This window comes from Streptomyces noursei (assembly GCF_001646665.1).
Lineage (GTDB): Bacteria > Actinomycetota > Actinomycetes > Streptomycetales > Streptomycetaceae > Streptomyces > Streptomyces lavendulocolor.
The window spans coordinates 1-56,381 of sequence record NZ_LWBU01000405.1 but is presented as its reverse complement, the minus strand read 5'-3'; the positions used below and the strand labels follow the sequence as shown (position 1 = coordinate 56,381).

The window sequence follows — 56,381 nt, the reverse complement described above, 5'->3', positions numbered from 1 at the left end:
CGCGGTGTCACCGGTGCGCAGCGCCTCCAGCAGGGCGGGCGAGGCGGCCGGGGCGGGGACGTCCGTACCGGCCGCGAGCCGGTCGAACTCGCCGTACACCGCGGGGGTCGACAGGCCGCCGTCCGCGACGGCGAACACCCAGTGGAAGGTGCCGCCGACCTCCAGCGGCGTCAGCCGCTCACCGCGGCCGGTGCCGAGGGCCGCCCCGCCGACGAGGCTGAACGGCACGTCGCTGCCCAGCTCGGCGCAGATGTCGAGCAGTTCCTCCCGGGAGGCGCCGGTGCCCCACAGGGCGTCGCAGGCGAGGAGGGCGCCCGCGCCGTCCGCGCTGCCGCCCGCCATGCCGCCGGCGACCGGGATGTCCTTGGCGATGTGGAGGTGGACGTCCGGGGAGACGCCGTACCGGCCGGCGAGGGCGGTCGCCGCGCGGGCGGCGAGGTTCGTGGCGTCCAGCGGCACCTGGCCGGCGTCGGGGCCCGAGCAGGTGATCCGCAGCCCGTCCGCCGGGGTGGCGGTCACCTCGTCGTACAGCGAGACGGCGAGGAAGACGTTGGCCAGGTCGTGGAAGCCGTCCGGGCGGGCGGCGCCGACCGCCAGCTGGACGTTGACCTTCGCCGGGACTCGTACGGTGATGCTCTCGGTCACGCTGACTTGGCCTCCGCGATGCGTGCGAACTCTTCCACGGTGAGGGACTCGCCCCGCGCCTGCGGGGAGACGCCGGCGGCGACCAGCGCGGCCTCGGCGGCGGCCGGGGAGCCGGCCCAGCCGGCCAGCGCGGCGCGCAGCGTCTTGCGGCGCTGGGCGAAGGCGGCGTCGACGACGGCGAAGACCTCCCGCTTCGACGCCGTGGTGTCCACCGGCTCGGAGCGCCGGACGAGGGACACCAGGCCGGAGTCGACGTTGGGGGCGGGCCAGAAGACGTTGCGGCCGATGGCGCCGGCGCGCTTGACCTCGGCGTACCAGTTGGCCTTGACCGACGGCACGCCGTACACCTTGTTGCCGGGCCGGGCCGCGAGCCGGTCGGCGACCTCGGCCTGCACCATGACGAGCGTGCGCTCGATGGTCGGGAAGCGGTCGAGCATGTGCAGCAGCACGGGCACGGCGACGTTGTACGGGAGGTTGGCGACGAGCGCGGTCGGCGGCGGGCCGGGCAGCTCCTCCACGTGCATGGCGTCGGAGTGGACGAGCGCGAAGCGGTCCTTCTTCGCCGGCATGCGGGCGGCGATCGTGGCGGGCAGGGCGCCCGCCAGGACGTCATCGATCTCGACGGCGGTCACCCGGTCCGCGGCCTCCAGCAGCGCCAGGGTCAGCGACCCGAGCCCGGGCCCGACCTCCACGACGACGTCGTCGGGGCGGACCTCCGCGGTGCGGACGATGCGCCGGACGGTGTTGGCGTCGATGACGAAGTTCTGGCCGCGCTGCTTGGTGGGGCGTACGCCCAGCGCGGCGGCCAGTTCACGGATGTCGGCGGGGCCGAGGAGGGCGTCGGGGTCAGTGGTGCTCACCGATACAGCCTACGGCCGCAGTGCGGCCACGGGCTCGCCCCCCGTTGCACGTAGAGCTTCTTCGCCCGGTATGTCTGTTCGGCGGCGGAGGCGTCCTGGGCGACGCCGGTGCCGCCGAGGGAGCGCCAGGTGCCGGGGTCGAACTGGTAGAGCCCGCCGTAGGTGCCGGAGGAGTCCACGGCGTCGGGCCGGCCGCCGGACTCGCACTGGGCGAGGGCCTCCCAGTCCAGGTCGTCGGCGCCGTCGACGGAGGCGGGCATCGGTCTGGTGCCGACCAGCACCCGCCGGTCCACGGGCTCCCGCACGATCTCGTCGCCGATCTTGCGGGGCCTCTGCTGGACGCCGTTGACCATGCGCAGGGAGTACGTGACGCGGCGGGAACCCGGCCGCCCCTGGCGTTCGACGATCTCGGTGCCCTTGTAGAGGGTCGGGTCGTCGACCCGTTCGACCCCGTAGGGGATGGGTTCCTCGCGGACCTCCCGGGTGTCGGTGATCCGCATGATGGTGATGGTCTGCCCGTCGCGCGGGAAGCTGCCGGGCGGTACGGAGGTGGTGTCCCGGCCGCTGAGGGTGATGCCCGCCTGGTCCACCGCCTCGCGGACGGTGGCGGCGTTGGTGCGGATGGTGCGTTCCCGGCCGTCGGCCATGAAGGTCACGGTGCGTTCGGTGCGTACGTCGAGGGCGAGGCCGCCGCGGGAGATGGCGGCGGAGCGGGACACGGAGAGGTGGGCCCCCTCGGCGCGGACCCCGAGGGCGCGCAGCGCCTCGTCGACGGTGCGGGCGGTGGTCCAGACGCGGCGGCGCTGCCCGTCGAGGGTGAGGGTGACGGGGCGGCCGTAGCGCAGGACGACCTCGTCGCCGCTGGCGAGGGCCTGGCCGGGGGCGGGGGCGACGAGGTCGTGCGCGCCGACGGCGAGTCCCTCGTCGGCGAGGAGTTCGGAGACGTCGTCGGCGAAGGTGTGCAGGGTGCGCGGTACGCCGTCGACGCTGAGCCGCACGGCCTTGTCGTCGGCGACGAACGCGCTGGTGCCGCCGGCGAGGAAGGCCACGACGAGGGCCTGGGGGACGAGCCGCCGCAGTCCCTCGGGGCCGGCGGGCCCGGCTGCCCGGCGGCGGCGGGCGGCCCGGCGGGCCTGGGCGCGGCCGCCGGTGGGCACCGCGGTGAGGGTGGGCGCCTCGTGGTCGACGCCGGCCGGGGCGGCGATGGCGGTGGCCGTGGCGGCGCCGGCGGTGGCGGTGACGGCACCGGCCGCCGGGCCGGCCGGGTGGCCCGGCGCGGTCCCGGCCGGGGCGCCGGCCGCCGGCCGGCGGGGCACGGCCCGGTACACGGCGACCGGCGCGGGGCCGGGCGGGGGCGCGGGGCTCGGCAGGGTGACGTCCCACTCCGTGTACCCCGCGCCGGCGACCGGGCCGGGCGCGGGCGCCACGGCGGTGCGGCGTCCGCCCCGGGTGGCGGCACGGTGACTGCCCTGGGAGTTGCTCACGAGGCCGGGACCCTAGCGGAGGGCCGGTCACTCTCCAAAGCGACTCGACTACGCAGTGTCGCGTCGCTACCCTGGGCGGCCGGTGCCCGTTATCGGTCAGTAATCAAAGGCGCGCGCCGTGTTGACGGCGATCGCGGTCGACATGGCCTCCTCGTCGATCCCCCGCACCCGGGCCATCGCCCGGACCGTGATCGGAACGAGATACGGGGCGTTGGGCCGTCCGCGGTACGGCACGGGCGTCAGGAACGGCGCGTCCGTCTCGACCAGGACGAGGTCCAGCGGGGCGACGGCGAGCGCGTCGCGCAGCGGCTGGGCGTTCTTGAAGGTGACGTTCCCGGCGAAGGACATGTGGTACCCGGCGTCGGCGCAGATCCGCGCCATCCCGGCGTCGCCGGAGTAGCAGTGGAAGACGGTCCGCTCGGGGGCGCCCTCCTCGGCGAGGATGCGCAGGACGTCGTCGTGGGCCTCGCGGTCGTGGATGACGAGCGCCTTGCCGTGCCGCTTGGCGATCTCGATGTGGGCGCGGAAGGACCGCTCCTGGGCGGCGATGCCCTCCGGGCCGGTGCGGAAGAAGTCGAGGCCGGTCTCGCCGACCGCCTTGACCTCCGGCAGGGCGGCGAGCCGGTCGATCTCGGCGAGCGCGTCGTCGAGCGCCGCGTCGCCGCCCGCCTCGCGGGCACCCTGCCGCGACCAGCCGTCGGGGTCTCCCAGCACGATCCGCGGGGCCTCGTTGGGGTGCAGGGCGACCGCCGCGTGCACCTGCGGGTGCGCGGCGGCGGTCTCGGCGGCCCAGCGGGAGCCCTTGAGGTCGCAGCCCACCTGGACCACCGTGTCGACCCCGGCGGCGGCGGCCTTGGCGAGGGCCTCCTCGACGGTGCCGGACTGCATGTCCAGGTGGGTGTGGGAATCGGCGACCGGCACTCCGAGGGGTTCGGGCAGCGGCGGCGGAGCGTCCTTGGAACTCATGCCCCGATCGTACGGAAGGGGCCGGGCGCTACTTGCGGTGGAAGGCGTGCATCAGGTCGGACAGGTGCCAGTGGTGCGGCTCCTTGGCCGGTGGCGCCTGCGTGGCGCCGGCCGCGGACCGCTCCTGCCCGGCGGACGGCCCGGCGGACCCGACGGAGCCCTTCGAGGGCTCGGCCTGGTACCGGGCGAGCAGGTCGAGCACGGAGGACACCTGGCCGGCCCGCATGATCCGCACGCGGTGCCGCCCGCAGTTCAGGCAGGTCGGGTCCGAGAGCGGTGACGGCACCCGGCGGCCGTCGGCCTTGTAGACGATGAACGCGTGGCCGCTGATGTCGGTGTGGTGCTCGATGTCGTACGCCTGCTCCCAGCCGTACCCGCAGTTCATGCAGGCGAAGGCATATGCCTCATGGCCGACCGGGGTGCTCGTGGTCTCGCTCATGCCGGCTCCTTTCCACCGCACCGGTGGACGCCCTCACGGGCGGGAGTGCGCAGGCGCCTGCCGAAAGAGGGACCGGTCCTGACGCTTCCCCGACCCGGAGGCCTGCCGCACGGTCTGGTCTCTGCCTTTCACGATAGTCCTTCACCGGCCGGGGGGCCTTCGGCCGGCGCGTTCTTCGCCGCGACCACGGCGTCGAACACCTCCCGCTTGGGCAGGCCGGCCTCGGCGGCGACCGCCGCGATGGCCTCCTTGCGCCGCTCCCCCGCCTCCTCGCGCACCCGGACGCGGCGGACCAGTTCGGCCGCGCCGAGGTCGGCGGGCCCGGTGTCGGGCGCTCCCTCGACGACGATCGTGATCTCCCCGCGCACGCCCTCGGCCGCCCACGCCGCGAGTTCGCCGACGCCGCCGCGCCTGACCTCCTCGTAGGTCTTGGTCAGCTCCCGGCACACGGCGGCCCGCCGGTCCGCGCCGAACGCCTCGGCCATGGCGGCGAGCGTGTCGTCGAGCCGGTGCGGGGCCTCGAAGTAGACGAGGGTGCGCCGCTCGCCCGCGACCTCGCGGAGCCGGGACAGCCGCTCGCCGGCCTTGCGGGGCAGGAAGCCCTCGAAGCAGAACCGGTCGACGGGCAGCCCGGACAGGGCGAGCGCGGTCAGGACGGCCGACGGGCCCGGCACCGCGGTGACCCGGATGTCCCGCTCGACGGCGGCGGCGACGAGCCGGTAGCCGGGGTCGGAGACGGACGGCATGCCCGCGTCGGTGACCAGCAGGACCCGCGCGCCGCCCAGGAGCGCGTCGACCAGCTCGGGCGTACGCGCCGACTCGTTGCCCTCGAAGTACGACACGACCCGGCCGGTGGTGTGGACGCCGAGCGCCTGGGTCAGCCGGCGCAGCCGCCGGGTGTCCTCCGCGGCGACCACGTCGGCGGCCGCCAGCTCGGCGGCGAGGCGCGGCGGGGCGTCCGCGACGTCCCCGATCGGGGTTCCTGCGAGTACGAGCGTTCCGGTCACCGTTCCAGTCACGGGGCCATCCTCGCAGCCCGGACGGGCGACTCGCACAGGCGCGTTCCCTACGATGGCGCGGTGACCAGTACTGCTCATGACGCCCTGCGCGGGCAGGCCGCCGGGGAAGAGCCGCCCCCGTGGCAGCAGCGCCTGCGCCGTTTCGGCTACGTACCGCGGCCGGTGACGGGGTTGCGCGAGCGGTTGGTGCCCCCGTACGCCCGCCCCTCGGACCGGGTGTGGACGGTGCTCGGCGCACCGCCCGCGGTGGCCGCGCGGCTGTGGCGGCTGGCGGCGTGGGGCGGACCGCTGCTGGTGGCGCTCGTCGCCGGGCTGCTGCGGTTCTGGCATCTGGGCAGCCCCCACGCGGTGATATTCGACGAGACGTACTACGCCAAGGACGCCTGGGCGCTCATCAACCAGGGGTACGAGGGGTCGTGGCCGAAGGACGTCGACGCGTCGATCCTGCGGAACCCCGACGCGGTGGCCGTCCCCACCGACCCGGGCTACGTGGTGCACCCGCCGGTCGGCAAGTGGGTCATCGGCCTCGGTGAGCACCTGTTCGGGTTCACCCCGTTCGGCTGGCGCTTCATGGTGGCGGTGCTCGGCACGCTGTCGGTGCTGATGCTGTGCCGGATCGGGCGGCGGCTGTTCCGGTCGACGTTCCTGGGCTGCCTGGCGGGGCTGCTGCTCGCGGTGGACGGGCTGCACTTCGTGATGAGCCGCACGGCGCTCCTCGACCAGGTGCTGATGTTCTTCGTGCTGGCGGCGTTCGGGTGCCTGCTCGTCGACCGTGACCGGTCGAGGCGGCGGCTCGCGGACGCGCTGCCGGTGGACGCGGACGGGCTGCTGCGGCCGGACGCGGTGGTCGCCGGGACGCTGCGCCTGGGGTGGCGGCCGTGGCGGATCGCGGCGGGCGTGATGCTGGGTCTGGCGGCGGCCACCAAGTGGAACGGCCTGTACATCATGGCCGCGTTCGGGGTGCTGACGGTCCTGTGGGACGTGGGCGCGCGCCGCACGGCCGGGGCCTACCGCCCGTACGAGAGCGTGCTGCGGCGGGACCTGCTGCCGGCGTTCGTGTCGACGGTCCCGGTGGCGATCGGCACCTACATCGTGTCGTGGTCGGGCTGGATCGTCACGGACAAGGGGTACTTCCGGAACTGGGCGACCACCGAGGGCAGGGACAGTTCGTGGTCGTGGCTGTTCCCCGACTGGTGGCGCAGCCTGTGGCACTACGAGTCCGAGGTGTACGGCTTCCACGTCAACCTGACGTCGGGGCACACCTACGAGTCGAACCCGTGGAGCTGGATCGTCCTGGGCCGGCCCGTCTCCTACTTCTACGAGGACCCGGCGGCGGGCCGGGACGGCTGCCCGGCGGGCACCGCGGAGAAGTGCGCGCGCGAGGTGCTGGCGATCGGCACGCCCCTGCTGTGGTGGGCGGCGTGCTTCGCGCTCCTGTACGTGCTGTGGCGCTGGTTCTTCCGCCGCGACTGGCGCGCGGGCGCGATCGCCTGCGCCGTCGCGGCCGGCTGGGTGCCGTGGTTCCACTACCAGGAGCGCACCATCTTCCTGTTCTACGCGGTGGTCTTCGTGCCGTTCCTGTGCCTGGCGGTGGCCTTGATGATCGGCGCCCTCCTGGGCCCCCCGGGCACCGACGCCGCGGCCGAACGCCGCCGCACGATCGGCGCGGTGGGAGCCGGGGTGCTGGTGCTCCTCATCATCTGGAACTTCATCTACTTCTGGCCCCTGTACACCGGCCAGTCGATCCCGATGGAGGACTGGCGCGACCGGATGTGGCTCGACACCTGGGTCTAACAGGGCTGACGCCGTCATGGCGCGGCGGACCACCGTTGCGCCATGACGGTCGTTGTTGGTCGTTAGTGGCCGTCGCTGGTCCCCCTCGGACGGCCCGCAGACGGCCCCGGCGAGGTGGGGTGACCTGCTGAAACGCCGAGGACGGAAGTCCATGGGGTCCCGTGTCCTACGGCCCGGCCGCCGGTCCCCGCGCAGGAGGCGCCCAGTCTTGTCCTTCGTTGACCGTGATTTACCGCCGTGGGTGGTGCAAAGTGGTGCGCCAGCAGCCCGACAGAACTGACGCCGGACATGAGCCCCGCGTACCGTAGACCCGAAGGATCATCTGCGCGGCGCTGAGCAGCCCGTCCGCGAAGCAGCGGTTACTCAGCTAGATCAAGCGCGCCCTGGTTCACGAGATCGTGAATGTGTTCGCGAAGTGGCAGACCGTCGCGGCCGGCATGGCTGCGGCTGCCGCGCGAGGCCGGGAGCTGGCGCGGGCCGAGGAAGAAACAGGCGAGATCCCCGGAGAGTGGATCGACGTGGCTGAGCGCATCCGTGAGGAAGCCGCCACTGCACGGACGCGTGGCGTCGCCTGATGACCTTCCGTCTCAACTACGGCTCGGACACGGAAGCCGTCCACGACGCCATGCCGCTGGATGCCAGTGCCCAGCTCTCCCAAGCCCTCGCTGCCGCCTGTGACGACCGTCTCGCGGCGGCGGAACCATACGGGGAGGACGACGGGATCGTCCGCACTCTCACGACCGAACGTGCAATAGCCGTTCTCTTGATGGGTCACCAAACGAAGGTCGTCACTGTTTTACAGCTCAGCTACACCGGCTGAGCTTGTTCTTTTACCTCCGGCGTCGAGATGTGCTTCGGGCGGGGATCTGCGGACTGAAGCCGAACCGGTGCATCAACCGGGTGGCCCCGGAGACGCTGTGGGAGACGTGGAACTTCGTGCCGAGCAGCCGTGGCCACCCGTGCCCCGGTCCACACATGGTCCTCCACCCAGCCATGCGCGGCTGACCCTTGCTCCAGATACGCGACGAGTTTCTCCAGGAACGGGGGCAGACGGCACCGCGAATCGCTCGGACCCCGGGACGCCAGGGCCCGCCCGCCGCCGTCGCTCCACATCTGATGCCACTGGCAGGCTCGAGTTTCGGCTCACTCTCAGCCGTCGGGCAACCTCCGGTGGCTTGAACTGCTGCTCGAACAGCTCGGCCGCCTGCAGTCGTACCGACTCCCGGCGCTGACGACCGGCAGGAGTCGGCCCGCCACCATCCGCATACCTCACACACCACTGGATACAGCCACCACGCCAGGCACAGCAGGGACCTCAGGAGAGATCACCCTGACGAGCCGAAGTCAGTAACGACCTCTCAGGCCGCGCCATGGCGCGTCAGTAGAGCCGTGTAGGCCCCTTCTGCGGCGCGACCGGAGACGGTACCAGGCGGGGTGTGGGCCAAGAAGGCATCAATCGTGCCGTCCTGCAGGATGCGTCCCCCGTGGAGGACGGTGACGTGGTCGGCCTCCTCGGCGAGGTCGGCGACGTCGTGGGTGGACAGCAATACCTGCACGCCCTCTGTGATGAGGCCGTTCAAGATGTCGCGGAATACGCGGCGCTGGTGGGGGTCCATTCCGGCCGTAGGTTCGTCGAGCAGAAGTACGCGGGCGTCGTGTACTAGAGCCGCAGCGAGACCGACGCGGCGCAGCTGGCCGCCTGAGAGCCGGTGGGTCTTGGTGTCGGCCTGGTCCGCGAGCCCTACGCGATTGAGAGCCCGGCGCGCCTGATGCCAGGCATCGTTGCGGTTCATTCCCTTGAGCCAGCCGACGTAGGCGACGTACTCACGTGCGGACAGGGACGGCATGGGAACGATGTCCTGCGGCATCCAAGCCACAGCCTTACGGAAGGCTTTGGTGCCTCCGGCGGTGCCACCGAGGGTCACAGCGCCCGAGCGAGGGGCGATGACTGTTGCCGCGAGCTTGAGCAGCGTCGACTTGCCCGCGCCGTTGGGGCCGAGCAGAACCGTCAGCCCGTCAGGGAGGCGGTAGCTGAAGTCCTGCAAGATGGGAGGCCGTCGCCGTCGGTAGCCGTAGGTGCAGGAGACCAGTTCAAGAGTCATGACATTTTCCTTGACGTATACAGCTGCACTAGGGTCCCTGTGAGGAATGCCAGCACCGCGCCGACAACTGCATGAAGAGCACCGGCTGGTTCAGGGACAATTGTCCATGGATAAGGGTCGCCTGTGGGTCGGAAGCCGATGAAGACCACGAAAAACAGCCACGCCACAGGGATCATCACCGCGCGCTGGCCCATCACGGCACGGCCGCACAGCATCAGCCCGGTGAGGAAAAGGGCGTTACGGCCCGCGGTACCAGCCTGTGGTGCGTCGAGGACCAAGCCGGCCACCACGCTCGTGACTACGGCCGTGCCAATGGCCGCGGTAATCAGGGCCGCATCCAGCAGAGCAACTGAGCGCACTCCCGAGTCTTCAGCCGGAGCAATCCGCGACTCAAGACACAACATCAGGCCCGCGATCAACGGTATGGGTACGAAAAGCGAAAGGGCTACCTGGCTCCTACCTGTGAAAGACGGCAGGAGTACAAACGTATTCTGGACGACGAACACAAGGACGACGAAGGTCACGAGCATCGCGGCCAGGACGGTAGGGACGCGGCGCGCCTTGAGCCACCACATCACGCGTTGCCTCGGCACGCGCTGATGAGGGTCTGCCGAAACCAGGTTCCCTGCTCTTTTGCGGGCTGCGCCAACACTCTCTGGACGATGTCTTGCACTTGCTTTTCAGCGCGGACTGCGTCCGGCGTCTGCGTCTCCTGCGCCACGCGCGCGCGATAGGCTTTCTCCTCGCCTGTCACAGAAGCCGCCCATAGCCATGCCGCATGGCCCGTGACCGGGTCGACCCGCCTACAGGGAAATCGAACTGCAGCGGTCAGCACCTCAAAGCGAACTTCGTCACGCTGGGCGGCGGCTGTCAGTCCGATACGCCAAGTTTTCTGGGTCGACGGCAGTCCGGAACGTCCGTCCGCCAGCCGATCGGTTATGACCGAGGGAGTTTCGGTCACACCCCTGCTGCCCAGGTCATCCAGAACGGATACTGCTTCTTTCCGTACCGTGCCCAGCGTGCTTGATGTGGCTTTTGGCATACATACCTTCGGTGCATTGCCTAGGCATTCCATGGGAGCCTGCCCTGTGACCATCGGCGGATCATGGCCCCAGTCCTTGACGATGTTGTAGGCGCCGAAAGTGCAAAGTCCTGCGACGATGCAGGCCAGCACCACTCTCACCAATAGCCACCTGAGGGGAAACCACAAAAGAGCAACGCCCAGGGCAATGCCCCCGCCGAACAAAATAGGCGCCACGAGCGAAGCCATACCGGGCACCTCGCCGAAATCCAAATCCATATACTGGCCGGACACATGGCGAAGCCAATAGGGGTGCGTTGCGCGAGAAAAGGCGACTAGGATCCATACGACAACGGCCACGATCGGCGCTGCGATCACGCGTGGCGCCCGAATACCGATACCAAAACCGATAACCGCGTGAGCAACGCAGAGAATGAGCGCCATCACTAGAAGGCGCAAACTGTCGACTGTTGGGAAGGTTGTGGTCCGGGCCAGCGAGAGGCTGACGGGAACGATCAGCACAGCCCAGGAGAGCAGGAACACGGGGAGCAGAGCGTTGGCCGCTACATGAAAACGCGAGCGCCCTGCCGCGAGGGCCCATACCCCACTGCTCGTGAGTCTCCCGCTCTCCCAGGCAGCCAGACCGGCAGCCACCGCATAGGCGAGCGCGTACAGCGTCATCAGGGGAGCGGCGACGAGAGCGGGAGCATAACCATGGAAGACAGCGAGCGGCGCACTCTCACCCGCGAAATAATAGAGCAGCGTCAGCAGCAAAACGAATGGGGTTGCCCACCGAACGGCGCCGGAGCGCAAGCTGGTGCGAAATCTCATCAGGACTCTCTTACAAGTTCAGTATAAGACCGCAGTGAGGGGCGACCGCACGGGTCGCCCCTCACCGTTTGCACTAAGAGTTTAGTCGGCCTTAGTTGTGTCGACAGACAGGTAGCCGACATCAACAGTCGCAAAGCCCGGGCTTGTCGTACTGCCGACCTTCATGAGCTGGAAATAAACGGTGACGGTTGTGGCGGGAAGATCAGTCCACTCGCCATTGCTTGCACCGGCGCCGTAGCAGGCGGTGAAAGTTTTGTTGTCGTAAGCGTCGTCAGGCTGAAGCGAGATGTCGCGCCATATTTGAACATCGACACTGTCAGGGGTGCCAGTTGTGCTGCGATTGGAGCAGTCATAGAATTGAATCTGGGAGTAGCTCTGATCGCTCCAGCGCCGGGATTCAAACCCAGGACTGCCGTCGTTAATGCTGCTTGTCCACACGAGCGCCTCGGCCCCGGGGGCGAGGGCAAGAACCAGCGCAGATGACATGCCGGCAATGGAACCAATGCGGGCCTTATTCCTCACGAAATCCTCTTTCCTGGCGACACATAGAAATTGACGGGAACAGGAAAGACAGATGTGTTATTAAGCGAAGCAAACATCACGCCCCCCCAGGCATCGTCAATACAAGGCCAGCGAAACTAACTTCACCTCGTGCCGCGCAGACTATCAGGCAAGATGTCTTCGAACAATTTCGCGGGAGACCGCTCAACTCTCGTATAGGCGGCTTGCTACAGATCCGGTCGTTCTGCGTCAGAAAATCGGCAAACCACCGATCTCGCCCCACTATTCCGGCCATGTCAACGACTCCGGATTAAGCCGGAGCACGGCCCCCCGGGCGGCCCAGGAGGCCCAACGCGGCCCAGCCGAGGCGCAACCGTCCTGGTCAAGCCCCCCGGTCGCCCCTAATGCGCGGACTTCATCCACCTCTGGCCCCTGTACACCGGCCAGTCGATCCCGATGGAGGACTGGCGCGACCGGATGTGGCTGGATACGTGGGTGTGATGGCGGGTACCGCCCGCTGAGGTTCCGGTCGGATAACAGCCGTCCCCCCTGCCACTCGTGTCCCGTAGGGTGGCGCCGGTGAGGAGCTTGAACGCGTTCAAGCCGCTCCTGGGGAGGGGGACTGCACGATGCGCAGTGGGGCGAAGGTCGCCGTCGTCGGCGCGGTGTTCGCCGTCGTGGCCGGTGGCGTGGGGTACGGGGCGTACGCCGTCTACGACGACATGACGGGCGGGGCGGAGGGGGCCACCACCCGGTCCGCGGCGGCGCCGCGGAAGGCCGGCTCCGGGCCGGTGACCGCCGGGGAGGTCGAGCGGACGGCGAAGGACTTCCTGGCCGCGTGGGCGGCGGGGGACGCGGCGGCGGCCGCTGACCTGACCGACGACGCCGCCACCGCGACACCCGCCCTCGCGGGCTTCCGCGGGCAGGCGCACGTGTCGAAGGCGGTCATCACGCCGGGCGCGCCGGCGGGGGCCGAGGTGCCCTTCACCGTGGACGCGACGGTGACGTACGAGGGGGTGTCGAAGCGGCTGGCGTACGCCTCGCGGCTCACCGTCGTACGGGGCGTCACCACCGGTCTGCCGCTGGTGAAGTGGGCGCCGTCGGTGATCCACCCGAACCTGACCGACGGCGCGGTGCTGCGCACCGGCGAGGCGGCCGCGCCGCCGGTCCGGGCCGTCGACCACGCCGGCGTGGAGCTGACACCGGAGAAGTACCCGTCGCTGAAGTCCGTCCTGGACCAGCTGCGGAAGAAGTACGGGGCCGAGGCGGGCGGGAAGCCCGGCATCGAGACGTGGATCGACGCCACCGGCGAGGGCGCGGCCGACCGGACGCTGCTGACGCTCGTCAAGGGCGTGCCGGGCAAACTGCGGACGACGCTGGACGCGGACGTGCAGGCGGCGGCCGAGCGGGCGGTGAAACGGTACGGCGGGTCGTCGGTGGTGGCCGTCCGGCCGTCGACCGGCGAGATACGGGCAGTGGCCAACAACCGCGGGGACGCGTTCGACGCGGCGCTCGCCGGGAAGCAGGCGCCCGGCTCCACGATGAAGATCGTGACGGCGGCGCTCCTGCTGGAGAAGGGCCTGGTCGCCGCGGACCGCCCGGCCGAGTGCCCGAAGGAGGTCCTGTACCAGGGCCGTACCTTCCACAACCTCGAACACTTCGACCTCCCCGCGGGCAGCACCTTCCAGGAGAGCTTCAAGCGGTCCTGCAACACCGCCTTCATCAAGCTGATCGACGACGTCGACGACGACGCGGCGCTCGGGAGGGAGGCCCGCGACGTCTTCGGCATCGGTCTGAACTGGCAGACGGGCGTGGCCACCTTCGACGGTGCCGTGCCGGCCGAGACCGGCGGCGAGGCGGCCGCCCAGTACATCGGCCAGGGCACGATCCAGATGAACGCCCTCAACGTCGCGTCCATCACCGCGACCGCGAAGCACGGTTCCTTCAAGCAGCCGGTCATCGTGCCGCGCGACCTGGACGACCGGGAGATCGCCACCGCCGCCCGCGGCCTGGACGGCTCGGCGGCCCGGCAGCTGCGCGACATGATGCGGGCCACCGCGACCAGCGGCACGGGCGCCGCGGCGATGGCCGGGGTCGGCGGCGACAAGGGGGCGAAGACCGGTTCGGCCGAGGTCGGCGGACAGGCCGACTCCAACAGCTGGTTCGCCGGGTTCGCCGACGACCTCGCGGCCGCGGCGGTCGTCCAGGCGGGCGGCCACGGCGGGGACGCGGCCGGCCCGCTCGTCGCCTCGGTGCTGAACGCCCGGTGACGGCGGGCGGCGCGGGCGGGGGGGGCGGGCGGTGCGGTCCCGGCGGGACGGGCGCCGCGCGCCCCGGTGCCCACGCTGCGGAACACACTCGCGTGGCCGGTACAACCACCGCTAGCGTGCGGGCCATGAGCGCTTCACTCGCCCACCCGCGTTTCGCCGAGGCCCTGCGCGCGCTCGGCCTGCACGACGTCGAGGTGCGCCGCTTCCCCGACGCCACCCGCACCGCCGCCCAGGCCGCCGCCGCGATCGGCTGCGACCCGTCCGAGATCGTCAAGTCGCTGGTGTTCGCGGCGGACGGCGTGCCGGTCCTCGTCCTGATGGACGGCTCGTCCCGGGTGGACGTCGAGCTGGTGCGGCGCGAGCTGGGCGCCGCCGCCGTCACCCGGGCGGACGCCGCCCTCGTACGGGAGACGACGGGGTACGCGATCGGGGGCGTACCGCCCTTCGGGCACGTGACCAGGACGCGGGTGCTGGCCGACCGGGCGCTGCTCGGCCACGACGTGGTGTGGGCGGCGGCCGGGACGCCGCACACCGTGTTCCCGCTCGCCCCGGCGGCGCTCGTCGCCCACGCGGGCGCCACGCTCGCCGACGTGCGCGAGCGGCCGGCGTGACACCGCTGGTCGCGGCGGCGGTCCTGCTGGCCGCGGTGACGCACGCCGGCTGGAACGCGATCGCCCACCACCTGAAGGACCAACTGCTGTCCTTCACGCTGATATCCGGCGGCGGTGCCCTGATCGCCGCGGTGGTGACCTGCTTCGTCCCCGTGCCGGCCGCGGCCGCCTGGCCGTACCTGCTGCTCTCCGCCGCCCTGCACATCGGCTACATGGCGCTGCTGATGCGCTCCTTCACGCTCGGCGACTTCGGCCAGACGTACCCGATCGCGCGGGGCACCGCACCGCTGGTGGTCACCGCCCTGGCGGCCGCGTTCGTCGGCGAGGTGCCCGACGGGCGGCAGCTCACCGGCGTGGCCGTCGCCTGCGCGGGCCTGGTCGCCCTCGCCGCGTGGGGGCTGCGCGGCGCGGGCCGCCGCCCCAACCTGCCTGCCGTCGCCGCCGCCCTGGCGACCGGCCTGGCGATCGCCGGCTACACGGTCGTGGACGGCGTCGGGGTGCGCGCCTCCGGCACACCGCTGGGCTACGTCGCGTGGCTGATGCTCCTCCAGGGCATCGCGATCCCCGCGTACACCCTCCACCGCCGCCGCCGCGCCCTCGCCGCCCAGCTGCGCCCGCACGCCGCCCTCGGCCTGCTCGGCGCCGGCCTGGCGATCTCGGCGTACGCGCTGGTCCTGTGGGCCCAGACCCGCGCGCCCCTCGCCCCGGTCGCCGCCCTGCGCGAGTCCTCCATCATCGTCGGCGCCGCGATCGGGGCCGTGTTCTTCAAGGAGGGCTTCGGCGCCCCGAGGATCGCGGCGGCCGGCCTCATGGTGCTGGGCATCGGGCTGATGCTGCACACGGGGTGAGACCGTCGCACGCGGGTGAACGCGTGTCGCTGAACGCGGCGCGCGGGGGTAGGGGATCGGTGCCACCCCCTGGACCGCGGAGAGTGAACCGACGATGACGGATGACGCGTACCTTTTCCTCGCCACCGACCCGGCCGCGCCGCTGGGCGTCCCGCTGCCCGTGGTGGGCGGCCTGGAATGCCTGGAGACGTCCGCCGTACGGGCCTGGCTGGACGCCCAGGGCGCCTCGGCCGGCTCGCGGGAGGTGCGGGTGCTGCCCCCGGAGGAGACCGGGTTCATCCCCGAGGGCGCCGAGCGGCTTCCCGTGCCGCTGACCGAGGAGGAGCTGGAGCGCGTCCGCCGGGCGGGTGCCCCGGACGCCGTGGCCCGCATCGAGGCGGAACTGCTGGACTACCGCGACCGCGCGGAGGGCCGGGACGAGCTGCTGCGCAAGGCGCTGGCCGCCGGTGTCCCCCGGCACCGCGTCGTCGAACTCACCGGCCTCGACCCCGCCACCGTCGCGGAGTACGGCCTGGGCTCCTCCTGACGACACGACGAGGGGGGCGGCTGTGGCCGGGGTCGGGATCGGTCCGCTGCGGTGAGCCGGCCCCGGCCGGCACCGGCCCGCGGGAGGCGGACGCGCGGCCGCGGGAACACCGGGGCCGACGCGGGGCGTTCAGCGCGGGCGGCCGGCCGGTGCGGACGGGGGGACCGACGGGAGGAGGCCCGCCTCCTGGGCGCGCAGGACCGTACCGAGGCGGTCGGCGGTGCCGAGCTTGCGGTAGAGGTTCTGGAGGTGCTTGTGCACCGTCCGCACCGAGACCCCGAGGCGGCGGGCCATGGCCGTGGCGGGCAGCCCCTCCGCGAGCGTGTGCAGGACGGCCGTCTCACGGGGCGTCAGGCCGCCGGCGACCGCCTCCGGTTCCGGCTCCGGGCCGCCCGTGCCCCGCAGCCCGCCCAGCAGCCGGCACTGGGCCGCGGCGGCGGCCAGGAGGGGCTGGACGCGGGCGGCGTAGTCGAGGTCCCGGGCGTCGAAGTCGGCGCCGTCGCGGTGGACGATGAAGCCGCGGACGGCGCCGTCGTCGCCGCCGGGGAGCGGCAGGCCGAGCATGTGGCGGGTGCCGAACGACTCGCGCAGGGCGCTCGCCGTCCCGCTGTGCCGCCAGGCGCGGTCCCCGGCGAGCTGCGCGGCGGTCCGCGGCTCGCGGTCGGTGTGCCGGCCGTAGTGGGCCGCGAACGGGTACCCGGACCGGACCAGCCCCGCCGTCGCCCCCGCCGGTTCGACCGGGGCGGAGGCGTCCCGGAGCCAGGCGCTGACCGTGCCGCTGGACGGCGTCCACTCCTCGTCCTTCATGAGCAGCACGGAACCGTCGAGCGTCCTCAGCAGCTCCTGGGCGATCAACCGCCACACGGTCTCGGGCCGCCGGCTCTCCAGGACGGCGACGGCGAGACCGAGCATCCGCTCGTAGTCCTCCTGCCTCAGGTACGGCACGGCCCCTCCGCAGTCCATACGCAGTTCTCCCCATGGAACGGCCCCGGCCCCGCTGCCATCGTAGGCGTGACGGATCCCCACCCGCCGACGAGAACGACCTCCCACGAGAAGCGCGCTCCGCACGGCCTGAGCCGGGTCGTGCGGGGCGCGCCCACGCGCGCGTGGGCCCCGCCCGGGGCATTCCGTACCGCCGTCCCGTGCATCCCGTGCGCCTCCTCGCCGGTCTCCCGTGCGCCCTACCCGCCGATCGCCGCCTTGACCGCCCGCACCAGGGCCTGCGCCCTGGGGTCCGCCGTGACGCCCTTGCGCATCCCGTTGGTGACGTACCCGAGCGCGATGCCCGACTCCGGGTCGGCGAAGCCCAGGGAGCCGCCGCGTCCGGGGTGACCGAAGGAACCGGGGGACAGCAGGGGGCACGCGGGGCCGTGGAGCATGTAGCCGAGGCCGAAGCGGGTGGAGACCACCAGGACCCGGTCGGGGCCCGCCGCCTCCTCGGTGCGCGCCATCGCGAGGGTCGCCGGCGCGAAGAGGCGGTGGCCGTCCACGGGACCGAGTGTCGCGGCGTAGAAGCGGGCGAGGGCGCGGGCGGTGGAGATGCCCGCGGAGGCGGGGAGTTCGGCGGCCCGGTAGGCCGGGTCGTTCTCGTCGGGGGCCGGGTCGACGGCGCCGAAGGCGCGGCGGGTGAGCGAGCCGGGGTCGGCGTAGGCGTCGGCGACGGAGCGCTTCGGGCGCAGCTTCAGCGCGCCGCCGTCCGCCGGTTCCGCGACCGGTCCGATGCGGCCGGCCCGGTGGGCCTCGTCCTCGGGGAGGCCGATCCACAGGTCGAGTCCGAGCGGGCGGGCGATCTCCTCGGCGACCCAGCGGCCCAGGGTGCGGCCGGTGACGCGCTGGACCAGGGCGCCCAGCAGGAAGCCGTACGTGTGCGGGTGGTAGCCGTGCTCGGTGCCCGGCTCCCACGCGGGCGCCTGGGAGGCGACTGCGTCCGCCGCCGCGGCGAGGTCGGCGGCCCCGGCCGGGGTCAGCGGCCGGTCCAGGGCCGGGACGCCCGCCTGGTGCGACAGCAGGTGCCGTACCAGCGCCCGTTCCTTGCCCGCCGCCTTGAACTCCGGCCAGTAGGTGCCGACGGGCGCGTCCAGGTCGAGCTGGCCGCGCTGGTGCAGCAGCAGCGGTACGGCGGCGGCGACGCCCTTGGTGGCCGAGCGGACCACCTGGGCGGTGTCGACGGCCCACGGGGCGGTGCCGTCGACGTCCCGCGTGCCCGCCCACAGGTCGACGACCTTGCGGCCGTCCCGGTAGACGGCGACGGCGGCGCCCCGCTCGCCGCGGTGCCGGAAGTTGCGGAGGAACGCGTCCCTGACCGGTTCGAAACCCGGCTGCACCGTGCCCCGGATGCCCTGCTCGTCCACGCTTCCACGCTCCTTACGCGATCGTCCACCCCATGGTGCAACGCCCTACCGGGTGGCCGGCTTCCGGGTCGGATCGAACCCGAAGGGGAGCTCCAGCCGGTGTTCGCGCATCAGTTCGTCGTCGGCGAGCAGGTCGCCGGTCGGGCCGTCGGCCGCGATGACGCCCTCGCTGAGGACGACCGCGCGGGGGCACAGTTCGAGCGCGTACGGCAGGTCGTGGGTGACCATCAGGACGGTGACGTCCAGGGAGCGGAGGATGTCGGCGAGTTCGCGGCGGGAGGCCGGGTCCAGGTTCGACGACGGCTCGTCGAGGACGAGGATCTCGGGCTCCATGACGAGGACGGTCGCCACCGCGACCCGCCGCCGCTGCCCGAAGGACAGGTGGTGCGGGGGCCGGTCGGCGTACTCCTGCATGCCGACGCGGGCGAGGGCCTTGTGCACGGCCGCCTCCAGCTCGGGGCCGCGCAGTCCGGCCGCCGCCGGGCCGAAGGCGACGTCCTCCCGGACGGTCGGCATGAACAGCTGGTCGTCGGGGTCCTGGAAGACGATGCCGACCTTGCGGCGGATCTCCGCGAGGTTGGCCTTGGCGACCGGGAGGCCGGCGACGGTCACCGTCCCGGCGCCGCCGGTCAGGATGCCGTTGAGGTGGAGCACGAGCGTGGTCTTGCCGGCGCCGTTGGGGCCGAGCAGGGCGACCCGCTCGCCGCGCTCGACGGTGAGGTCGACGCCGAACAGCGCCTGGTGGCCGTCGGGGTAGGCGTAGGCGAGGCCGCGGACGTCGAGCGACGGCACGAAACTGAGACTCATGGCGTCCATCCCAGGAGGAGGATCAGGAGGGCGGTGACGGGGAGGGCGGCGGCCGAGCACCACTGCGCCCGGGAGGCGGTGACCTCGTCGAGGACCGGCATGGAACCGGTGTACCCGCGGCTGACCATCGCCAGGTGGACGCGCTCGCCGCGCTCGTAGGAGCGGATGAACAGGGCGCCCGCCGACTTGGCGAGCACCCCCCAGTGCCGGACGCCCCTGGCCTCGAAGCCGCGCGAGCGGCGGGCGACGGACATCCGCCGCATCTCGTCGGTGATGACGTCGCCGTACCGGATCATGAAGGAGGCGATCTGGACGAGCAGGGGCGGCAGCTTCAGCCGCTGAAGGCCGAGCAGCAGGGCCCGCAGCTCGGTGGTGGCGGCGAGCAGCACGGAGGCGGTGACGCCGAGGGTGCCCTTGGCCAGGACGTTCCAGGCGCCCCACAGCCCGGGGACGGAGACCTCGACGCCCAGCAGCCGGGTCTGCTCGCCCGGCACGACGAACGGCATCAGGAAGGCGAACGCCACGAACGGCACCTCGATCACCAGGCGCCGCAGCACGAACCAGGGCGACACCCGGGCGACCGCCGCGACCGCGCCGAGCAGCGCGGCGTACGCGGCGAAGGCCCACACCGCCTCGCGCGGGGTGGAGACGACGACCACGACGAAGCCGAGGACGGCGACGAGCTTGCAGTGCGGCGGCATCCGGTGCACGGGCGAGTGCCCGTGCCGGTAGAGCTTGTGGGTGTGGCCGGCGCCCACCTCAGACGGCTTCCTCGTCGCGGGCGCCGTCGCGCACACCGTCACGGGCGCCTTCGCCCACAGCGTCACGGGCGCCGGCGCGCACGCCCTCGCCGGAGCCCTCGCCCCGGCGGGCGCCGTCGCGGCGGCGGACCGCCCAGAAGACGCCGGTGCCGACCAGGACGGTCCCGCCCACGCCGATGGTGCCCGCCAGCCCCCCGGACAGGCGGGCGTCGGTGAGGCCGCTGACGCCGTAGTCGGCGAGCGGCGAGTCGGCGGCGGCGTGCTCCTCGGCCTTCTTGTCGATGCCCTGGTCGGCGGCGACCTTCTCCAGGCCGTCGGGGCTGGCGGAGGCGTAGAAGGAGACGACACCGGCCAGCACGAGCGCGGTGGCCAGACCGGTGATCCAGACCGTCCTGGTGGACCGGGCGGCGGGCACCGCCGCGGGCGCGGGGGCGACGGGCACGGCGTCCACGAGCCGGCCGCCCACCCGCAGCTTGAGCGGCGCGGTCAGACCGCGGGCCCCGTACACCAGGTCGGGGCGGACGGCGATGACGGCGCCGACGGTGGCCGTCGTGATCAGCGCCTCGCCGATGCCGATCAGCACGTGGACCCCGACCATGGCGGTGAGCACCTTGGTGACGGGAACGTCGGTGGTGCCGCCGACCGCGTAGAGCAGCGTGAACGCGGCAGCCGCGGCCGGTACGGAGGCCAGCGAGGCGACGAACGAGGCGACGGTCACCGACCGGCGGGAGCGCGGCAGGACCTTGACCAGGCCGCGGAAGATCCCGTACGCGACGAGGACCGTGACCACGCCCATGACGGTGATGTTGACGCCGAGCGCGGTGAGCCCGCCGTCGGCGAAGAGCACGCCCTGCATCAGCAGGACGACCGCGATGCACAGCACCCCCGTCCAGGGGCCGACGAGTATCGCGGCGAGCGCCCCGCCCAGCAGGTGTCCGCTGGTCCCGGCGGCGACCGGGAAGTTCAGCATCTGCACGGCGAAGACGAACGCGGCGACCAGACCGGCGAGCGGCGCGGTCCGCTCCGCCCCGTGGCCCCCGGCGAGGGCGGACCCGCCGAGTTCCCTCCGCGCCCCGCGCAGGCCGGCCGCGACGGCGCCGGCGGCGGCGAGACCGGCGGCCGCGGAGACGGGCGCGTTGATGAATCCGTCGGGAACATGCATGCGGGGACCGCTTTCGGACAGGCGGACAGGAACGGCTCTGATGATGGGTCCTTTTGCGAACCACTTGCAAGAGCGTCCACATCACAGAAGCAGGGGCGGGCGCACACCACGGAATGGTGGGACATTAGAGACAAATGAGGCGAGCGTGAGGAGTCGGCCCATGTACCCCGCTGAGGAAGGCGTCGTAGTCCGCACCAAGGCCCTGATCGTGACCGACGGCCCTCTCTCCCGCCCCGTCCCCGTCGCGGTGCGCTTCGAGCCGGCCACCGGGCGGGCCGCCGAGCCCGCCACCGTACGGCTCTGCTTCCCCGGCGGCACCGAGTGGAGCTTCCCGCGCACCCTGCTGGAATCCGGCCTGCGCGCCCCCGCGCGCGGCGGGGAGATCGGGATCTGGCCCTGCGGCCGGGTCCAGACGATCGTGGAGTTCCACGCCCCCGAGGGCGTGGCCGTGGTCCAGTTCGACTCCTCGGCGCTGCTGCGGTTCCTGCGGCGCACGTACGCCGCCACCACGTCGCCCGTCACCCATTAGCCCGGGTGGGGCGCGACGCGGCGGCGGCGTGCCGTCCGCGCCCGTCCGCCGTCCCCACCGCGGGCCGGGCGCGTGACCGGGGCGGCCGCTCCGCTCGAACGGCCGCCCCGGACACCTGTGTCAGGCGCGTACGAGTTCCCGCTCGCCGCCCTCGGGCGCGTCGGCCGCCAGTTCCTTGCGCAGCCCCTCGCCCTCGACGTCCACGTTCGGCAGCGCGCGGTCCAGCCAGCGCGGCAGCCACCAGGCCCTGCGGCCCAGCAGGGCGAGCACCGCCGGGACGATCGCCATGCGGACCACGAACGCGTCGAAGAAGACGGCGACCGCGAGGCCGAAGCCGATCATCTTGACCATCTGCTCGCTGGAGCCGATGAAGCCCGCGAAGACCGCGATCATGATCACGGCGGCGGCCGTGACGACCCGCGCCCCGTGCCGGAAGCCGGTCACGATCGCCTCGCCGGGCCGCTCCCCGTGGACGTACGCCTCACGCATGCGGGTGACGAGGAAGACCTCGTAGTCCATCGCCAGGCCGAACACCACGCCCACCATGAAGATCGGCATCATGCTCATGATCGGACCGGTCTGCTCCACCCCGAAGAGCGAGCCGAGCCAGCCCCACTGGAAGACGGCGACGACCGCGCCGAGGGCGGCGACCACCGACAGCAGGAAGCCGAGCGCCGCCTTCAGGGGCACCAGCACCGAACGGAAGACCACCATCAGCAGCAGGAAGGCCAGGCCGACGACGAGCGCCAGGTAGGGCAGCAGCGCGTCGTTCATCTTCTGCGAGAAGTCGATGTTCATCGCGGTCGCGCCGGTGACCAGCACGTCGTCGCCGGTGGTGTCCCGGATCGAGTGGACCAGGTTCTCCGTCTCGACGGAGGACGGACGGTCCTTCGGCACGACGGTGATGATCGAGGTGTCGCCCGCCTTGTTGGGCGCGGGCGGGGTGACGGCGGCGACCCCGTCCAGGCCCTTGATGTCGGTGACGGTACGGTCCGCGGCGGCCTTGTCGCCGTCGACGACGACCATCAGCGGGCCGTTGGAGCCGGGGCCGAAGCCGTCGGACAGCAGGTCGTAGGCGCGGCGCTGCGTGGTGGAGGTCGGCTGGGCGCCGTCGTCGGGCAGACCCATCTCCAGCGACGCGGCGGGTACGGCGATGGCCCCGAGGCCGATGACGCCGACGAGCAGCACGGCGACCGGGCGGCGCAGGACGAAGCGGGCCCAGCGGGTGCCCATGTTGGGCTTGGCCTCGACGGCCGCTTCCCCGGCGGCCTCGGCCGCCTCGGCCGCCTTCCGGGCCTTGCGGCCCACCACGCGCTTGCCGGCGTAGCCGAGCAGCGCCGGGATGAGGGTGAGGGCGATCAGGACGGCGATCAGCACCGTGCCGGCGGCCGCGAAGCCCATCTTCGTCAGCATCGGGATGTTGACGACGGCCAGGCCGACCAGGGCGATGACCACGGTGAGACCGGCGAAGACGACGGCGGAGCCGGCCGTGCCGACGGCCCGTCCGGCCGCCTCCTCCCGCTCGCGGCCCTCGGCCAGCTCGGCGCGGTAGCGGGAGACGATGAACAGCGCGTAGTCGATGCCGACCGCGAGGCCGATCATCATCGCCAGCGTGGAGGTGGTGGAGCCGAGGTCCAGGACGGACGCCAGGGCCGTGATCGTGGAGACGCCGATGCCGACGCCGATGATCGCGGTCAGGAGCGGCAGACCGGCCGCGACCAGGGAGCCGAAGGTGATGACCAGGACGATGCCCGCGACGATCACACCGATGATCTCGCCCGCCCCGGTCTCGGGCACGGTCTGCAGCGCGTCGCCGCCGATCTCGACGGTGAGCCCGCTCTCGCGAGCCTCCGCACCGGTCTCCTTCAGCGCCTCGCGCGTCGCGTCGGTCAGCTCCATGCCGTTGACCTTGTAGGACACCTGCACGTAGGCGGTGCCGCCGTCCCGTGAGACCGCCTGGACGGTGTACGGGTCGGTGACGTTCGCGACCTGGTCGGAGCCACTCCTCAGCTCTCCGACGGCCTTGCCGACCGTCGCCTTGTGTGCCGGGTCGGTCATCTTCTGGCCGTCGGGGGCCTTGAAGACGACGCGGGCGGTGGCACCGTCCGCGCCGGCGGACGGGAAGCGCTCTTCGAGGAGGTCGAAGGCCTTCTGGGCCTCCGTCCCCGGTATGGAGAAGGAGCTGGACGTCGCGACGGGCGCGGAGGCGGCTCCGACGCCGGCGAGCGCCAGCAGCGCGACCCATATCAGGGCCACGAGGTGGCGGCGCCGGAAGGCGGACCGGCCGAGTCTGTAGAGGAACGTTGCCACGGGGGCGTCTCCCGGTGATGGATGGACAAGGACATGGGGAGTCGGCCCGACAGCGTGAGCGGTACGTGTCAGGTGCTGCTGGTGGTGCGGTGGTGCGGGTCGCGCCGGTGGTGCGGTGGGACGGTGGTGCGGTGGGGTGTCAGACGCCGAGGGCGGGGAGGACCACGGCGTCGACGTAATCGGTGAGGAATGCCTGGTCGACCGGCCGGTCCTCGATGAGGGGCCGGGCGACGAAGGCGCCGATGAACATGTGCGGGACGAGCCGGAGCGCCGGGTTGTCCACGCTCACCTCGCCGCGCCGCACCGCACGGCCCAGCACCTCGTCGAGCCCGGTCATCTCCGGTTCGACGAGCAGGTCGCGCAGTGCCTGGAGCAGGTCGGGGTTGTCGTGGACGGCATGGGCGAGGCCCCGCATCAGCGCGGAGTCCCGCTCCATCTGGCAGTCGTCGGACCGGGCGAGGATCTCGTGGAAGTCGCCGCGCAGCGAGCCGGTGTCGATCGCGGCGATGTCGACCGGCTTGTTGTGCCGCAGGGCGTGGGCGACCAGCTCCGGCTTGCTCCCCCACTGGCGGTAGAGGGTGGCCTTGCTGGAATGGGTCCGGGCGGCGACGGCATCCATGGTGAGGGCGTCGTAACCGACGTCGCGGAGCAGGTCGAGCACGGCCTCGTAGAGCTCGGCCTCGCGCTCCGGGGTGAGCCTGCCGCGTGCCATGCCTCCGACTCCCATCGAGACGAAACGGTTTCGTACACGTCGAGCGTACGCCGGTCCCCAGCGAAACGAAACCGTTTCGTACGTGTTCCCGGTCACGGTCCGGCACGAAGTCGGCCGGGTCGGGTTGCCGGGCCCCCGGAGCGCGGAAAGCATGGCTGTGTGAGCAGCGACGGCGCATACCTCCGCTATCCCCACCTCCACGACGGCCTGCTGTGCTTCGCGGCCGAGGACGACCTGTGGGTCGCACCGCTGGCCGCGGACGGCGAACCGCCGGGCCGCGCCTGGCGCGTGACGGTCGACCGGACGCGCGTCGGGCACCCGCGCTTCTCGCCGGACGGGCGGCACATCGCGTACACGAACTGGCGCAGCCTGGACCCCGAGATCCATCTGGTGCCGGTCGACGGCGGGCCCGCGCGCAGGCTGACGTACTGGGGGTCGCTCGACACGCGCGTGTGCGGGTGGACACCGGACGGGGAAGTCCTCGCCGTCGCCTCGCACGGCCAGCCGTTCTCGCACTTCTCCTGGGCGTACAAGGTCCCCGTCGACGGCTCGCCGGGCGGGCGGCTGCCATGGGGGCCGGTCTCCGACATCGCGGTCGCGGACGTCGGCGGGCAGCACCTCACCCTGCTGCTGACCGGCAAGCCCCCGCACGAGCCCGCCTCCTGGAAGCGGTACCGGGGCGGGGCGACGGGACGGCTCTGGCTCCAGGGCGAGCAGCTGCTGCCCGGTATCGGGGGCCACCTGGACTGCGCCATGTTCGTGGACGGGCGGATCGCGTTCCTCTCCGACCACGAGGGCGTCGCCAACCTCTACTCCTGCCTGCCGGACGGCACCGACCTCCGGCGGCACACCGACCACGACGACTTCTACGCCCGGCACGCCTCCTCCGACGGGCGCCGCGTGGTCTACCAGTGCGCGGGCGACCTGTGGATCGTGGACGCCCTGACCCCCGACTCGGTGCCGCGGAGGCTCGCCGTCCGGCTCGGCGGGCCGCGCGCCGGGCGGCGCACCCACCAGGCGCCGGCGGCGAGCAACGTGGACGCCGTGTCGGTGGACGAGACGGGCCGGGCGAGCGCCGTCTCGGTGCGCGGCAGCCTGTACTGGCTCACCCACCGCGACGGGCCCGCCCGCACGATCGCCGACACCCCGGGGGTGCGGGTGCGGCTGCCGGAGATGCTCGGCGGCAGCGGCCGGATCGCGTACGTCACCGACGCCGAGGGCGAGGAGGCCGTCGAGGTGGCCCACCTGCCGCGGGTGAGCGGCGACCGGGCGCCGAGGCGGCTGGCGGCGGGACTGCTGGGCCACGTCACCGAGATGGTGGCCGACCCGGACGGCGAGCGGCTGGCCATCGCGACGCACGACGGCCGGCTGCTGCTGCTGGACGTCCCGGACGAGACGGAGGAGCCGCCACCGGCACGGGAGGAGGCCGGGGACGGGATGCCCGGGGCTCCGGGGTCGCCCGAGACGCCCGAGGTGCCCGGGACCGCGGGGGCGCCCGATACACCCGGGGTGCCGGAGACATCGGAGACCTCCGCGGCTTCCGAGGTGATGGAGACGCCGCCCGAGATCCCTGCGGCTTCCGAGGCGTCGGAGGCGTCGGAGATCGCACGGGGCGGCGGACCGGTCGGCGGACCGGTCGGCGGGCCGGAGGAGGGGCCGACCGAGCTGACGCGCTCGATCAACGGCCCCGTCCGCGACCTGGCGTTCTCGCCCGACGGCGCCTGGCTCACCTGGTCCCACCCCGGCATCGGCCGGTCCCTGCGGCAGATCAAGATCGCCCGGATCAAGGACCGAACGATCGTCGACGTCACCAACGGCCGGTTCGAGGACGAGAGCCCGGTGTTCACGAGGGACGGCCGCTACCTCGCCTTCCTCTCCTGGCGGGGCTTCGACCCGGTGTACGACGTGCACACCGGGGACCTGTCCTTCCCGCTCGGCTGCCGCCCCCACCTCGTACCCCTCGCCTCCACCACGCCGTCCCCGTTCGCGCTGTCGCCCGAGGGGCGGCCGGCGGCCGGCGGGCTGGACCTCACGGAGGAGGCCGCGGAGGGCGACGGGACGGTCGTGGTCGAGTTCGAGGGCCTGGAGAACCGGGTGACGCCCTTCCCGGTCGCCGCCTCCAAGTACTCCTCCCTGCACCCGGTGAGCGGCGGCGGTCTGGTGTGGCTGCGCTGGCCGATCTCGGGCGCGCTGGGCGAGACGTTCGTCAACCCCGCCGACACCTCCGGGCGGCCCACTCTCGAACACTTCAACCTCGCGAAGGCCCGCAGGACCGAGCTCGTCGACCACTTGGACTGGTACGCCGTGAGCGGCGACGGGACCCGGCTCGTCGTCTTCGACGAGGGCGACCTGCGGGCGGTGCCGGCGACCGAGCCGGGCGACAGCGACTCCACCGTGTACGTCGACACCCGGCGGATCCTGCACGAGGTGGACCCCGGCGCGGAGTGGCGCCAGGCGTACGCCGAGGCGGGGCGGATCATCCGCTCCTACTTCTGGGACCCGGGGATGAGCGGGATCGACTGGGACGCCGTCCTCGACCAGTACCGCCCTCTCGTCGAACGGGTGGCCACGCCGGACGAGTTCGCCGACCTGCTGCGGGAGGTGCTGGGCGAGCTGGGCACCTCGCACGCGTACGTCACGCCCGCGCGCCGCAACGAGGGCCCGCCGCACTACCAGCGGGCGCAGGGCCTGCTGGGCGCCAACTTCGTGTGCCGGGACGGCCGGTGGACGGTGAAGCGGATCCTGCCGGGCGAGTCGTCCGACTCCAAGGCGCGCTCGCCCCTGGCCGGCACCGGCATCCGGGAGGGCGCCGTCCTCACCCACGTGGACGGCCGCCCGGTGGACCCCGTGGCGGGTCCGTACCCGCTGCTGGCCGGGGCGGGCGGGACGACGGTCGAGCTGACGTTCCGCCCCGACGGGGGCGAGGGCCGGGCCCGGCGGGTCGCCGTCGTCCCGCTCGTCGACGAGCGGCCGCTGCGGTACCAGGACTGGGTCGCCAAGCGCCGCGAGGTGGTGCGGGAGCTGAGCGGCGGCAAGTGCGGGTACCTGCACATCCCGGACATGGGCGGCTCGGGGTGGGCGCAGTTCAACCGGGACCTGCGGCTGGAGGTGTCCCGGCCCGCCCTGATCGTGGACGTCCGGGGCAACGCGGGCGGCCACATCAGCGAGCTGGTGGTGGAGAAGCTCACCCGGCGGATCCTGGGCTGGGACCTCACGCGGGGCGCGCAGCCCGTCTCGTACGCCTCGAACGCCCCGCGCGGCCCGGTCGTCGCCCTCGCGGACGAGGCCACGGCGTCGGACGGTGACATGATCACGGCCGCGTTCAAGCTCCTGAAGCTCGGCCCCGTGGTCGGGCAGCGCACCTGGGGCGGTGTCGTCGGCATGACGGGCCGCCACCGGCTGGGTGACGGCACGGTGATCACGGTGCCGATGAACGCGGCGTGGTTCGACGAGTACGGCTGGTCCGTCGAGAACCACGGGGTGGCGCCGGACATCGAGATCCTGCGCACCCCCCTGGACTGGGCGGAGGGCCGCCACCGCCAGCTCGCGGACGCGGTGGAGGTCGCACTGGACCTGCTCTCCGCCCACCCGGCGGCCCGTCCTCCGGACTACTCCCAGGTCCCGTCCCTCGCCCGGCCCCCGCTGCCGCCGCGACCGGGGCCCTGACGGCCCGCCCGACGGCCCGCCCGGCGCCGGGCGGCGCCGGCTCCTACGATGCGGCCAGCTCCGCCAGCAGGCGGGCCGCCGGCTCCGGGTGGACCAGCCACTTCAGGTGGCTGCCCTCAAGGGTGCGGACGTCGTACGGGTTGTCCGGCGTCAGCTCGTCGCCCTCGCGGATCAGCCGGTCCTGGAGGGCGAGCGGCAGGCTCCTGTCGTCGGTCAGCCGGACGTACGTCCTCGGGATGCGGCCCCAGGTCGCGGCCTGTGCGCGGTCGGCCGAGGTGCCGGCGTCCAGGTTCTCATCGGGCTGGAAGGTGTTGAGGAAGGTCAGGAACTCGTCGTCGGTGCCGTCGGCGAAGAACGCCTCCCTGAACACCGCCAGGACCGCCGGGTCGGCGGTACGGAAGTTGGTGCGCAGCAGCCCGAGTTCGGCGGGGTTGCCGACCATCGCCGGGGCGAGCGCGGCGACGTCGACGGTGGCCATCTCCGGTTCGGCGTAGTAGCCGGCGACGTCGAGCTGCACCGGGCACCAGGCGGAGACGTAGACGAGGCGGTCGATCAGGTCGGGGCGGGCGTTGGCGGCGGCCGTGGCCGTGGCGCCGCCGCGGCTGTGGGACACCAGGATCACGGGGCCGTTGCGCTTGGCCCGCTCCAGGACACCGGTCAGGTGGGCGACGTTGTCGGCGAGCGTGACGCCCTTGATCGCCCCGGGCGCGGTGGCGAGCCCGGCCAGGTCCTGCGGGGCCTGGTAGGCGAGCGGGTAGGTCGCCCCGAAGCCGTGCCCGGGCAGGTCGACGGCGACCGAGCGGTGCCCGAGGAGGCCGAGCTCGGCCTGGAGCGGCGCGAACGAGAAGGAGTTGGCGAAGGCTCCGTGAACCAGTACGAAGGTCGGCTGCATCGGTCTGCTCCCTGCCCGGCGGTGCGCGGCACCGGCGGCACCCGGGCCGGGCCGGCCGCCGGTCGGCCCCGGTCACGGGGCGCCCGGCCACGGACCCTACCCACCGGAAGATCATCCGCACCACCGGTACGAGTCCCTCCGCATCGCGGCCGCGAGCGCCCGGCGCGAGCCGTGCGGCACGGCCGGGGTACCCGCCCCGCCGCCCCCGCACCACCCGCGCGGCACACCGGACTCGGCGCGGGCCCCCTCCCGCCGCCCGCGCAACACCCGTGCGGCGCACCGGACACGGGCGCGGAGCCCCCTCCCGGCGGGCGCCGCCCCGCGGGCCGGCGCCCGCCGGGACCCACCCACGCGAAGGCCCCGCACCCCCGGCGACCCACCCACGCGAAGGCCCCGCACCCCCAGGACCCACCCACGCGAAGGCCCCGCACCCCCAGGACCCACCCACGCGAAGGCCCCGGGCGCCGGGGACGACCCACGCGCGAAGGCCCCGGGCGCCGGGGGACGGACGCGCGAAGGGCGCACCCGGCGTCCCGGGTGCGCCCTCGCTTCAGCCGCGGCGCCGGTCAGACGTCCATCGGGTCCCGCGGCGTGTTCTGCTGCTCGTCCCGCAGGCCCTGGCGCCGCTCGTCACGCGGCGGGCGGTTCTTCTGCTGGCCCTTCTGCGTACGCTCCTGCGCCTCGCGCTTCGCGTCCTGGGCCCGCCGCTTGGCCTGGTCCTTCATTTCCTGCGCCTTGTCCTGGAACTGGTCTGCGATACCCATCGAGGTTTCTCCTGAAAGGGTGTGTGGGGACTGCGGGAACCGTCGTCGGCTCCCGGCCTCGACCAGCCTGGCACGCCCGGACATACCGCGCATTTCGATCATCCCGTAACGGGTCAATCACGCAGCGTGCGCACCTGCTCGTCCGCCGCGCCACCCGCTCCGACCAGCCCCTTCCGCACTCCCGCGAGCCGGGGCCCGAAGCGCCGCATCTCGCGCTGCCCGACGGTTCCGATGAGCCCCGGCAGGTAGCCGCGCACCGACTGCATGCCCCGCAGCCACCACTGCGCGTACACGTGCGCCGAGCGCCGCTCGATGCCGGCGACGATCCGGTCGACCGCCGGGCCCAGCGGGTACGTCCGGTTCGACGGCCACGGCAGCCGCTGCCGCAACTCCCGCATCACGTCGTCCTCGTCGGCACCGCGCACCATGTCGGTGTCGGTCCACGACAGGTATCCCACGCCGACCCGCACGCCCTTGTACCCGACCTCGGCGCGCAGGCTGTGCGCGAAGGCCTCCACGCCCGACTTGGACGCGCAGTACGCGGTCATCATCGGCGCGGGGGTGATCGCCGCGAGCGAGGCGATCTGGAGGAAGTAGCCCCGGCTCTCCATGAGCACCGGCAGGAACGCCCGTCCCGTCACCGCGCCGCCGATGAGGTTGACCTCGATGACCCGCCGCCAGGCGACCGGGTCGGAGTCCACGAACGGACCGCCGGACGCGACACCGGCGTTGGCGACGACGATGTCCACCTTGCCGAAGCGCTCCTTGACCTCGCACGCGACGCGGGCCATCGCCTCGTGGTCGGTGACGTCGACGTGCCACCAGTCGCTCTCGGTGTGCAGCCGGCCGGAGACCTCTTTCAGCAGCTCCGGCTCCAGGCCCAGCAGCGCGATCCTCGCACCGCGCGCGGAGAGCTTGCGCGCCAGCAGTTCGCCGACGCCCCGCGCGCCGCCGGTGATGACGGCGACCTGCCCCTCCAGGCTCACCCTGCTCATGCGACTTCCTCCTGCTCGGTACGGACGTACGTCGTCACCAGGGCGCGTATCCGGGCCGTCACGGCCTCCGGCGCCTCGACCGGCGTCATGTGCCCGACGCCCGCCAGTTCGTCGAGCCCGACGCACTCGGGCAGGGCGGCGGCCAGCGCCCTCGCGTGCACGGGCGGGGTGAGCCGGTCGGCCGTGCCGACGAGCACCACCGTCGGTACGGCCAGCTGCCCGACGCCCGCCTCCACGTCGAGCGCGGCGAGGACCTGCGACCACGCCACCCGCACGGTCCGCGGGCAGGCGTGCACGATCCGGGCGCACTCGGCGACCCGCTCGGCCGCCGAACCGGGCCCCATGGTGGCGTACTTGAGGATGGCGCGGGAGACCGGGGTGACCGGCCCGAGGGGGGCGCGGGCGCCCAGCACGGCGCCGGTCAGCCGGGTCCGCAGCCGGCCGGCCCGCAGCGGCAGCACCAGCGATTCGGCGACCAGCCGCGAGGGGCCGGTGCTGCACAGCAGGACGGCCGCCGCGTGCTCGCGCAGCCCCGGCCGCCCGGCGGCCGCCATGAGCGTCATGCCGCCCATGGAGTGCCCGGCGAGCACGGCCTTCTCGCCCGGCTCCAGCGTGGCGGCCAGCACGGCCTCCAGGTCGTCGGCGAGGGCGTCGGTGGTGTAGCCGGCCCGCCCGACGGCGGGAGTCCGCCCGTGGCCGCGCTGGTCGTAGACGATCACCCGGTGGTCGCCGGACAGGTCCCGCACCTGGGCGGCCCAGAACTGCGTGGAGCAGGTCCAGCCGTGGGACAGGACGACCGCGGGGGCGCCGTCGGGCCCGTACACCTCGACGTGCAGCGGTGATCCGTCGGCGGAGACGGTGGGGACGACCCTCATGCCGCGGCCTCCTTCGAGCCGGTGAGCGTGCGGGCGCGGACCACTTCGTACTCCGAGAGGTCCACCGCCTTCGTCGCGCGCCGGAACTCGGACGTCGTGCCCGGCCACAGCGTGGTGTTGCGTCCGTTGGCGTCGAGGTACCAGCTGTCGCAGCCCCCGGCCTTCCACACGGTCCGTTCCATCCGCGCCTGTACGCGCCGGTTCCACGCGGCGACCGCGGACGGCCGTGCCGCGAGGGCCGCCCGGCCGCCGAGGAGGTCCAGCTGCCGCATGTAGTCGGCGAGGTAGTTCAGCTGGGACTCGATCATGAGGATCATGGACGAGTTCCCGAGGCCCGTGTTGGGGCCGATGATCGTCATCCAGTTGGGGAAGCCGGCGGCGGTGGCGCCGCGCAGCGATTCCATGCCGTCCTTCCAGGCCTCGGCGAGCGTGATGCCGTCGGCGCCCACGACCCGTTCGGCGATCGGCATGTCGGTGACGCGGAACCCGGTGCCGAAGATGATCGCGTCGACCTCGGTCCGCGTCCCGTCGGCGGCGACGACGGTCGAGCCGCGCACCTCGGCCAGCCCGGAGGCGACGACGTCGACGTTGGGCCGCGCGAGCGCCGGGTAGTACTCGCTGGACAGCAGGATCCGCTTGCAGCCGATGCGGTACGACGGGGTCAGCTTGGCGCGCAGGGCGGGGTCCTTGATGGCCCTGGCCATGTTGGCCTTGGCGATCGACTCGACCAGCTTCAGTTCGTTCGGCCGCTTGGTGAACGCGCTGACCTGGAGTTCGCGGATGCCCCACAGCAGGCCGCGCCGGGCCGTCCCGGTGAGGGGCAGCTGCCGGTGCAGCCACCGCTCGACGCCGGTGATGGCGCGGTCCATCCGGGGCATGACCCACGGCGGGGTGCGCTGGAACAGCGTCAGCCGGCCCACCTCCGGCTGGATCGCCGGGACGATCTGGATCGCCGAGGCCCCGGTGCCGATCATCGCGACGCGCTTGCCGGTGAGGTCGTAGTCGTGGTCCCAGCGGGCCGAGTGGAAGACCTTGCCGCCCGCCTCTTCGAAGGAGGCGAGCCCCGGCACGTCCGGGATCCTGGGGTCGGACAGCGGGCCGGTCGCGGAGACCACCACGTCGGCGGTGAGGGTGCCGCGCGAGGTCTCGATCTCCCAGCGCAGTTCGTCGTTGTCCCAGCGCATCATCAGCACCTCGTGGCCGAGGCGGATGTGCGGCCGCAGGCGGAAGGTGTCGGTGACGTGCTCGAGGTAGGCGCGGATGTGCCGCTGCCCGGAGAACGTGCGCGGCCAGTCGGGGTTGGGCGCGAACGAGAACGAGTAGAGATGTGACGGTACGTCACATGCGCAGCCGGGGTAGCTGTTGTCGCGCCAGGTGCCGCCGACGGAGTCGGCCCGCTCAAGGACGACGAAGTCGGTGATCCCCTCGCGGCGCAGCCGGACGGCGGCCCCCAGGCCGCCGAATCCGGATCCGATCACCGCCACTCGTACATGCTCGTGCTGGCTCATGCCGCCTCCGCATCGGAAATCCGAGATCCGCAAACTCTGCCAGCAATCACTGGCACGGTAGTGGGGAGAGTAGAGCAGGTCCCTACCGAGCGGTAGGGGTGGGACGAAGGAAGTTACCGGTGGTACGACATAGGGTTGCGGGCGTGACGAACCAGCGGACGAACGGACGGGTGGACGGACCGGCGGGCGACCGGACGGGCGCCGGGGAACGCGAGTACCGCATGGAGGAGCTGGCCGAGGCGGCCGGCATCACCGCCCGCACGCTGCGCTTCTACCGCGAGCGCGGGCTGATCCCGCCGCCCCGCCGCGAGGGCCGCATCGCCTGGTACGGGCCGCACCACCTGGCCCGGCTGCGGACGATCGCGGCGCTGCTGGAACGGGGCCACACCCTCAACGGCATCGCCGATCTGGCCGCCGCCTTCGAGAGCGGCCGCGACGTCGGCGAGGTGCTCGGGCTCGGCGAACCGTCCGAGGAGGAACCGGTCCGGCTCACCCCCGAGGAACTGGCCGACCACTTCGGCGACCAGGTCACACCGGAGAACTTCGCCGCCGCGCTGGAACTCGGCTACCTGGCCACCGACGGCGAGGAGATCGTCCACGTCAGCCGGCGACTGCTGGAGGTCTCGGCCGCGCTGGTCGGCGAGGGTGTGCCGCTGTCCGCGGTGCTGGCCGCCGGGGCCCGGGTCCGCGCCCACGCCGACGCCCTGGCCACCCTTTTCGCCGACCTGCTGCACTCCCACGCGGTGGCCGAGGCCGACGTCGTACGGCTGCGCCCGCTCGCCAAGAGCGTGGTGGAGGCGGAGGTCTCGATGGCCCTGGACCGCCGCCTGCGTGCTCAGGGGACAGCGCCCGGCGCCGCCGCCCGGCCCGCCCCGTCCTCCTGAACCGCGCCGTCCGCGCCGGCCGTCCCGTCCGTCCCGGCCACCCCGTCCGCGCCGGCGGCCCCCAGGGGCGGCCGGACGCGGGACGGCGTCCACCACCGCGCCTTGTAGACGCCCCCGTCCGCCAGCCGGTAGCGGCCGTCCGGCAGGTGCACGGCCACGGTGCGCGTCCACCAGGTCTCCCCCAGGCCCGGCTCCGGCACCGTGGAGATCACCTGCCCGGTCGCCGGGTCGTCCCCGACCGCCTTGACCCGCGCCCGGCTGATGCCCGCCGCGCCCGGGTAGTCGCGCACGAACGCCCCGGTGCTCTTCACGTACTGGTACACCGCCGAGCCGCTGCTCACCCACAGCCGGTCCGGATCGCCCGCCACCTGCCCCAGGTCGTGGCCGTGCGGGGTGGGCAGCCGCACCGCGAGCGCCTCGTCGAGCGCCGGCCGCGCCGCCGTACCGCCCACCCGCAGCGCCACCAGCCGGTCGCCGCCGAGCGCCCACAGCACCCGCCGCCCGGCGTCCCACTGGAGCCCGTGCGCGTCCTTCAGCGGGTACGTCGCGTACGGCACGTCCGCCGGGCCCCGGGAGGCGGCGTAGAGCCGCACGAGGCCGCCGGTGCTGCCCGCGACCGCGACGTTCCCGTCCGGCAGCAGCTCGATGCTGTGCGGGTTGTCCCGGATGGTGCCCGGGGAGAGCGCGTCGCCCCAGTACCGCCGGCCCGAGGGGTACTCGACCACCGCCGCGAAGCCGAACGAGGCCACCGTCAGCACGTACGTCCGCCCGCGCCGGGTCCGCACCTTGGCCTCGCTGGGGTGCACCCAGCTGGCGTCCGGCTCCAGGTCCGCGTAGCGGGCGTCACCGACCGGGGAGAAGGCCCACTTCACGACCGCCGGATCGGCGCCCGGCTCCCAAGCGCGCCGCCCGCCGTCGAGGAGCAGGACGCGCTTGGAGGCCTGGTCGGTGAGGAGGACGTCGGGCGTCCCGGCGGGGATCTCGGAAGCGGGAACCGGGACGTTGGCCGACGTCGGCACGGTGGCGGCGAGCAGCAGACCGCACGCGACGGCCGCGATCAGGACGGACTTCGGCGGCGTACGTACGGCGGTGGATCGCACACCTCCTCACCCTGCCAGAAGCATCCCCCGAAGTGAGCTTCGCCACACAAGCACTGACATACCCTCACTTGCGGATCAGCCGCTCCCGCTTCGGCGGGGCGGCCTCACAGCTCGTAGGCCGCCGTCACCGGGGCGTGGTCGCTCCACCGCTCGCCGTGCGTCGCGGCGCGCTCCACCCAGGCCTTGACCGCGCGGGCGGCGAGGCCGGGCGTGGCCACCTGGAGGTCGATGCGCCAGCCCGCGTCGTTGTCGAAGGCCCGGCCGCGGTAGGACCACCACGAGTACGGCCCCTCCTGGTCGGGGTGGAGGGCGCGGACGACGTCCACGTACGACGCCTCGTCGAAGACGCGGGTCAGCCACTCCCGCTCCTCGGGGAGGAAGCCGGAGCTCTTCCGGTTCGCCTTCCAGTTCCTCAGGTCGGCCTCGCGGTGGGCGATGTTCCAGTCGCCGCAGACGACGGCCTCGCGGCCGTCGGCGGCCGCCCGCTCCTTCAGCTCCTTCAGGTACGGCAGGAACTCGTCCATGAAGCGGGTCTTCTCGTCCTGCCGCTCGGTGCCGACCTCGCCCGATGGCAGGTAGAGGCTGGCGACCGTGACGCCGGGCAGGTCGGCCTCGACGTACCGGCCGGTGCCGTCGAACTCGCTCGACCCGAACCCGACCCGCACCGCGTCCGGCTCGCGCCGTGTGTAGAGCGCCACACCCGCCCGGCCCTTGGCGGCGGCCGGGGCGTGGACGGTGTGCCAGCCCTCGGGCGCGCGGACCGCCTCCGGCAGCTGGGACTCCTCGGCCCGTACCTCCTGGAGGCACACCACGTCGGCCTCGGTGGCGGCCAGCCACTCCACGAACCCCTTCTTGGCGGCGGCACGCAGACCGTTCACGTTCACGGACGTCACAATGAGCATCCGCGCACCCTACCGACATGACCTCGAAGATCGCTCCGCATGATTGTACGATGCCACGCATGATTATTCACACTCGGCCGTTCGACCACCCCGACGCCCGCAAGCTCAACGACATGGTGCAGCTCGAGTACGCCGAGCGGTACGGCGACGAGGGCGACCTCACACCGCTGGACCCGTCGATGTTCCGGCCGCCGCACGGCCTGTACCTCATCGCCTACGACGAGCAGGACCGTCCCGTCGCCACCGGCGGCTGGCGCACCCAGAACCGGAACGCCGAGGGGTACGCCGACGGCGACGCCGAGCTCAAGCGCATGTACGTCGTCCCCGAGGCCCGCGGACTCGGTCTGGCGCGCCGCATCCTCGCGGCCCTGGAGGACGACGCCAGAGCCGCCGGCCGCACCCGGATGGTGCTGGAGACCGGCGACGCCCAGCCCGAGGCCATCGCGCTGTACGTGTCCAGCGGCTACGAGCCCTGCGCCAAGTTCGGCTACTACCGCGAGTACGAGAGCAGCCGCTGTTACGCCAAGCCGCTGCAGTGACGGCACACGTCCGGTGTGACGGCGAAACGCCCCCTCCGGTGAAGTCCCGGTGACGCGCCCCTGACAAAGCGTCGCCGTCCGTGGCACTCTGCCTCACGCACGTCGATCCGCACCGCTCTTCGATCCCCCACCCTGCCCGGCCGCGCAGGCCGCGCACCGGGCACGGCAGAAGGAGACATGCGTGAGAGGCCAACGCACCGCCACGGGCGTCCTGCTGACCGTCGGAGCCCTGCTCACCGGCACCCTGTCGACCACCGCCGCCACCGCGGCCCCCTCGGCACCCGCCCCCGCTCCTGCCCCCGCTTCCGCTCCCGCCGCCAGGACCGTCACCGGCGCCGAACAGCGCGAGGCGCGCACCTTCTGGACGGCCGAGCGGATGCGCTCCGCCGCCCCGCTCGACCTGCTGCTCACCCCGCAGGCCGCGAAGAAGCTCAGGACCCCGCGGCCGGGCGGCACCACCACGACCGTCGCACCCACGGCCTTCCCCCAGGCGGGCGGGGCCTGGACCGGCGGCGGAGCCGTCGTGAAGACGTCAGGGCGCGTCTTCTTCACCCTCCAGGGCCGCACGGCCTCCTGTTCCGGCAATGCCGTGACCAGCCAGAACGCCAGCACCGTGATCACCGCGGGGCACTGCGTGAAGTACCAGGGCAGCTGGCACACCAACTGGGTCTTCGTGCCCGCGTACGACAACGGCCAGGCGCCCTACGGCCAGTGGACCGCCACCAAGACGCTGACCACCCCGCAGTGGGAGGCGAGCGAGGACATCAACCACGACATCGGCGCGGCCGTCGTCGCCCCGCTGGGCGGCCAGAAGCTCACCGCCGTCACCGGCGCCCAGGGCATCCAGTTCAACGGCGGCTACAACAAGCAGATGTACGCCTTCGGCTTCCCGGCGGCCTCCCCCTACGACGGCTCCAAGCTGGTCTACTGCAGCGGGAACTCCTCCAAGGACTTCCTCTTCTCGCAGGACCACAGCCTGGGCTGCAACATGACGGGCGGCTCCAGCGGCGGCCCCTGGTTCACCGGCTTCAGCGAGAGCGCCGGCACGGGTCTCCAGGTGTCGGTGAACAGCTTCGGCTACACGTTCCTGCCGAACCGGATGTTCGGCCCGTACTTCGGCAACGAGGCCAAGGCCCTGTACGACAGGGCCCAGGTCTCGTAACCGGTCCGGCCGGGTCGGTCCGGTCGGTCCGGCCACGCGCCGGCGGGGCCGCCCCCGCCGGCGCTCAGCCCCCGACGACCGGGACGTGCCGCACGACCCGCACGTCCCGCACGTCCCGGGACGGGGCGCCCGGGACGGCGGTGAGGGCGACCGGACCGGCCCCCTCCAGGGACACGGCCCCGTCGGCCGGCTCCGTCACGTCCGGCTCCTGGGCGGCCTCCGGGGCATCGGCCTCCGGGTCGTCCGGCTGCGGCTGCGGCTGCGCGCCGGGGGCCGGGTCGCTGACGCTGCGGACCCCGTACCGCTCCCCGGGAGGGGCGTCGCCGGCCGCCCCGCGCCCCGGAGCGGTCGCGGGCGCGGCGGACGGCCGGTCCGGCTGCGGGCCCGCCGGATCCGACGGACCCTTGGCGGCGGGCGGGGCAGCGGCCTCCCCGACCGCCCCGGCGCCCTCCCTGGCATCGATGTCATCGACCGCGCGGCGCGGCGCGGGGGCGGCGACGGCGCCGTCAGTGAGCCAGCGCTGGGACACCGACCCGTCCCGCACCTTGACCACCACGGTGGTCCCCTCCCGCGGGGCGGTCGGCACCAGGCCCAGCCCGGCGTTCCACCGGGGCACCACATGGCCCTGGACGCTCAGGTCGTACCGCACCGTCACGTCGGGCTGCGTGGCGCACAGGCGCAGCACGACCACACCGGACGACTCCTGCGAGTGGGGGCACAGGTCCGGGGCCGCGCCACTGTGCAGCAGTCCGTCCCGTTCGTACCGCCACTCCTGCGTCGAGGAGCCGGAGCAGGGCGCCAGCGTGAGGTCGGCGCCCACCAGCGGCGTGCCGTCGCGGATGTCGAGGCACAGGCCCCCCGCGGCGTTCCGCAGCCGGGTGCTCAGGGTTCCGCCGCCGAGCCCCGCGGAGGAGGGCGGCTGCGGCTGGACGGCGGTGGGCCGGGCGCCCGGGGCGGGAAGCGCGCCGCCCGGCGGGACCGCCGTACCCCCGGGGGCCACCGCGGAGGAGCCCCCGCGGTCCCCGTCGGGCCACAGGCTCGCCACGGCCACCACGCCCAGCACGCCGGCCACCGCCAGCGCCGCGAGGAGGGCGCCGCCTCCCGGCACGGCCCCCGCCAGGCGCCGCGCGGTGCCCGCCGGCACGGCCCGCGAGTGACGGCCGGTCCGGCGCGCCTCGGCCGGGGCCGCGGTGCCCGGACGCGTACGGGTCCGGGAGCGGGCCGGGCGCGACTCGACGTATCCACGGGCCCCCTCGCCGAGGACGGCCTCGGCCAGCAGCAGCGGCAGCCGCCCGTCGGAGTGGCTCAGCTGGTCCGCCGCGTACCGGCAGTGCGGGCACTTCGCCAAATGCCGGCGGATGTCCGGGATCAGTGCGCCGCCGCGGCGCAGCGAAATGTCGAGCAGCCGGTTGTAGTGGCGGCATTCCGGGTCCGCGGCCAGTTCCGAATGGGCGTGCAGACATCCGGCCCGCAACAGTTCGCGGGCCTCTCCCAGTCGCGCCGTGGCGGCACGGGGATCGATGGCGAGCAATGCGGCGGGAATGGATATCCCCTCCGCCTCGACCTCCCGGTGCCAGAGCAGTACCTGCGCCGGTCCGGGCAGTGCCGCGAACGCGCGGGCGAGGAACTCCCGGTCGGGCCCGGGCCCGGCGGGGGCGGGCGGTCCGCCCAGGAGGGCCGCGATACGCGGGTCGCCCGCCCACTCCTGGACGGTACGGCGCGCGGCCACCAGCAGCCGGGGGCGCAGCGCCGCCTGCGTACCCGCTCCGCCGCCGTGTCTCAGCTCGCCCAGGACCCGCGCGAAGGCGGCGGACACCACCATGGAGGCGTGCGCCCGCGAGGCGGTGAGCAGCGTGGCGTAGTCGTTCACCGCGCCGCAGTGCCTCGCCATGATCGCCGCGGCGGGGTAGGCGTCCACCGCACCGGCCGGACCGTCGGGCATCGCACCGATCATGCCGGCGAGTGCCGCGTCCGCCCCTCCGGAGGTGGGCGCGTACGCGGGCGGCGGCGGGGCGGAATGCTCGGGACGGGGAAAGGGCATGGGTGTGTTTTCCGTTCAGGGCATTGCGATGGGGGGGCTCGGGGGTGAACGCAGCCTGATTGGTCCATACCTGGTCGGCGCGAATCCCTTTTTGGGGCCGCACCGCCCGGTAATTCGAACTGCCGCTCAATAAAGCCCTGTTGGGCCCGTAGAGCTGCACAGCTTTCCATAACCCGCCGCTATGGAACAAGAGTTCCGGCACGCACCCCCCGCACCCCTTTCCCCAACCGGGCGCACACCCCCACGTCCTGCCGGAACTCCGCCCTGGAGCACCACGCACCGCTCGGCGCCGGCCCGCTCCACCGGCCGATCCGCCGGCCGCCCCTCTCGGCCGCACAGGGGCACAACGACGAGATCCCGCCCGATCGGAACGATCGGACGGGATCTCGTGTGTGCGTGGACCTGTGGGGATTTGAACCCCAGACCCCCTCGATGCGAACGAGGTGCGCTACCAGACTGCGCCACAGGCCCTTGCGACGTGTGAAACATTAGCATCCCGATCGGGGTGCTCGGAAATCCGTATCCCCGGTGGGCCCGTGCGGCCCGTCACACCGCCCTCACTCGTTGGCCGCGCGCGGGCGGTCCTCGTCGGCGTACTGGTCGAAGAGGGGCGTCCGGCCGTGGTCGTGGGAGCGGCGCGGCGGGTGCGGGCTCGGGTGGGGGTTCTGCCGGGTGGCCGGCGGCGGGGTGGGTTCCGCCGCGGAGGAGCGGGCGGCGCTCCAGGTCTCCGGGTCCGTGACGTCGACGCCGCCCGTGGCGCGCGGAGCGACCGGGGCGGTGACGTACGTGGGCAGCGGCACCGGGACCGGGTCCCAGCTGTCGCCCCGGGTCGGGCCGTGGTCGCGCTGCTGGTCCACCCACTCGGCGTGGTCCGTCTGCTCGACCAGCGCGCGGCGCCCGGCCTCCTGCGGGGTGAGCACCGGGGCCGGCTCCGGCTCGGGTTCCGGGTGGCGGGCCTCGGGCGGGTCGGCCTGGTCGGGCGCGGGGCGCCCGTGCGGGCGGCTCTCCCGCAGGCGCTGCGCGGCGGCCTCGGCGCGGCGCCGGTCCATGACGTACACGAACCGGCGGCGCTCCTGCGCCCGCAGGTGCACGATGTACGCGCTCAGCAGCACGGCGGGCACGCCCGGGGCCCACAGGAACGCGAGGCCCCCGACGGCCGCCACGATGGCGCCGAGCGTGAAGGCGAGGAAGAGGACGATCGTGGTGCGCCGCCGCCGGGCGAGCACCTTGGAGCGCCGGGCGCGCTCGGCGGCCGCCCCGGCCGCCCCGGCGGGCCGGGGGCGCCGGGCGGGGCGCGGTGCGGCGGGCGGGGCCGCCGGGAGCTCCAGGCGCGCCTCCGTGTGGTCCGGGGGCGCGGCGAAGGCCCGGACGTCGACCGAGCTGAGGTGCTCGGTCGCGGCGTCCGGGTCGACGTCGGGCGAGACCGCCTGTTCGGCGCCCCGCTCGCGCAACTCCTTGGCGTACCGGCGCTCCATGCCCGCCCGTCCGGAAAGGAGCCGGATGGCGGTGCTGAAGCGTTCCGTCGGACGGGCTTCGTTCAGCTCGTCCTGCCTTCGGAGCCACATCGGCACCAGGTAGGCGGCCCAGGCCCCGACGATGACTGCGTAGATGAGGCCGCTGCTGCTCACGCCTCACACCGTAGAGGGGTTCGCATCCGGCCATCGGCCAATTGGACCGGTGTGTCGCACGATCTGGCTGATATCACTGAATTTTTTTGTGATTGGTAGGACCGGATCCGATAGATCGGTGATCAAATTCGAACATTTATTTTATTTATCTGATTGCTGTGGCGCCGTCCGTCAGCGCGGGGTCCCCCGGCCGGTCCGGTGCCAGCGGCGCAGCAGCCCCTCCGGCACCTCCTCCGCGGTGAGCGCGAAGACGAGGTGGTCGCGCCAGGCGCCGTCGATGTGCAGATAGCGGGGCCGCAGCCCTTCCTCGCGGAATCCGAGTTTCTCCACGACACGGCGGCTCGGCGTGTTCTCGGGCCGGATGCACACCTCGATCCGGTGCAGCCCCACCATGCGGAAGCAGTGGTCGACGGCGAGCGCCACGGCGGTGGGCATGACGCCCCGGCCGGCGACCTCGCGGTCGACCCAGTAGCCCACGTGCCCCGAGCACATCGAGCCCCAGGTGATGCCCGCCACCGTCAGCTGGCCGACCAGCCGGCCCTCGTACTCGACGACGAACGGCAGCATCCGCCCGGCGTTCGCCTCGGCGCGCAGGTGCCTGACCATCTGGCGGTACGTCGGGCGCTGCGCGAGCGGCACGCCCGGCGCGGGCGGCGGGACGGTCGCCTCCCAGGGGCGCAGCCAGTCGCGGTTGCGCCGGTTGACCTCGCGCCATTCCCGCTGGTCGCGCAGCTTTATCGGCCGGAGGACCACGGCGCCGTCCACCAGCGTGACCGGCCAGGCCGGGTTCATGACGGTCTGGGGTGGTCGCCGCCGCGCAACTGGTCGACCGCGTGGACCAGGAGCTGTTCCAGGACGGCGAGGCCGTCGCGGACGCCACCGGTGGAGCCGGGCAGGTTGACGATCAGGGTCCGGCCGGCCACCCCGGCCAGGCCGCGCGACAGGGCGGCGGTCGGGACCTTGCCGCGGCCGTACGCGCGGATGGCCTCCGGGATGCCGGGGACCTCATGGTCGAGGAGGCGGCGGGTGACGTCGGGGGTCCGGTCGGTCGGGGAGACGCCGGTGCCGCCGGTGGTGAGGATGACGTCGTACGCGGCGTCGATCCCGGCGCGCAGCGCCGCTTCGACCGGGTCGCCGTCCGGGACGACCCGGGGCCCGTCGACGGTGAAGCCCAGTGCGGCCAGTCCCTCGGCGAGGAGGGGACCGCCCTTGTCCTCGTACACCCCGGCGGAGGCCCGGTTCGACGCCGTCACGACGAGCGCCCGGTAGGGCGTGGCGCCGGCCGGGACGTGCTGCGGCTCGTCGGCCCGCGGGGCGGGGGCGTGCCCGTGGGCGTCCTCGGGTCCGGGGGCGTGGTCCGGGGCGTGCTCCGCTCCGGGGGCGTGGGCGCCGTGGACGTGCCCGGCGCGCGGCGTCATCCCTGCGCCCCTTCCGCCTCGGTGCGCCGGTAGGTGCCGGACTTGCCGCCCGTCTTCTCCTCCACCCGGACGTCGGTGATGACGGCGGCCTTGTCGACGGCCTTGACCATGTCGACGACGGTCAGCGCGGCCACCGACACGGCGGTGAGGGCTTCCATCTCGACGCCCGTGCGGTCGGTGGTCCTGACGGTGGCCGCGATCTCGACCGCGTCGTCCGCGACCGACAGGTCCAGCTTCACGCCCGAGACGGCGAGCGGGTGGCAGAGCGGGATGAGGTCCGGGGTGCGCTTGGCGCCCATGATGCCGGCGATACGGGCGGTGGCGAGGGCGTCGCCCTTGGGTACGCCCTCACCGCGCAGCAGCTCGATCACCCGGGGGGAGACAAGGACCCGGCCGGTGGCGCGGGCGGTGCGGGCGGTGACGTCCTTCTCGGAGACGTCGACCATACGGGCCGCCCCCGACTCGTCGATGTGCGTCAGGCTGCCTTGCGTACTCACTGCTGAACTCCGCCTCGCGTGTTCCGGCGCCGATTGCCCCGCACGGCCATTGTCGCGCCGGCGAGGGCCGGGGGTGGTCCCCCGGGAAGGCACAGCGGCAGACACGGTACCGCCACGCCCGGGGGCGCCTCCACGCCCGCCGGGGCGCGCCAGGGCGGTCAGCCGATCAGGATCACGTCCAGTTCGTCGCCCGGCGCGACGGCGGTGGTGTCCTCCGGGACGACCAGCAGCGCGTCCGCGTGCGCGAGGGCGGCGATCAGATGGGACCCGGCGCCGCCCACCGGGGTGACGGTGCCGGCCCCGGCGTCGTACGTGCCGCGCAGGAACTGACGCTTGCCGGCCGGGGAGGACAGCGGCCCGTCGGCGGCGAGGGCGGCACGCACGCGTGGCCGCCGGACGTCCTCGACGTCCTTCAGGCCCATCAGGGCGCGGATCGCCGGCCGGACGAACAGCTCGAAGGAGACGTACGACGAGACCGGGTTGCCGGGCAGGGCGAGGAGCGGGGTGTGCTCGGGGCCGATGGAACCGAAGCCCTGCGGCTTGCCCGGCTGCATGGCGAGCCTCCGGAAGTCGACGCCGCCGCCCGGCTCGTCCTCGTCGGCCACCGAGGACAGTGCCTCCTTGACGACGTCGTACGCGCCGACGCTGACCCCGCCGGTGGTGACCAGCAGGTCGGCGCGGATCAGCTGGTCCTCGATGGCGGCCCGCAGCGTCGGGGCGTCGTCGGTGACGGCGCCGACCCGGTAGGCGATGGCGCCCGCGTCCCGCGCGGCGGCGGCCAGGGCGAAGCTGTTGGAGTCGTAGATCCGGCCCTCGCCCAGCTCCTCGCCGGGCTGGACCAGTTCGCTGCCGGTGGAGATCACGACCACGCGCGGGCGGGGCCGCACCCGCACGGTGCCGCGGCCGATGGCGGCGAGCAGGCCGATCTGCGGCGGGCCGAGGACCGTGCCGGCCTCCAGGGCCAGGTCCCCGGCCTGGACGTCGCTGCCCCGCGCGCGGACATGGGCGCGGGCCCCGGCCGGGCGGTGGACACGGACCTCGCCCGTGGCGCCCTCCGGGGCGGCGCTCGCCGCGCGCATGCCCGTGGCGGGCGCGCCGCCGGTGCCGCCGTCGGTCCACTCGACCGGGACGACGGCCTCGGCGCCGGGCGGCAGCGGGGCGCCGGTCATGATGCGGGCGGCCTGGCCGGGGCCGACGGTGGGCAGCCCCTCGCAGCCCGCCGCCACGTCGCCGACGACCGTGAGCACCGCGGGGAACTCCTCGCTGGCACCGGTGACATCGGCGACCCGTACCGCGTACCCGTCCATGGAGCTGTTGTCGAAGGGCGGCAGGGCGACGGGCACCATGACGTCCTCGACCAGGACACAGCCCTGGGCGTCGGGCAGCGGCAGCTCGATGGGTTCGAGCGGGTGGACCGCCTGGAGGATGTCCTCCAGGTGCTCGTCCACCGACCAGGTCGTACTCACAGTCCCTGCATCTCCTCGGTGACGTAACCGCGCAGCCAGTTCCGGAAGTCCGGTCCCAGATCCTCACGTTCGCACGCGAGTCTGACAATGGCCCGCAGGTAGTCGCCGCGGTCGCCGGTGTCATAGCGGCGGCCCTTGAAGACGACGCCGTGCACGGGGCCGCCCGCCGACTCGTCGGCGGCGAGCTTCTGGAGCGCGTCGGTGAGCTGGATCTCACCGCCGCGGCCCGGCTCGGTCTCGCGCAGTATCCCGAACACGGCGGGGTCGAGCACGTACCGGCCGATGATGGCGTAGTTGCTGGGCGCGTCCGCCGGGTCGGGCTTCTCCACCAGGTTGGTCACCTTGACGACGTCGGCGTCGCCGGTGGGCTCCACGGCGGCGCAGCCGTACAGGTGGATCTGGGAGGGCTCGACCTCCATCAGGGCGACGACACTGCCGCCCTCGCGCTCCTGGACCTCCACCATGCGGGCGAGCAGGGGGTCGCGCGGGTCGATGAGGTCGTCGCCGAGGAGGACGGCGAAGGGCTCGTCGCCGACGTGCGGGGCGGCGCACAGGACGGCGTGGCCGAGGCCCCGCGGGTCGCCCTGGCGGACGTAGTGCATGGTGGCCAGGTCGCTGGACTCCTGGACCTTGGCGAGGCGCTCCTGGTCGCCCTTCTTGATGAGGGCCTCTTCGAGCTCGTAGTTGCGGTCGAAGTGGTCCTCGAGGGGCCGCTTGTTACGGCCGGTGATCATCAGCACGTCGGAGAGGCCGGCGCCGACGGCCTCCTCCACCACGTACTGGATGGCGGGCTTGTCGACCACAGGCAGCATCTCTTTGGGAGTGGCTTTCGTGGCCGGCAGGAACCTGGTGCCGAGGCCGGCGGCGGGGATGACAGCCTTGCTGATCCTGGGGTGCGACTCGTTCATGCGGAGCACCCTATCCGGTCGCTATGGGCGGAAGATTACGCTCCGCCTATCTTCGTGCTCATACGACCACCTACGAGAGGTTTTGTGAGGTCTTGGTGACTGGCGACATGTCCGAAAAGGATGCTTTGCGGCGTCAACTGCTCGCCGCGCGCGCCCTCCTGACCAGTAGTGACGTCCAGAAGGCCGCCGCGGTTCTCGCCGGCATCGCCCTGAACCTGCCCGAGCTGAGGCGGGCCTGGACGGTCGCCGCGTACGTCTCCATAGGGAGCGAACCGGGCACGCGTGCGCTGCTCGACGCGCTGCGCGAGCGGGGCGTCCGTGTGCTGCTGCCGGTCCTGCTGGCGGACAACGACCTCGACTGGGCGGTCTACGAGGGCGCCGAGCGGCTCGTACGGGCCCGGCGCGGCCTCCTGGAGCCCGCGGGGCCCCGGCTGGGCGTGGACGCCGTCCTGGAGGCCGACACGGTCCTGCTGCCCGGACTGGCGGTGGACGCGCGGGGCATGCGGCTCGGCCGCGGCGGAGGCTCGTACGACCGGGTGCTGGCCCGTATCGTCCGGTCCGGCCTCGACCCGGCCCTGGTGGTGCTCCTGTACGCGAACGAGGTGGTCGAGCGGGTCCCGGAGGAACCGCACGACCACCCCGTTCACGCGGTGGTGACCCCGGAGGTCACCCTCCGCTTCCGCGCCTGAGGGGCCGCCGGCCCCCGTCTCCACGGCTCTCCGACTCCGCGGCCGCACCGCCGAGCGGCTCCACGGCCGCACGGCGCCACGGCGCCACGGCTTTACGGCTCTACGGCGTGAGCACGAGCGTGTCGACGGTCTTCGCGTCGACCGCCTGCTTGCCGTAGGCCCAGTCGAGCAGCTCGCCCTTGGCCCACTTGTCCGTCTGGTCGGTGTAGTGGGCGTTGTAGGCGTGCCCCGAGGCGCCGGTCAGGTTGATCCAGCGGGACTTGTCCCAGTCGCCCACGTTCACCACCATCCGCATCGACGGCACCCACACGACCCCGTAGCCGCCCGCCGCGTTCCAGCCGGTGGCGTTGACCGCGGCCTCACCACCGGACAGGTTCCACGGGCCCCGGTTGAGCAGGGTCTGGATGAAGCCCGGCCCCTCGGTGCCGAGGGTCTGGTTCTTCAGGGTCAGCTGGTGCAGCCGCCCCCAGCTCCAGCTGTTGACGTCCTTGCCGAGCTTGGCCGTCAGCTCCCAGCGGGCGTCCTCCATGGCGCGCTTCAGCAGCTGGTCCCGGGTGTCGGTGCCCCCGTGGGTGCGACCGCGCGGTGACTGCCACCACTCGTTCTTCTCGTCCGCCAGGATCCGGCGCACCACCTCGTACCAGCGGTCGCCGCCGTCCGGCTGGGCCGTCTCGGCGTCGCGCTGGCCGCACTCCCGCACGAGCCTGTTCTGCTCGTCGACCGGCCCGGTGGAGTCGGCAGGGCGGACGTTCAGGCACTCGCCCTTCACCCGCAGCTCCTTGGGCAGCTTGTCGCCGAAGGCGAGCTTCAGGACGTTGCGCCACACGCCGTTGAAGTAGGCGGCCGCCCCGGAGTCCGCGTCCTGGGTGTAGTTCCAGCCCTCCAGGAGCTTCTGGGCCTCGCGGACGTGCGGGTCGGAGATGTCGATCTTCAGCAGGTAGGGCGTCAGCAGCTTGGCGATCTCGCTGCTGTTGTCCATCTGCATGGTGCGCATGTCCTCGGTCGAGACCTTGGCCCCGTCCTTGGTCTTGGACTCGATCAGGTCGTTGATGCGCTGGCTGCGCGATCCGTAGCCCCAGTCCTCGGTGAGCAGGTACGGGTACTTCCCGGAGTCGATGACGGCCTGGTTGGCGGTCACGATGTAGCCGCGCTCCGGGTTCTCCTCGTAGGGCAGCTCGTCGAACGGGACGTACGTCTTCTTCCAGGTGTACTTCTTGTCCCAGCCGGGCGCCGGCATGGTGCCGTCGTGGCCCTTCTGGCGGACCGGGATCCTGCCCGGCGCCTGGTAGCCGATGTTGCCCGTGGCCCCCTTGGCGTCCGCGTAGATCAGATTCTGGGAGGGCACCTCGAAGTCGCGGGCCGCCTCGCGGAACTGCTTGAAGTCGGTCGCGCGGTTCAGCTTGAACACCGCGTCCATGGACTTGCCCGGATCCAGCGCGGTCCAGCGCAGGGCGACCGCGTAGCCGTCGCCGCGGTCCGGGGCGAGGGCGTCGACGGGGGCCTCGTCGCCGACCTTCTCCAGCTCGGTGCTGCGGTCGGAGACCAGGGGGCCGTTGTTCGTCGACCGGACGGTGATGGTCCTGCTTTCCTCACCGGCGATCTTGATGACCTCCTGGCGGGTGACGAAGGGCAGTTCCTTGCCGTCGTACCGGTAGCCGCGGTCGGTGATCGCCTCCAGGTAGAGGTCGCTCACGTCCGCGCCCAGGTTGGTGAAGCCCCAGGCGATGTCCTGGTTGTGGCCGATGATCACGCCGGGCATTCCCGAGAACGTGTAGCCGGACACGTCGTACCGGCACTTGTCCGAGACGGCACGGCAGTGCAGGCCCATCTGGTACCAGAGCGAGGGCAGCTGGGGCGCCAGGTGCGGGTCGTTGGCCAGCAGCGGCTTGCCGGTCGTCGTGTACTTGCCCGAGACGACCCAGGAGTTGGACCCGATGCCGTTGCCGTTGGGGCCGAGCAGGGCGGGGATCTTCTCCAGGGACGCGGACAGCGCCGAGAGCTGCGACTGGAGGCCCTGGGCGGCGCCCTGGGCGGTCCCGGCGCCGGTGCCCTGGCCGCCGTCCTGCCCCTGGCCCGTGCCCAGGCCGTCGCCCTGGCCGTCGCCCTGGCCGCCGGTGCCGTCGCCGTCACCGTCGCCCTGGCCCGCGCCCTGGGTGCCGCCCTGCGCGGCCGGGTCGAACTTGCCGGCCGCCTCGTCGACGCCGCCCTTGTCCACGATCGGGCGGTGCAGGTCGTACGGGTACGCCGGGTACAGCTCCTTGATCTGCTTCTCGCTGAGCCTCGTGGTCATCAGCGAACGGTCGATCTCCTCCTGCATGTTGCCGCGCAGGTCCCAGGCCATGGCCTTGAGCCAGGCCACGGAGTCGACCGGCGTCCAGGGCTCGATCGCGTAGTCGTTGGTGAAGGCGAGGGCGGCGTACTCGACCGAGACGTCGCGGCCCTCCTTGCCCTTCAGGTAGGCGTTGACGCCGTCCGCGTACGCCTGGAGGTTCTTCTTGGTGTCGGGCGACAGGAGCTTGTCGTACTCCTCCTGCGCCACCCGGTGCCAGCCCAGGGTGCGCAGGAAGGCGTCCGTCTCGACCTGCTCCTTGCCGAACATCTCGGACAGGCGCCCGGCCGTCATGTGCCGGCGGACGTCCATCTCCCAGAACCGGTCCTGTGCCTGGACGTACCCCTGGGCACGGAACAGGTCCTCGTCGGTGGAGGCGTAGATCTGCGGAACGCCGTAATCGTCCCGTTTGACGTCGACGGGTCCGGAGAGGCCGTCGAGCTTGAGGGTGCCGGTGGTCTGCGGGAACGGGGCGCGCACGGTGCTGACGCCCCAGTAGGCGCCGTAGCCGACTCCCGCGACCAGCGCCAGCACCAGGGCGATCACGAGCAGACGGGCGCGTCGCCCCTTCTTCTTGGTGGAAGCGGCGGTGGTGTTGGCGGGCATCGCTGTCCTTCGAGGCGCAGTCTGATCCTGGAGTGCTGGAGCAACCATAGGCGCAGCGCTCACCCGGCCCGGACGCGGTGTCAGTAAGGGCCCCTTCCCGGGGGCCGTTCACAGCCACCGCTGCCCCGCGACCAGCGGCCGGGTCCGGTCACCGGCCGCACCGGGGACCGGGCGTCAAGGAAGCGTTAATGATTAGGTAAGGTAACGAAGTACCGCGGCTGGAACGATCCGGCGTGCATATGAGGAAAGGGTCGGCCCACTGACTGTCCACCAGCTCAACGAACTCCTGTTCATCTGCTCGCTCGTGCTGCTCGTCGCCGTCGCGGCGGTGCGGATCTCCTCCCGCAGCGGGCTCCCCAGCCTGCTCCTGTACCTCGGGATCGGGGTCGCCATCGGGCAGGACGGCATCGGCAACGTCCACTTCGACAACGCCGAACTGACCCAGGTGATCGGCTATGCCGCACTTGTGGTGATCCTGGCCGAGGGCGGCCTGGGCACCAAGTGGAAGGAGATCAAACCCGCGTTGCCCATGGCGGCCGTCCTGTCGACCGTCGGCGTCGCGGTGAGCGTGGGCGTCACGGCCGCGGCGGCGCACTACTGGGTGGGCCTGGAGTGGCGCCAGGCGCTGATCATCGGCGCGGTCGTCTCGTCGACCGACGCCGCCGCCGTCTTCTCCGTCCTGCGCAAGGTGCCGCTCCCGTCCCGGGTGACCGGCACCCTGGAGGCCGAGTCCGGATTCAACGACGCCCCCGTCGTGATCCTGGTGGTGGCCTTCTCCACGACCGGTCCCGTCGACAGCTGGTACATGCTGCTCGGCACCATCGCCATGGAACTGGCCATCGGCGCGGCCATCGGGCTGCTGGTCGGCTTCCTGGGCTCGTTCGGGCTGCGGCACGTGGCGCTGCCCGCGTCCGGCCTGTACCCGATCGCCGTGATGGCCATCGCCGTGGTGGCGTACGCGGCCGGCGCCATGGCGCACGGCAGCGGCTTCCTCGCGGTCTACCTGGCCTCGGTGATCCTGGGCAACGCCAAGCTGCCGCACGCGCCCGCCAACCGCGGTTTCGCGGAGGGCCTGGGCTGGATCGCCCAGATCGGCATGTTCGTGCTGCTCGGCCTGCTGGTGACCCCGCACGAACTGATCGACGACTTCTGGCCGGCGGTGATGGTCGGGCTGGTCCTGACGGCGGTGGCCCGGCCGCTGTCCGTCGCCCTGAGCCTGCTGCCCTTCCGCGTCCCCTGGCAGGAGCAGACCCTGATGTCCTGGGCGGGGCTGCGGGGCGCGGTGCCCATCATCCTGGCGACCATCCCGATGGTGTCCGGGATCGAGGGCAGCGAGAAGGTCTTCAACATCGTCTTCGTGCTGGTGGTCGTCTACACGCTGGTGCAGGGCCCGACCCTGCCCTGGCTGGCCAGGGCGCTGCGGCTGGGCGACTCGGCGGAGGCGGCCGACCTGGGCGTCGAGTCGGCGCCCCTGGAGCGGCTGCGCGGGCACCTGCTGTCGGTGGCCATCCCGGAGAAGTCCCGGATGCACGGTGTGGAGGTCGCGGAGCTGCGGCTGCCGCCGGGGGCGGCGGTCACCCTCGTCGTACGGGACGACAAGAGCTTCGTCCCGTCGCCGACGACCGTCCTGCGGCGCGGCGACGAGCTGCTGGTGGTGGCGACGGACCCGGTCCGGGACGCCGCCGAGCGGCGCCTGCGGGCGGTCGGCCAGGGCGGCAAGCTGGCCGGCTGGCTGGGCACGGGCGGCGCCGGCGGGGCGTGACGAGGGCGGCGCGGGGGGGGCGTGACGGGTCGGCGCGGAGGGCCGGGCGGGGCGGCGCGGGCGGGTCGGCTCCCCTCCGGGCCTGGGGGTGGCTCCCCGGGCCGGGAGGGCGGCAAATCGGAGGGTGAACGTCCGGTTAATCCGAGGTGAGGCCTTCGTCCTATCGGCCATTTCACAGGCACCACACCAGCAACGCCCTGTACCATGAAGGCACACTGATCGACCAACTCTGCCTGACGCAGAGCTGGCGCGACCGTATGGCGGCCGTGAAGCTCCCCCGCAGTGGAGCCCGGTATCTACCGCAGTTCCGCGCAAGAGGACAGCTCTCGGCGGCTCCCGACACCCAGGGGAGCGCTACCAGGCGGCAGAAAGGCACAGGCCGTGCCCTCCGCTGTAGACACAGCCACGGTCACCACCTCGGACACCACCCGGCGTCCCGGTTACGGACAGCTCCTGCGCACACCCGGCGCATGGACGTTCCTGCTCCCCGGCTTCGCCGCCCGGCAGCCCTTCGCGATGCTGACCATCGGCATCGTCCTGCTGGTCCAGCACACCACCGGCTCGTACGGCAGCGCCGGCGCCGTCGCCGCGTTCACCGGGGTCTCCATGGCCCTGTTCGCACCGCAGAGCGGCAAGCTCGCCGACCGCTTCGGCCAGCGTGCCGTCCTCGTCCCCGGCGTCCTGGTGCACACCGTCTCGGTGTCGGTCCTGACGGCGCTCGCGCTGGCCGGCGCCCCCCTGTGGGCCCTGTTCGCGGCGGCGGTGCCGACCGGTGCCTCCGTGCCGCAGATCGGGCCCATGGTGCGGTCCCGGTGGGCCGCCAAGCTGGAGGGGTCCCCGCTGATGTCGACGGCGGCGGCCTTCGAGTCCGTGACGGACGAGTTCACGTTCGTGGTCGGCCCCGTCCTCGCCACCGCGCTGTGCACCGGCGTCCACCCGGCGGCCGGCCTGATCGCCGAGGCGACGCTGACCCTGGCCGGCGGCCTCCTCTTCGCCGCCCAGCGCCGCACGCAGCCCGCGCACGGCTCGTCCGCCGAGCACGCGCGCGTGGAGCGGGTCTCCGCCCTGTCCGTGCCGGGCGTGCGGGTGCTCGCCATCGCGTTCCTCGGCATCGGCTCCGTCTTCGGCGGCATGCAGGTCTCGCTGACCGCGTTCACCGAGGAGATCGGACAGCCGGGCATGAACGGCCTGCTGTACGGGCTCTTCGCCGCCGGCAACATGCTGGCCGGCATCGCCGTCGGCGCCATCGCCTGGAAGTCCGGTCCCCGCCGCCGGCTGATCCTCGGCTACACGGGCCTGACCGTCGCCGCGTCGCTGCTGTGGTCCGCCCACTCGGTGGCGCTGCTCGGCACCCTCGGCCTCGTCGTCGGCCTGTGCATCGCCCCGGCGCTGATCACCGGCTACACGCTGGTCGAGTCGCTGGTCCCGGCATCCGCGCGCACCGAGGCGTTCACCTGGCTGACGGGCGCCGTGGCACTGGGCCAGGCGGCCGCCGTGACGGTGGCCGGACGGCTCGCCGACGGCTACGGCGCGAGCGCCGGTTTCCTGGTCCCGCTGGCCGGTACGGCCCTGGCCCTGACCACCCTGGTGGCGCTCCGGTCGCGGCTGGCGCCCCGCCCCGCGACCCGGACCGTGGCACGTGGCGTCGGTCACCGCGTACCCGTGACGGTGGACTGATCCCGCGGAATACGTCAGTATGGACTGTCGTTAGCACTCAATGAGTGAGAGTGCCAGGAGGAAGACAAGTGCCGACCTACCAGTACCAGTGCACCGAGTGCGGCGAGGGCCTCGAGGCGGTGCAGAAGTTCACCGATGACGCCCTGACCGAGTGCCCGAACTGCCAGGGACGCCTGAAGAAGGTGTTCTCGGCCGTCGGCATTGTCTTCAAGGGCTCCGGCTTCTACCGCAACGACAGCCGTGGCGCGTCGTCGAGCAGCTCGCCGGCCTCGAAGTCGAGCTCGTCGAGCTCGTCCGGCGCCGCCGCGTCGGGTTCGTCCTCGGCCTCCTCGTCGTCGGACTCCAAGCCCGCCACGTCCAGCACGGCCGGAAGCTCCAGCTCCGCCGCCTGACCCGGCCCGCCGCCGGTCCGGCCCGTTCCGGACCCGGTTCTCCCCGGACCCTGCCGTTTCCCACGGCGGGGTCCTCGGCGTATCCGGGCCCCGTTAGGGTGAACCGCATGGCGAACGCGGTGAAGGCAGGCAGCGGCGGGGACGAGTCCGGTCACGGCAGCGATGACGGCGCCGGTGGCGGCCTCCGCGCGGACATCGGTGTCATCGGCGGCTCGGGCTTCTACTCCTTCCTGGAGGACGTGACCGAGGTCCGGGTGACGACCCCGTACGGCAGCCCGAGCGACTCGCTGTTCTTCGGCGAGCTGGCCGGACGCCGGGTCGTGTTCCTCCCCCGGCACGGGCGGGGCCACCACCTGCCGCCCCACCGCATCAACTACCGGGCCAACCTGTGGGCGCTGCGGTCGGTCGGCGTGCGCCAGGTCCTCGGGCCGTGCGCCGTGGGCGGCCTGCGACCGGAGTACGGTCCCGGCACGCTGCTGGTGCCGGACCAGCTGGTCGACCGCACCAAGAACCGCACGCAGACCTACTTCGACGGGGAGCCCCTGCCCGACGGGTCCGTGCCGAACGTCGTGCACACGTCGTTCGCCGACCCGTACTGCCCCGACGGGCGCAAGGTGGCCCTCGCCGCGGCTCACGGCCGGGGCTGGGAGGCGGTGGACGGCGGGACCATGGTCGTCGTCGAGGGTCCCCGCTTCTCCACGCGCGCCGAGTCGCGGTGGCACGCCGCGATGGGCTGGTCGGTGGTCGGCATGACCGGTCACCCCGAGGCGTACCTCGCTCGTGAGCTGGGCCTCTGCTACACGTCGATGGCGCTGGTGACGGACCTCGACGCGGGCGCCGAGACCGGCGAGGGCGTCTCGCACACCGAGGTGCTCCGGGTCTTCGGCGAGAACGTGGGCCGGCTGCGGGAGGTGCTGTTCGACGCGGTCGCCGGGCTGCCGGCGACGGCGAGCCGCTCCTGCCTCTGCACCCACGCGCACGACGGCTGGGACCTGGGCATCGAACTGCCGTGACCGGGCACCCCGGCGGGGCGTGGCCCGGTGCGGCGCTCCGGCGGGTGACGAGGTTGTGCACAGGGGCGGGGTTGTCCACAGGCTCCGGCGGGATCGGGGCGGACGCGGGATCGTGAGGGCGTCGGCGGAGAGCCGGCAGGAATCCGGTCCGCTCCCGGTCCGGGTCCCGGCCCGAGGCGCGGTTCGTTCGTGAACCGGTCCCCGTACCGGACCCGTCCGGGACCCCTCACCGCAGGTGGTGGTTGCCATGACGTCCCGTCCCCTCCCCTCTTCCCCCTCCCCCTCCCCCTCCTCGTCGCCCCGCGCGTTCTCCTCCTCCGCTCCCCCGCTCGGCTCCGTCGCCGGGCGCGAGGCGGTGATGCCGGTACCGGAGACGCACGGGGTGCCGTCGTTCGCGCCGCTGCGGGTGCGGGGCGGGCGGCACCGGTTGCGCCGGGCGGTGCGCCGGCGGCGGCGGGCCATGGCGGCCGGGCTCGCCATGACGGCGGCGGCACTGGCCGCCTCCGCTCCCGGGTCCCGCGGCCCCGCCGAGGCGGACCGGCCGCGGGCCGCCACCCCCGAGCGGGAACGGGAACCGGTCGAGACGGTGTCCGCGCCGGTGCGGATCGCCGACGCCGCGACGGTGCGGCTGCTGCGGCCCGGTGACCGCGTCGACGTGATCGCCTCGCCGGTGTCGTCCCCGGCGGACGGTGAGGACGGCGCCCGGGTGGTGGCCCGGGGCGCCCGCGTGGAGAAGGTGCCCGGCGCACGGGCCGATCCGCCGGACGGCGGCGCGCTGGTGGTGCTGTCCGTCCCGCGCGCGACCGCCGCCGAACTGGCTGGCGCGGGGGCCACCTCCCGGCTGGCCGTGACGCTGTGCTGACGCCGCCCCGCGCCGAGCCCGGTCGCACGAAATGAGCCCCCTCGCACGAAGTGCCTGTCACGTCACCTGTCCGTGTGTACGGATTGGACGGTTATGCACGGTGCACGGCGTAATGGCTGCGCCGACTGCACATGCGACGAAGGGGCACCGTGGTGAGCCAGGACAAGAACCAGAACCTGCTGGAGGGCTTCAAGGCCTTCATCCTGCGCGGGAACGTGATCGACCTGGCGGTCGCGGTGGTGATCGGTGCCGCCTTCACCAACATCGTGAACGCGATCGTCAGGGGCGTGATCAGCCCCGTGGTCGGCGCGTTCGGCACCAAGAACCTGGAGAGCTACCGGTCCTGCCTGAAGGCGCCTTGCCAGGTGGACGAGAGCGGCGAGGTCGTCCAGGGCGTCGCGATCCTGTGGGGCTCCGTGCTCAGCGCCACGCTCAGCTTCCTGATCACCGCGGCGGTCGTCTACTTCCTGATGGTGCTGCCCATGGCCCGGTACCTGGCCCGCCGGGCCGCGCTCCAGAAGGAGAGGAGTGGCGTGGAGGAGATGCTGGAGGTCACCGAGCTGGAGGTGCTCAAGGAGATCCGGGACGCGCTCGTGGCCCAGCGGGGTGCGGGTCGCGGCGCCCCGTAAGGGCGGGTACGCCGGCTCAGAGGTGGTGCGGCGGCTTCTCGTCCAGGAAGCGCGCGAGGTCGGCGGCGCTGCCGCCGGCCGGAGGCCGCTCACCCCACCCACGGTCCGTATCGTCCGCGGACTGCTGGTCCAGCGGATCGTCGAAGATCAGCGCCGGTGTCCTCTTCCGGGGACCGGCCGGACCGGCCGCACCCGAGGGGTCGGCCGTGGTGCTCGGGCTGTCCGGACGGGTGTCGCCGTCCGGGTCCGCGCTGTCCGGGTGGTGCGTGTTCTTCGGATACTGCGGGTTCTTCTCGTCCTCCGGCGCCGATTCGCTCTTCGCATCGCGCGGTCCGGGGGCGGGGGCGGTCCTCATACACCCAGCGTACGCCGCCGGCCGGCGCCCGCCGGGGCCCCGGGTCAGGGGCCGCCGGGTCCGGGGGTCAGTGGTCGGGGGCGGGCGGAGTGCGGGGGTCGGGCTCGCCCGTGGGGGCGGGCGGGGCCGCCGGGTCGGGCTCACCGGTCGGGGGCCGGTCCTCGGTGGGGGCGGGCGGGGCGGGGGGGGGCGGGGCGTCCGTGGGGGGGGGCGGGGGGCGCAGACCGCGGTCGTCCTCGGGGGCGCCGGTCGGGGCGGGCGCGGGGGGGGGGT

Annotated in this window: 52 protein-coding genes, 1 tRNA gene and 1 pseudogene (1 of these 54 running past the window's edge); 19 read left to right on the top strand and 35 right to left on the bottom strand. The window is 73.0% G+C overall.

Annotated elements, in window-relative coordinates; genetic code table 11:
• The 6 genes from A4V12_RS33260 to rsmI form a co-directional block, all read right to left on the bottom strand.
• Positions 1–645 carry the 5' portion of a 4-(cytidine 5'-diphospho)-2-C-methyl-D-erythritol kinase gene (locus A4V12_RS33260; RefSeq protein ID WP_064073225.1) on the bottom strand. Its footprint begins 261 nt before the window's first position, so the window shows 645 of its 906 coding nt (coding positions 1–645); it begins with the start codon at positions 643–645; its stop codon lies off the left edge, out of view.
• Complete coding sequence (gene rsmA, locus A4V12_RS33255) at positions 642–1,505, bottom strand: 16S rRNA (adenine(1518)-N(6)/adenine(1519)-N(6))-dimethyltransferase RsmA (RefSeq protein ID WP_064073224.1); 864 nt, start codon at positions 1,503–1,505, stop codon at positions 642–644. Before rsmA ends, A4V12_RS33260 begins: the two co-directional genes overlap by 4 nt.
• Positions 1,502–2,989, bottom strand: coding sequence for a ubiquitin-like domain-containing protein (locus tag A4V12_RS33250; RefSeq protein WP_350498037.1), 1,488 nt, complete (start codon positions 2,987–2,989; stop codon positions 1,502–1,504). Before A4V12_RS33250 ends, rsmA begins: the two co-directional genes overlap by 4 nt.
• 96 nt (positions 2,990–3,085) lie before the next feature.
• The gene (locus A4V12_RS33245) at positions 3,086–3,955 is read right to left on the bottom strand and encodes a TatD family hydrolase (RefSeq protein WP_064073223.1); all 870 of its coding nucleotides are present in this window, start codon (positions 3,953–3,955) and stop codon (positions 3,086–3,088) included.
• A 28-nt stretch (positions 3,956–3,983) separates the two neighbouring features.
• Positions 3,984–4,394 (bottom strand): hypothetical protein, encoded by a 411-nt coding sequence (locus A4V12_RS33240; protein ID WP_064073222.1) that lies wholly within the window; start codon positions 4,392–4,394, stop codon positions 3,984–3,986.
• Positions 4,395–4,522: 128 nt separating this feature from the next.
• A complete protein-coding gene (rsmI, locus tag A4V12_RS33235; protein WP_064073221.1) occupies positions 4,523–5,401 on the bottom strand; it encodes a 16S rRNA (cytidine(1402)-2'-O)-methyltransferase in 879 nt (292 codons plus the stop codon).
• A 72-nt stretch (positions 5,402–5,473) separates the two neighbouring features.
• Between rsmI and A4V12_RS33230 the strand changes: the two genes are divergently transcribed.
• From A4V12_RS33230 to A4V12_RS33220, 3 genes are all read left to right on the top strand, one after another.
• On the top strand, positions 5,474–7,207 hold the full coding sequence (locus tag A4V12_RS33230) for a dolichyl-phosphate-mannose--protein mannosyltransferase (RefSeq protein WP_064073220.1): 1,734 nt from the start codon (positions 5,474–5,476) through the stop codon (positions 7,205–7,207).
• A 398-nt stretch (positions 7,208–7,605) separates the two neighbouring features.
• Positions 7,606–7,782, top strand: a complete 177-nt coding sequence (locus tag A4V12_RS37875) for a hypothetical protein (RefSeq protein ID WP_159028989.1) — start codon at positions 7,606–7,608, stop codon at positions 7,780–7,782.
• On the top strand, positions 7,782–8,027 hold the full coding sequence (locus A4V12_RS33220) for a hypothetical protein (RefSeq protein WP_064073219.1): 246 nt from the start codon (positions 7,782–7,784) through the stop codon (positions 8,025–8,027). Before A4V12_RS37875 ends, A4V12_RS33220 begins: the two co-directional genes overlap by 1 nt.
• 19 nt (positions 8,028–8,046) lie before the next feature.
• Here A4V12_RS33220 and A4V12_RS40065 read toward each other — a convergent pair.
• The 5 genes and pseudogenes from A4V12_RS40065 to A4V12_RS37865 all read right to left on the bottom strand — a co-directional run.
• Positions 8,047–8,480: pseudogene (locus tag A4V12_RS40065) on the bottom strand (helix-turn-helix domain-containing protein); the annotation flags it as partial.
• 85 nt (positions 8,481–8,565) lie between these two features.
• The gene (locus tag A4V12_RS33215) at positions 8,566–9,309 is read right to left on the bottom strand and encodes an ABC transporter ATP-binding protein (RefSeq protein WP_064073218.1); all 744 of its coding nucleotides are present in this window, start codon (positions 9,307–9,309) and stop codon (positions 8,566–8,568) included.
• Positions 9,306–9,839 carry a hypothetical protein gene (locus tag A4V12_RS33210; RefSeq protein ID WP_234372434.1) on the bottom strand — a complete coding sequence of 178 codons (534 nt, stop codon included), beginning with the start codon at positions 9,837–9,839 and terminating at the stop codon, positions 9,306–9,308. The genes A4V12_RS33215 and A4V12_RS33210 overlap by 4 nt, the downstream gene beginning before the upstream one ends.
• 44 nt (positions 9,840–9,883) lie before the next feature.
• Positions 9,884–11,104, bottom strand: a complete 1,221-nt coding sequence (locus A4V12_RS37870) for a DUF7224 domain-containing protein (RefSeq protein WP_159028988.1) — start codon at positions 11,102–11,104, stop codon at positions 9,884–9,886.
• A gap of 138 nt (positions 11,105–11,242) precedes the next feature.
• Positions 11,243–11,647, bottom strand: a complete 405-nt coding sequence (locus A4V12_RS37865) for a hypothetical protein (protein ID WP_159028987.1) — start codon at positions 11,645–11,647, stop codon at positions 11,243–11,245.
• Positions 11,648–12,291: 644 nt separating this feature from the next.
• On the opposite strand from A4V12_RS37865, the gene A4V12_RS33205 reads away from it, so the two are divergent.
• From A4V12_RS33205 to A4V12_RS33190, 4 genes are all read left to right on the top strand, one after another.
• Complete coding sequence (locus A4V12_RS33205; protein ID WP_064073216.1) at positions 12,292–13,932, top strand: penicillin-binding transpeptidase domain-containing protein; 1,641 nt, start codon at positions 12,292–12,294, stop codon at positions 13,930–13,932.
• A gap of 125 nt (positions 13,933–14,057) precedes the next feature.
• On the top strand, positions 14,058–14,543 hold the full coding sequence (locus A4V12_RS33200; protein ID WP_064073359.1) for a YbaK/EbsC family protein: 486 nt from the start codon (positions 14,058–14,060) through the stop codon (positions 14,541–14,543).
• Complete coding sequence (locus A4V12_RS33195) at positions 14,540–15,391, top strand: EamA family transporter (RefSeq protein ID WP_064073215.1); 852 nt, start codon at positions 14,540–14,542, stop codon at positions 15,389–15,391. Before A4V12_RS33200 ends, A4V12_RS33195 begins: the two co-directional genes overlap by 4 nt.
• Before the next feature lie 94 nt (positions 15,392–15,485).
• Entirely contained in the window at positions 15,486–15,917 is a 432-nt protein-coding gene (locus tag A4V12_RS33190) for a DUF6003 family protein (RefSeq protein ID WP_064073214.1), read from the top strand.
• A gap of 129 nt (positions 15,918–16,046) precedes the next feature.
• Here the strand turns inward: A4V12_RS33190 and A4V12_RS33185 are convergent, their stop codons facing one another.
• The 5 genes from A4V12_RS33185 to A4V12_RS33165 all read right to left on the bottom strand — a co-directional run bounded on the left by A4V12_RS33185 (position 16,047) and on the right by A4V12_RS33165 (position 20,998).
• Positions 16,047–16,880: a helix-turn-helix transcriptional regulator gene (locus tag A4V12_RS33185; protein ID WP_079137560.1), complete on the bottom strand. Its 834-nt coding sequence runs from the start codon at positions 16,878–16,880 to the stop codon at positions 16,047–16,049.
• Between the two features lie 218 nt (positions 16,881–17,098).
• A complete protein-coding gene (locus tag A4V12_RS33180; RefSeq protein WP_234372433.1) occupies positions 17,099–18,268 on the bottom strand; it encodes a serine hydrolase domain-containing protein in 1,170 nt (389 codons plus the stop codon).
• Positions 18,269–18,313: 45 nt separating this feature from the next.
• Entirely contained in the window at positions 18,314–19,075 is a 762-nt protein-coding gene (locus A4V12_RS33175) for an energy-coupling factor ABC transporter ATP-binding protein (protein WP_107415574.1), read from the bottom strand.
• Positions 19,072–19,833 (bottom strand): cobalt ECF transporter T component CbiQ, encoded by a 762-nt coding sequence (gene cbiQ / locus A4V12_RS33170; protein WP_064073212.1) that lies wholly within the window; start codon positions 19,831–19,833, stop codon positions 19,072–19,074. Before cbiQ ends, A4V12_RS33175 begins: the two co-directional genes overlap by 4 nt.
• 1 nt (position 19,834) lies before the next feature.
• Complete coding sequence (locus tag A4V12_RS33165) at positions 19,835–20,998, bottom strand: energy-coupling factor ABC transporter permease (RefSeq protein WP_079137559.1); 1,164 nt, start codon at positions 20,996–20,998, stop codon at positions 19,835–19,837.
• A gap of 160 nt (positions 20,999–21,158) precedes the next feature.
• On the opposite strand from A4V12_RS33165, the gene A4V12_RS33160 reads away from it, so the two are divergent.
• Positions 21,159–21,527 carry an SsgA family sporulation/cell division regulator gene (locus A4V12_RS33160; protein WP_064073211.1) on the top strand — a complete coding sequence of 123 codons (369 nt, stop codon included), beginning with the start codon at positions 21,159–21,161 and terminating at the stop codon, positions 21,525–21,527.
• 120 nt (positions 21,528–21,647) lie between these two features.
• Here the strand turns inward: A4V12_RS33160 and A4V12_RS33155 are convergent, their stop codons facing one another.
• On the bottom strand, positions 21,648–23,837 hold the full coding sequence (locus A4V12_RS33155; protein WP_064073210.1) for an MMPL family transporter: 2,190 nt from the start codon (positions 23,835–23,837) through the stop codon (positions 21,648–21,650).
• Positions 23,838–23,976: 139 nt separating this feature from the next.
• Positions 23,977–24,549 (bottom strand): TetR/AcrR family transcriptional regulator, encoded by a 573-nt coding sequence (locus A4V12_RS33150; protein WP_064073209.1) that lies wholly within the window; start codon positions 24,547–24,549, stop codon positions 23,977–23,979.
• Positions 24,550–24,708: 159 nt separating this feature from the next.
• On the opposite strand from A4V12_RS33150, the gene A4V12_RS33145 reads away from it, so the two are divergent.
• Positions 24,709–28,215 (top strand): S41 family peptidase, encoded by a 3,507-nt coding sequence (locus tag A4V12_RS33145; protein WP_064073208.1) that lies wholly within the window; start codon positions 24,709–24,711, stop codon positions 28,213–28,215.
• Positions 28,216–28,258: 43 nt separating this feature from the next.
• Here the strand turns inward: A4V12_RS33145 and A4V12_RS33140 are convergent, their stop codons facing one another.
• The 5 genes from A4V12_RS33140 to A4V12_RS33120 form a co-directional block, all read right to left on the bottom strand.
• Positions 28,259–29,107 carry an alpha/beta fold hydrolase gene (locus A4V12_RS33140; RefSeq protein WP_064073207.1) on the bottom strand — a complete coding sequence of 283 codons (849 nt, stop codon included), beginning with the start codon at positions 29,105–29,107 and terminating at the stop codon, positions 28,259–28,261.
• Between the two features lie 566 nt (positions 29,108–29,673).
• Positions 29,674–29,871 (bottom strand): YtxH domain-containing protein, encoded by a 198-nt coding sequence (locus tag A4V12_RS33135; RefSeq protein ID WP_064073206.1) that lies wholly within the window; start codon positions 29,869–29,871, stop codon positions 29,674–29,676.
• 113 nt (positions 29,872–29,984) lie between these two features.
• Positions 29,985–30,866 carry an SDR family oxidoreductase gene (locus A4V12_RS33130; RefSeq protein WP_064073205.1) on the bottom strand — a complete coding sequence of 294 codons (882 nt, stop codon included), beginning with the start codon at positions 30,864–30,866 and terminating at the stop codon, positions 29,985–29,987.
• On the bottom strand, positions 30,863–31,741 hold the full coding sequence (locus A4V12_RS33125; RefSeq protein WP_064073204.1) for an alpha/beta fold hydrolase: 879 nt from the start codon (positions 31,739–31,741) through the stop codon (positions 30,863–30,865). Before A4V12_RS33125 ends, A4V12_RS33130 begins: the two co-directional genes overlap by 4 nt.
• Positions 31,738–33,249 (bottom strand): flavin-containing monooxygenase, encoded by a 1,512-nt coding sequence (locus tag A4V12_RS33120; protein WP_064073203.1) that lies wholly within the window; start codon positions 33,247–33,249, stop codon positions 31,738–31,740. The genes A4V12_RS33125 and A4V12_RS33120 overlap by 4 nt, the downstream gene beginning before the upstream one ends.
• 221 nt (positions 33,250–33,470) lie before the next feature.
• On the opposite strand from A4V12_RS33120, the gene A4V12_RS33115 reads away from it, so the two are divergent.
• Positions 33,471–34,133 (top strand): MerR family transcriptional regulator, encoded by a 663-nt coding sequence (locus A4V12_RS33115; protein ID WP_064073356.1) that lies wholly within the window; start codon positions 33,471–33,473, stop codon positions 34,131–34,133.
• On the opposite strand, the gene A4V12_RS33110 is transcribed toward A4V12_RS33115, so the two are convergent.
• Both A4V12_RS33110 and A4V12_RS33105 read right to left on the bottom strand, forming a co-directional pair.
• Entirely contained in the window at positions 34,085–35,233 is a 1,149-nt protein-coding gene (locus A4V12_RS33110; RefSeq protein WP_064073202.1) for a DUF6528 family protein, read from the bottom strand. The two genes, A4V12_RS33115 and A4V12_RS33110, sit on opposite strands and share 49 nt — an antisense overlap.
• 104 nt (positions 35,234–35,337) lie before the next feature.
• The gene (locus tag A4V12_RS33105) at positions 35,338–36,135 is read right to left on the bottom strand and encodes an exodeoxyribonuclease III (protein WP_064073201.1); all 798 of its coding nucleotides are present in this window, start codon (positions 36,133–36,135) and stop codon (positions 35,338–35,340) included.
• A 59-nt stretch (positions 36,136–36,194) separates the two neighbouring features.
• Here A4V12_RS33105 and A4V12_RS33100 point away from each other — a divergent pair, with 59 nt between their 5' ends.
• Together A4V12_RS33100 and A4V12_RS33095 are read left to right on the top strand one after the other, a co-directional pair.
• Positions 36,195–36,674, top strand: a complete 480-nt coding sequence (locus tag A4V12_RS33100; protein ID WP_064073200.1) for a GNAT family N-acetyltransferase — start codon at positions 36,195–36,197, stop codon at positions 36,672–36,674.
• 181 nt (positions 36,675–36,855) lie between these two features.
• Entirely contained in the window at positions 36,856–37,836 is a 981-nt protein-coding gene (locus A4V12_RS33095) for a trypsin-like serine peptidase (protein ID WP_064073199.1), read from the top strand.
• 64 nt (positions 37,837–37,900) lie between these two features.
• On the opposite strand, the gene A4V12_RS33090 is transcribed toward A4V12_RS33095, so the two are convergent.
• From A4V12_RS33090 to galU, 8 genes are all read right to left on the bottom strand, one after another.
• Positions 37,901–39,877 (bottom strand): RICIN domain-containing protein, encoded by a 1,977-nt coding sequence (locus A4V12_RS33090; RefSeq protein WP_064073198.1) that lies wholly within the window; start codon positions 39,875–39,877, stop codon positions 37,901–37,903.
• Between the two features lie 397 nt (positions 39,878–40,274).
• A tRNA-Ala gene (locus A4V12_RS33085) sits at positions 40,275–40,348 on the bottom strand.
• Positions 40,349–40,434: 86 nt separating this feature from the next.
• Entirely contained in the window at positions 40,435–41,505 is a 1,071-nt protein-coding gene (sepX, locus tag A4V12_RS33080) for a divisome protein SepX/GlpR (RefSeq protein WP_064073197.1), read from the bottom strand.
• Positions 41,506–41,676: 171 nt separating this feature from the next.
• Positions 41,677–42,297 (bottom strand): GNAT family N-acetyltransferase, encoded by a 621-nt coding sequence (locus tag A4V12_RS33075; protein ID WP_064073196.1) that lies wholly within the window; start codon positions 42,295–42,297, stop codon positions 41,677–41,679.
• A complete protein-coding gene (locus tag A4V12_RS33070) occupies positions 42,294–42,923 on the bottom strand; it encodes a MogA/MoaB family molybdenum cofactor biosynthesis protein (RefSeq protein WP_079137558.1) in 630 nt (209 codons plus the stop codon). The genes A4V12_RS33075 and A4V12_RS33070 overlap by 4 nt, the downstream gene beginning before the upstream one ends.
• Positions 42,920–43,420 (bottom strand): cyclic pyranopterin monophosphate synthase MoaC, encoded by a 501-nt coding sequence (moaC, locus tag A4V12_RS33065; RefSeq protein WP_064073195.1) that lies wholly within the window; start codon positions 43,418–43,420, stop codon positions 42,920–42,922. Before moaC ends, A4V12_RS33070 begins: the two co-directional genes overlap by 4 nt.
• A gap of 158 nt (positions 43,421–43,578) precedes the next feature.
• Entirely contained in the window at positions 43,579–44,886 is a 1,308-nt protein-coding gene (gene glp / locus A4V12_RS33060; RefSeq protein WP_107415571.1) for a molybdotransferase-like divisome protein Glp, read from the bottom strand.
• Complete coding sequence (gene galU, locus A4V12_RS33055) at positions 44,883–45,794, bottom strand: UTP--glucose-1-phosphate uridylyltransferase GalU (RefSeq protein ID WP_064073193.1); 912 nt, start codon at positions 45,792–45,794, stop codon at positions 44,883–44,885. The genes glp and galU overlap by 4 nt, the downstream gene beginning before the upstream one ends.
• Positions 45,795–45,901: 107 nt before the next feature.
• On the opposite strand from galU, the gene A4V12_RS33050 reads away from it, so the two are divergent.
• Positions 45,902–46,483 carry a 5-formyltetrahydrofolate cyclo-ligase gene (locus A4V12_RS33050; protein WP_064073192.1) on the top strand — a complete coding sequence of 194 codons (582 nt, stop codon included), beginning with the start codon at positions 45,902–45,904 and terminating at the stop codon, positions 46,481–46,483.
• Positions 46,484–46,583: 100 nt separating this feature from the next.
• Here the strand turns inward: A4V12_RS33050 and A4V12_RS33045 are convergent, their stop codons facing one another.
• On the bottom strand, positions 46,584–49,418 hold the full coding sequence (locus tag A4V12_RS33045; RefSeq protein WP_064073191.1) for a penicillin acylase family protein: 2,835 nt from the start codon (positions 49,416–49,418) through the stop codon (positions 46,584–46,586).
• Positions 49,419–49,722: 304 nt separating this feature from the next.
• Here A4V12_RS33045 and A4V12_RS33040 point away from each other — a divergent pair, with 304 nt between their 5' ends.
• The 6 genes from A4V12_RS33040 to A4V12_RS33015 all read left to right on the top strand — a co-directional run bounded on the left by A4V12_RS33040 (position 49,723) and on the right by A4V12_RS33015 (position 55,753).
• A complete protein-coding gene (locus A4V12_RS33040) occupies positions 49,723–51,180 on the top strand; it encodes a potassium/proton antiporter (protein ID WP_234372432.1) in 1,458 nt (485 codons plus the stop codon).
• 381 nt (positions 51,181–51,561) lie between these two features.
• The gene (locus A4V12_RS33035; protein WP_064073189.1) at positions 51,562–52,857 is read left to right on the top strand and encodes an MFS transporter; all 1,296 of its coding nucleotides are present in this window, start codon (positions 51,562–51,564) and stop codon (positions 52,855–52,857) included.
• Between the two features lie 68 nt (positions 52,858–52,925).
• Positions 52,926–53,249: an FmdB family zinc ribbon protein gene (locus tag A4V12_RS33030; RefSeq protein WP_064073188.1), complete on the top strand. Its 324-nt coding sequence runs from the start codon at positions 52,926–52,928 to the stop codon at positions 53,247–53,249.
• Positions 53,250–53,356: 107 nt separating this feature from the next.
• Positions 53,357–54,262, top strand: a complete 906-nt coding sequence (locus tag A4V12_RS33025; RefSeq protein WP_079137557.1) for an S-methyl-5'-thioadenosine phosphorylase — start codon at positions 53,357–53,359, stop codon at positions 54,260–54,262.
• A gap of 247 nt (positions 54,263–54,509) precedes the next feature.
• Positions 54,510–55,124 carry a hypothetical protein gene (locus A4V12_RS33020; RefSeq protein ID WP_423552107.1) on the top strand — a complete coding sequence of 205 codons (615 nt, stop codon included), beginning with the start codon at positions 54,510–54,512 and terminating at the stop codon, positions 55,122–55,124.
• Between the two features lie 131 nt (positions 55,125–55,255).
• Positions 55,256–55,753 carry an MscL family protein gene (locus A4V12_RS33015; protein WP_107415570.1) on the top strand — a complete coding sequence of 166 codons (498 nt, stop codon included), beginning with the start codon at positions 55,256–55,258 and terminating at the stop codon, positions 55,751–55,753.
• A 16-nt stretch (positions 55,754–55,769) separates the two neighbouring features.
• Here A4V12_RS33015 and A4V12_RS33010 read toward each other — a convergent pair whose 3' ends face one another.
• Positions 55,770–56,108 carry a hypothetical protein gene (locus tag A4V12_RS33010; RefSeq protein ID WP_064073186.1) on the bottom strand — a complete coding sequence of 113 codons (339 nt, stop codon included), beginning with the start codon at positions 56,106–56,108 and terminating at the stop codon, positions 55,770–55,772.
• Between the last annotated feature and the right edge of the window lie 273 nt (positions 56,109–56,381).

What these genes read in the sequence shown, in the direction of transcription:
- galU (WP_064073193.1), bottom strand. Translation starts at nt 45,794, where the DNA reads ATGAACGAGTCGCACCCCAGGATCAGCAAGGCTGTCATCCCCGCCGCC.
- A4V12_RS33115 (WP_064073356.1), top strand. Translation starts at nt 33,471, where the DNA reads ATGGAGGAGCTGGCCGAGGCGGCCGGCATCACCGCCCGCACGCTGCGC.
- A4V12_RS33100 (WP_064073200.1), top strand. Translation starts at nt 36,195, where the DNA reads ATGATTATTCACACTCGGCCGTTCGACCACCCCGACGCCCGCAAGCTC.
- A4V12_RS33075 (WP_064073196.1), bottom strand. Translation starts at nt 42,297, where the DNA reads ATGAACCCGGCCTGGCCGGTCACGCTGGTGGACGGCGCCGTGGTCCTC.
- A4V12_RS33070 (WP_079137558.1), bottom strand. Translation starts at nt 42,923, where the DNA reads ATGACGCCGCGCGCCGGGCACGTCCACGGCGCCCACGCCCCCGGAGCG.
- A4V12_RS33215 (WP_064073218.1), bottom strand. Translation starts at nt 9,309, where the DNA reads ATGACTCTTGAACTGGTCTCCTGCACCTACGGCTACCGACGGCGACGG.
- A4V12_RS33010 (WP_064073186.1), bottom strand. Translation starts at nt 56,108, where the DNA reads ATGAGGACCGCCCCCGCCCCCGGACCGCGCGATGCGAAGAGCGAATCG.
- A4V12_RS33015 (WP_107415570.1), top strand. Translation starts at nt 55,256, where the DNA reads ATGCGACGAAGGGGCACCGTGGTGAGCCAGGACAAGAACCAGAACCTG.
- A4V12_RS33140 (WP_064073207.1), bottom strand. Translation starts at nt 29,107, where the DNA reads ATGCAGCCGACCTTCGTACTGGTTCACGGAGCCTTCGCCAACTCCTTC.
- A4V12_RS33150 (WP_064073209.1), bottom strand. Translation starts at nt 24,549, where the DNA reads ATGGCACGCGGCAGGCTCACCCCGGAGCGCGAGGCCGAGCTCTACGAG.
- A4V12_RS33130 (WP_064073205.1), bottom strand. Translation starts at nt 30,866, where the DNA reads ATGAGCAGGGTGAGCCTGGAGGGGCAGGTCGCCGTCATCACCGGCGGC.
- A4V12_RS37865 (WP_159028987.1), bottom strand. Translation starts at nt 11,647, where the DNA reads ATGTCATCTGCGCTGGTTCTTGCCCTCGCCCCCGGGGCCGAGGCGCTC.
- A4V12_RS33105 (WP_064073201.1), bottom strand. Translation starts at nt 36,135, where the DNA reads ATGCTCATTGTGACGTCCGTGAACGTGAACGGTCTGCGTGCCGCCGCC.
- A4V12_RS33165 (WP_079137559.1), bottom strand. Translation starts at nt 20,998, where the DNA reads ATGCATGTTCCCGACGGATTCATCAACGCGCCCGTCTCCGCGGCCGCC.
- A4V12_RS33220 (WP_064073219.1), top strand. Translation starts at nt 7,782, where the DNA reads ATGACCTTCCGTCTCAACTACGGCTCGGACACGGAAGCCGTCCACGAC.
- A4V12_RS33120 (WP_064073203.1), bottom strand. Translation starts at nt 33,249, where the DNA reads ATGAGCCAGCACGAGCATGTACGAGTGGCGGTGATCGGATCCGGATTC.
- A4V12_RS33175 (WP_107415574.1), bottom strand. Translation starts at nt 19,075, where the DNA reads ATGAGTCTCAGTTTCGTGCCGTCGCTCGACGTCCGCGGCCTCGCCTAC.
- A4V12_RS33200 (WP_064073359.1), top strand. Translation starts at nt 14,058, where the DNA reads ATGAGCGCTTCACTCGCCCACCCGCGTTTCGCCGAGGCCCTGCGCGCG.
- A4V12_RS33135 (WP_064073206.1), bottom strand. Translation starts at nt 29,871, where the DNA reads ATGGGTATCGCAGACCAGTTCCAGGACAAGGCGCAGGAAATGAAGGAC.
- A4V12_RS33160 (WP_064073211.1), top strand. Translation starts at nt 21,159, where the DNA reads ATGTACCCCGCTGAGGAAGGCGTCGTAGTCCGCACCAAGGCCCTGATC.
- A4V12_RS33210 (WP_234372434.1), bottom strand. Translation starts at nt 9,839, where the DNA reads ATGCTCGTGACCTTCGTCGTCCTTGTGTTCGTCGTCCAGAATACGTTT.
- A4V12_RS33185 (WP_079137560.1), bottom strand. Translation starts at nt 16,880, where the DNA reads ATGGACTGCGGAGGGGCCGTGCCGTACCTGAGGCAGGAGGACTACGAG.
- A4V12_RS33050 (WP_064073192.1), top strand. Translation starts at nt 45,902, where the DNA reads ATGTCCGAAAAGGATGCTTTGCGGCGTCAACTGCTCGCCGCGCGCGCC.
- A4V12_RS33020 (WP_423552107.1), top strand. Translation starts at nt 54,510, where the DNA reads ATGACGTCCCGTCCCCTCCCCTCTTCCCCCTCCCCCTCCCCCTCCTCG.
- A4V12_RS33125 (WP_064073204.1), bottom strand. Translation starts at nt 31,741, where the DNA reads ATGAGGGTCGTCCCCACCGTCTCCGCCGACGGATCACCGCTGCACGTC.
- A4V12_RS33240 (WP_064073222.1), bottom strand. Translation starts at nt 4,394, where the DNA reads ATGAGCGAGACCACGAGCACCCCGGTCGGCCATGAGGCATATGCCTTC.
- A4V12_RS33245 (WP_064073223.1), bottom strand. Translation starts at nt 3,955, where the DNA reads ATGAGTTCCAAGGACGCTCCGCCGCCGCTGCCCGAACCCCTCGGAGTG.
- A4V12_RS33205 (WP_064073216.1), top strand. Translation starts at nt 12,292, where the DNA reads ATGCGCAGTGGGGCGAAGGTCGCCGTCGTCGGCGCGGTGTTCGCCGTC.
- A4V12_RS33090 (WP_064073198.1), bottom strand. Translation starts at nt 39,877, where the DNA reads ATGCCCTTTCCCCGTCCCGAGCATTCCGCCCCGCCGCCGCCCGCGTAC.
- A4V12_RS33190 (WP_064073214.1), top strand. Translation starts at nt 15,486, where the DNA reads ATGACGGATGACGCGTACCTTTTCCTCGCCACCGACCCGGCCGCGCCG.
- A4V12_RS33045 (WP_064073191.1), bottom strand. Translation starts at nt 49,418, where the DNA reads ATGCCCGCCAACACCACCGCCGCTTCCACCAAGAAGAAGGGGCGACGC.
- A4V12_RS33025 (WP_079137557.1), top strand. Translation starts at nt 53,357, where the DNA reads ATGGCGAACGCGGTGAAGGCAGGCAGCGGCGGGGACGAGTCCGGTCAC.